General features: G+C 50.3%; 47 protein-coding genes and 1 tRNA gene. 31 read left to right on the top strand and 17 right to left on the bottom strand.

Annotation, left to right across the window (positions count from 1 at the left end):
• The first annotated feature begins 324 nt into the window (after positions 1 to 324).
• The gene (locus K2G41_RS09305; protein ID WP_300117581.1) at positions 325 to 1,170 is read left to right on the top strand and encodes a GLPGLI family protein; all 846 of its coding nucleotides are present in this window, start codon (positions 325 to 327) and stop codon (positions 1,168 to 1,170) included.
• A gap of 27 nt (positions 1,171 to 1,197) precedes the next feature.
• Entirely contained in the window at positions 1,198 to 3,819 is a 2,622-nt protein-coding gene (locus tag K2G41_RS09300) for a carboxypeptidase regulatory-like domain-containing protein (protein WP_300117580.1), read from the top strand.
• Positions 3,820 to 4,119: 300 nt separating this feature from the next.
• On the opposite strand, the gene K2G41_RS09295 is transcribed toward K2G41_RS09300, so the two are convergent.
• Positions 4,120 to 5,508: a right-handed parallel beta-helix repeat-containing protein gene (locus tag K2G41_RS09295; protein WP_300117579.1), complete on the bottom strand. Its 1,389-nt coding sequence runs from the start codon at positions 5,506 to 5,508 to the stop codon at positions 4,120 to 4,122.
• A 119-nt stretch (positions 5,509 to 5,627) separates the two neighbouring features.
• The gene (locus K2G41_RS09290; RefSeq protein ID WP_300117578.1) at positions 5,628 to 6,887 is read right to left on the bottom strand and encodes a hypothetical protein; all 1,260 of its coding nucleotides are present in this window, start codon (positions 6,885 to 6,887) and stop codon (positions 5,628 to 5,630) included.
• 75 nt (positions 6,888 to 6,962) lie between these two features.
• Between K2G41_RS09290 and K2G41_RS09285 the strand changes: the two genes are divergently transcribed.
• Positions 6,963 to 7,811 carry a phospholipase A gene (locus K2G41_RS09285; protein WP_300117577.1) on the top strand — a complete coding sequence of 283 codons (849 nt, stop codon included), beginning with the start codon at positions 6,963 to 6,965 and terminating at the stop codon, positions 7,809 to 7,811.
• Between the two features lie 103 nt (positions 7,812 to 7,914).
• Here K2G41_RS09285 and tpx read toward each other — a convergent pair whose 3' ends face one another.
• Together tpx and K2G41_RS09275 are read right to left on the bottom strand one after the other, a co-directional pair.
• A complete protein-coding gene (gene tpx / locus K2G41_RS09280) occupies positions 7,915 to 8,424 on the bottom strand; it encodes a thiol peroxidase (RefSeq protein ID WP_300117576.1) in 510 nt (169 codons plus the stop codon).
• A gap of 63 nt (positions 8,425 to 8,487) precedes the next feature.
• Complete coding sequence (locus tag K2G41_RS09275; protein WP_300117575.1) at positions 8,488 to 9,672, bottom strand: hypothetical protein; 1,185 nt, start codon at positions 9,670 to 9,672, stop codon at positions 8,488 to 8,490.
• A gap of 168 nt (positions 9,673 to 9,840) precedes the next feature.
• Here K2G41_RS09275 and dtd point away from each other — a divergent pair, with 168 nt between their 5' ends.
• The 15 genes from dtd to tyrS all read left to right on the top strand — a co-directional run bounded on the left by dtd (position 9,841) and on the right by tyrS (position 26,012).
• A complete protein-coding gene (dtd, locus tag K2G41_RS09270; RefSeq protein WP_300117574.1) occupies positions 9,841 to 10,293 on the top strand; it encodes a D-aminoacyl-tRNA deacylase in 453 nt (150 codons plus the stop codon).
• A 34-nt stretch (positions 10,294 to 10,327) separates the two neighbouring features.
• A complete protein-coding gene (locus K2G41_RS09265) occupies positions 10,328 to 10,663 on the top strand; it encodes a nucleotide pyrophosphohydrolase (protein ID WP_300117585.1) in 336 nt (111 codons plus the stop codon).
• Between the two features lie 77 nt (positions 10,664 to 10,740).
• Complete coding sequence (gene deoC, locus K2G41_RS09260) at positions 10,741 to 11,625, top strand: deoxyribose-phosphate aldolase (RefSeq protein ID WP_300117573.1); 885 nt, start codon at positions 10,741 to 10,743, stop codon at positions 11,623 to 11,625.
• 294 nt (positions 11,626 to 11,919) lie between these two features.
• Entirely contained in the window at positions 11,920 to 12,507 is a 588-nt protein-coding gene (locus K2G41_RS09255) for a CD225/dispanin family protein (protein ID WP_300117572.1), read from the top strand.
• 17 nt (positions 12,508 to 12,524) lie between these two features.
• Positions 12,525 to 12,920: a DUF2752 domain-containing protein gene (locus K2G41_RS09250; RefSeq protein ID WP_300117571.1), complete on the top strand. Its 396-nt coding sequence runs from the start codon at positions 12,525 to 12,527 to the stop codon at positions 12,918 to 12,920.
• Positions 12,917 to 14,974 carry an HDIG domain-containing metalloprotein gene (locus K2G41_RS09245; RefSeq protein ID WP_300117570.1) on the top strand — a complete coding sequence of 686 codons (2,058 nt, stop codon included), beginning with the start codon at positions 12,917 to 12,919 and terminating at the stop codon, positions 14,972 to 14,974. The genes K2G41_RS09250 and K2G41_RS09245 overlap by 4 nt, the downstream gene beginning before the upstream one ends.
• A 96-nt stretch (positions 14,975 to 15,070) precedes the next feature.
• Positions 15,071 to 17,365 carry a glycoside hydrolase family 3 N-terminal domain-containing protein gene (locus tag K2G41_RS09240; protein WP_300117584.1) on the top strand — a complete coding sequence of 765 codons (2,295 nt, stop codon included), beginning with the start codon at positions 15,071 to 15,073 and terminating at the stop codon, positions 17,363 to 17,365.
• Between the two features lie 160 nt (positions 17,366 to 17,525).
• Positions 17,526 to 18,578, top strand: a complete 1,053-nt coding sequence (locus K2G41_RS09235; protein ID WP_300117569.1) for a glycosyltransferase family 4 protein — start codon at positions 17,526 to 17,528, stop codon at positions 18,576 to 18,578.
• Positions 18,579 to 18,652: 74 nt separating this feature from the next.
• Entirely contained in the window at positions 18,653 to 19,669 is a 1,017-nt protein-coding gene (locus K2G41_RS09230) for an NAD-dependent epimerase/dehydratase family protein (protein ID WP_300117567.1), read from the top strand.
• The gene (locus K2G41_RS09225; RefSeq protein ID WP_300117565.1) at positions 19,656 to 20,414 is read left to right on the top strand and encodes a WecB/TagA/CpsF family glycosyltransferase; all 759 of its coding nucleotides are present in this window, start codon (positions 19,656 to 19,658) and stop codon (positions 20,412 to 20,414) included. The genes K2G41_RS09230 and K2G41_RS09225 overlap by 14 nt, the downstream gene beginning before the upstream one ends.
• A 163-nt stretch (positions 20,415 to 20,577) precedes the next feature.
• Positions 20,578 to 21,003, top strand: coding sequence for a SoxR reducing system RseC family protein (locus tag K2G41_RS09220; protein WP_300117563.1), 426 nt, complete (start codon positions 20,578 to 20,580; stop codon positions 21,001 to 21,003).
• 17 nt (positions 21,004 to 21,020) lie between these two features.
• The gene (locus tag K2G41_RS09215; protein ID WP_300117561.1) at positions 21,021 to 21,878 is read left to right on the top strand and encodes an RnfABCDGE type electron transport complex subunit B; all 858 of its coding nucleotides are present in this window, start codon (positions 21,021 to 21,023) and stop codon (positions 21,876 to 21,878) included.
• Positions 21,879 to 21,889: 11 nt separating this feature from the next.
• On the top strand, positions 21,890 to 23,233 hold the full coding sequence (gene rsxC, locus K2G41_RS09210; protein ID WP_300117559.1) for an electron transport complex subunit RsxC: 1,344 nt from the start codon (positions 21,890 to 21,892) through the stop codon (positions 23,231 to 23,233).
• A gap of 190 nt (positions 23,234 to 23,423) precedes the next feature.
• On the top strand, positions 23,424 to 24,620 hold the full coding sequence (locus K2G41_RS09205; RefSeq protein WP_300117557.1) for a pyridoxal phosphate-dependent aminotransferase: 1,197 nt from the start codon (positions 23,424 to 23,426) through the stop codon (positions 24,618 to 24,620).
• A gap of 96 nt (positions 24,621 to 24,716) precedes the next feature.
• Positions 24,717 to 26,012 (top strand): tyrosine--tRNA ligase, encoded by a 1,296-nt coding sequence (gene tyrS / locus K2G41_RS09200; protein WP_300117554.1) that lies wholly within the window; start codon positions 24,717 to 24,719, stop codon positions 26,010 to 26,012.
• Positions 26,013 to 26,064: 52 nt separating this feature from the next.
• On the opposite strand, the gene dcm is transcribed toward tyrS, so the two are convergent.
• Together dcm and K2G41_RS09190 are read right to left on the bottom strand one after the other, a co-directional pair.
• The gene (gene dcm / locus K2G41_RS09195; RefSeq protein WP_300117552.1) at positions 26,065 to 27,396 is read right to left on the bottom strand and encodes a DNA (cytosine-5-)-methyltransferase; all 1,332 of its coding nucleotides are present in this window, start codon (positions 27,394 to 27,396) and stop codon (positions 26,065 to 26,067) included.
• Complete coding sequence (locus K2G41_RS09190; RefSeq protein ID WP_300117551.1) at positions 27,393 to 28,148, bottom strand: Eco47II family restriction endonuclease; 756 nt, start codon at positions 28,146 to 28,148, stop codon at positions 27,393 to 27,395. The genes dcm and K2G41_RS09190 overlap by 4 nt, the downstream gene beginning before the upstream one ends.
• Before the next feature lie 125 nt (positions 28,149 to 28,273).
• Between K2G41_RS09190 and K2G41_RS09185 the strand changes: the two genes are divergently transcribed.
• The 6 genes from K2G41_RS09185 (at position 28,274) to gldN (ending at position 35,325) form a co-directional block, all read left to right on the top strand.
• A complete protein-coding gene (locus K2G41_RS09185) occupies positions 28,274 to 29,014 on the top strand; it encodes a porin family protein (RefSeq protein WP_300117549.1) in 741 nt (246 codons plus the stop codon).
• Positions 29,011 to 30,048 carry a type IX secretion system membrane protein PorP/SprF gene (locus K2G41_RS09180; RefSeq protein ID WP_300117547.1) on the top strand — a complete coding sequence of 346 codons (1,038 nt, stop codon included), beginning with the start codon at positions 29,011 to 29,013 and terminating at the stop codon, positions 30,046 to 30,048. The genes K2G41_RS09185 and K2G41_RS09180 overlap by 4 nt, the downstream gene beginning before the upstream one ends.
• 3 nt (positions 30,049 to 30,051) lie before the next feature.
• Positions 30,052 to 31,491 carry an SUMF1/EgtB/PvdO family nonheme iron enzyme gene (locus tag K2G41_RS09175; RefSeq protein WP_300117545.1) on the top strand — a complete coding sequence of 480 codons (1,440 nt, stop codon included), beginning with the start codon at positions 30,052 to 30,054 and terminating at the stop codon, positions 31,489 to 31,491.
• Between the two features lie 51 nt (positions 31,492 to 31,542).
• A complete protein-coding gene (gene gldL, locus K2G41_RS09170; RefSeq protein ID WP_300117543.1) occupies positions 31,543 to 32,493 on the top strand; it encodes a gliding motility protein GldL in 951 nt (316 codons plus the stop codon).
• A 67-nt stretch (positions 32,494 to 32,560) separates the two neighbouring features.
• The gene (gldM, locus tag K2G41_RS09165; protein ID WP_300117541.1) at positions 32,561 to 34,126 is read left to right on the top strand and encodes a gliding motility protein GldM; all 1,566 of its coding nucleotides are present in this window, start codon (positions 32,561 to 32,563) and stop codon (positions 34,124 to 34,126) included.
• Positions 34,127 to 34,179: 53 nt separating this feature from the next.
• Complete coding sequence (gene gldN / locus K2G41_RS09160) at positions 34,180 to 35,325, top strand: gliding motility protein GldN (protein ID WP_300117539.1); 1,146 nt, start codon at positions 34,180 to 34,182, stop codon at positions 35,323 to 35,325.
• Positions 35,326 to 35,590: 265 nt separating this feature from the next.
• Here gldN and hflX read toward each other — a convergent pair whose 3' ends face one another.
• The 5 genes from hflX to K2G41_RS09135 all read right to left on the bottom strand — a co-directional run bounded on the left by hflX (position 35,591) and on the right by K2G41_RS09135 (position 41,568).
• On the bottom strand, positions 35,591 to 36,820 hold the full coding sequence (gene hflX, locus K2G41_RS09155; RefSeq protein ID WP_300117537.1) for a GTPase HflX: 1,230 nt from the start codon (positions 36,818 to 36,820) through the stop codon (positions 35,591 to 35,593).
• Positions 36,821 to 37,089: 269 nt separating this feature from the next.
• Positions 37,090 to 38,574 (bottom strand): HAMP domain-containing sensor histidine kinase, encoded by a 1,485-nt coding sequence (locus tag K2G41_RS09150; RefSeq protein WP_300117535.1) that lies wholly within the window; start codon positions 38,572 to 38,574, stop codon positions 37,090 to 37,092.
• Complete coding sequence (locus tag K2G41_RS09145; protein ID WP_300117533.1) at positions 38,552 to 39,271, bottom strand: response regulator transcription factor; 720 nt, start codon at positions 39,269 to 39,271, stop codon at positions 38,552 to 38,554. Before K2G41_RS09145 ends, K2G41_RS09150 begins: the two co-directional genes overlap by 23 nt.
• Positions 39,272 to 40,489: 1,218 nt before the next feature.
• Positions 40,490 to 40,563: transfer RNA gene (locus K2G41_RS09140), tRNA-Arg, on the bottom strand.
• Between the two features lie 168 nt (positions 40,564 to 40,731).
• Positions 40,732 to 41,568 carry an HAD family hydrolase gene (locus K2G41_RS09135; protein ID WP_300117531.1) on the bottom strand — a complete coding sequence of 279 codons (837 nt, stop codon included), beginning with the start codon at positions 41,566 to 41,568 and terminating at the stop codon, positions 40,732 to 40,734.
• 564 nt (positions 41,569 to 42,132) lie between these two features.
• On the opposite strand from K2G41_RS09135, the gene pyrE reads away from it, so the two are divergent.
• From pyrE to K2G41_RS09115, 4 genes are all read left to right on the top strand, one after another.
• Entirely contained in the window at positions 42,133 to 42,786 is a 654-nt protein-coding gene (gene pyrE / locus K2G41_RS09130) for an orotate phosphoribosyltransferase (protein WP_300117529.1), read from the top strand.
• A gap of 134 nt (positions 42,787 to 42,920) precedes the next feature.
• On the top strand, positions 42,921 to 43,340 hold the full coding sequence (locus K2G41_RS09125) for an SRPBCC family protein (RefSeq protein WP_300117527.1): 420 nt from the start codon (positions 42,921 to 42,923) through the stop codon (positions 43,338 to 43,340).
• Between the two features lie 38 nt (positions 43,341 to 43,378).
• Positions 43,379 to 43,900 carry a hypothetical protein gene (locus K2G41_RS09120; protein WP_300117525.1) on the top strand — a complete coding sequence of 174 codons (522 nt, stop codon included), beginning with the start codon at positions 43,379 to 43,381 and terminating at the stop codon, positions 43,898 to 43,900.
• A gap of 153 nt (positions 43,901 to 44,053) precedes the next feature.
• Entirely contained in the window at positions 44,054 to 44,569 is a 516-nt protein-coding gene (locus K2G41_RS09115) for a transposase (protein WP_300117523.1), read from the top strand.
• A gap of 342 nt (positions 44,570 to 44,911) precedes the next feature.
• Here K2G41_RS09115 and K2G41_RS09110 read toward each other — a convergent pair whose 3' ends face one another.
• The 4 genes from K2G41_RS09110 to gltX all read right to left on the bottom strand — a co-directional run bounded on the left by K2G41_RS09110 (position 44,912) and on the right by gltX (position 49,350).
• On the bottom strand, positions 44,912 to 45,901 hold the full coding sequence (locus K2G41_RS09110) for a hypothetical protein (protein ID WP_300117521.1): 990 nt from the start codon (positions 45,899 to 45,901) through the stop codon (positions 44,912 to 44,914).
• A 247-nt stretch (positions 45,902 to 46,148) separates the two neighbouring features.
• Positions 46,149 to 46,688 carry a carbonic anhydrase gene (locus tag K2G41_RS09105; protein ID WP_300117519.1) on the bottom strand — a complete coding sequence of 180 codons (540 nt, stop codon included), beginning with the start codon at positions 46,686 to 46,688 and terminating at the stop codon, positions 46,149 to 46,151.
• An 82-nt stretch (positions 46,689 to 46,770) separates the two neighbouring features.
• A complete protein-coding gene (argC, locus tag K2G41_RS09100) occupies positions 46,771 to 47,742 on the bottom strand; it encodes an N-acetyl-gamma-glutamyl-phosphate reductase (RefSeq protein WP_300117517.1) in 972 nt (323 codons plus the stop codon).
• Between the two features lie 69 nt (positions 47,743 to 47,811).
• A complete protein-coding gene (gene gltX / locus K2G41_RS09095; RefSeq protein ID WP_300117515.1) occupies positions 47,812 to 49,350 on the bottom strand; it encodes a glutamate--tRNA ligase in 1,539 nt (512 codons plus the stop codon).
• Positions 49,351 to 49,511: 161 nt separating this feature from the next.
• Here gltX and K2G41_RS09090 point away from each other — a divergent pair, with 161 nt between their 5' ends.
• Positions 49,512 to 50,141: a redox-sensing transcriptional repressor Rex gene (locus K2G41_RS09090; protein ID WP_300117513.1), complete on the top strand. Its 630-nt coding sequence runs from the start codon at positions 49,512 to 49,514 to the stop codon at positions 50,139 to 50,141.
• A complete protein-coding gene (locus K2G41_RS09085; protein ID WP_300117512.1) occupies positions 50,138 to 50,698 on the top strand; it encodes a fumarylacetoacetate hydrolase family protein in 561 nt (186 codons plus the stop codon). The genes K2G41_RS09090 and K2G41_RS09085 overlap by 4 nt, the downstream gene beginning before the upstream one ends.
• Before the next feature lie 47 nt (positions 50,699 to 50,745).
• Here K2G41_RS09085 and K2G41_RS09080 read toward each other — a convergent pair whose 3' ends face one another.
• The gene (locus K2G41_RS09080; protein WP_300117510.1) at positions 50,746 to 51,132 is read right to left on the bottom strand and encodes a hypothetical protein; all 387 of its coding nucleotides are present in this window, start codon (positions 51,130 to 51,132) and stop codon (positions 50,746 to 50,748) included.
• Between the two features lie 51 nt (positions 51,133 to 51,183).
• A complete protein-coding gene (locus K2G41_RS09075) occupies positions 51,184 to 51,555 on the bottom strand; it encodes a hypothetical protein (protein ID WP_300117508.1) in 372 nt (123 codons plus the stop codon).
• A gap of 116 nt (positions 51,556 to 51,671) precedes the next feature.
• Between K2G41_RS09075 and K2G41_RS09070 the strand changes: the two genes are divergently transcribed.
• A complete protein-coding gene (locus tag K2G41_RS09070; RefSeq protein WP_300117506.1) occupies positions 51,672 to 52,559 on the top strand; it encodes a helix-turn-helix transcriptional regulator in 888 nt (295 codons plus the stop codon).

The raw sequence follows: 52,559 nt of genomic DNA, 5'->3' as shown, positions 1-52,559 counted from the left end.
CAAATATTGCTCCTAACACATTGAAAATTTACGTATTAGGAGCAATTGTTAAAATTTTCCCCGGACAGCTGTGCGGCACGCCGCGTCCCTACATTCGGAAATTTGTCAATTTTGACACTGCTGCTATATATTACGAAGGGTGTCTATAGTTTTCAAGGTTTTCTTAATTGAAATTACAATTCACATTTCTACCGTGATTGTTTAATAATATATTATTCGTTACTATTTTTCTGCATTAAATCCCACCACTAAATTTGCATTATATATTACTATTCTATATCTTTGCCAAATCATAAATCTAAAAATCACTGAGATATGAGAATTTTGCTTAAGACCTTAATCATTCTGTTTGTCTCGTCCTTCAACGTCCATGCACAGACTATCAGAGACAATGCCAATGATTCAGAGCTTGCACGTCTTGGCAAAAGGCAAACAGTTGATACGAGCTTCTTGGAGTGTGTCTATGAGCATTGCACCCACGATCCATTTTTTAATGAGACAAGAATAGATGACGAGATTCTTGAAATCGGCCGCAAAGCAAGCCGGTATGGATCCTATCCAAAATATGTCAAGGATTCAATAATCGCAACTGACTATCCGGCAGGTATCAGCAAGAACGATTATGATAAATTACGCAAACGGATCGGAAGCGTTTCATTCACAGAGACGCTCAAGGACTTCAATTCGGGAAAACTGAAACACTTTGAGACTATATTCACGGATCACTATGTCTATGAAGAGAATATCCCGACATTCAACTGGACATATTCCGATGAGACCGATGAAATATGCGGTTACAAGTGCAGCAAAGCTACCACTGAGTTCAGGGGGAGGAAATGGATCGCTTGGTACAGTGAAGAGATCCCGGTTGACAACGGACCTCTGAAATTCGGAGGACTACCGGGGCTAATATTAAAAATCGAGGATACCGATAAGGAGCATGTATTTGAAGCGATACAATTGAGGAAGAACACCCGGAACTTCGGTTATAATGCATGGTCTCTCATGATGCCAACGGACCGAAAGACATTCAATAAAACCATGTTTGATTATAAAACCGATGTAGTGGCATTTCTCGACAATGAATTTCCGGCAGCGGTAAATCCCGATGGAAGTCCCTTCACCCCTACCAAACGCCGTCTGTTCTACAATCCGGTAGAGAAAGACTGAAACACAGATCAAAAAACTTATAGCACCATGCTCTCCATCCCACGCATATCGATCATACTGCTGGCGATACTGCTATCTGCCGCAGTATGGGCTGCTGTCCCTTGGAAAGTGAGTGGCCGGGTTGATGATGCGGCCGGCGAACCGCTTGTGGGAGTTGTGGTGAAAATGTCGGACAGCAACGGAAAGACCGTGGCATTCTGTTCGACAGACAGCGAGGGTAATTTCAAGCTCAATTTCACAGGAGTTCCCGGTAAAGACTGGAAGGTCAGTTTTGCGTTCCTCGGATTCTCGACAAAAACCCTCACCATCGACGGCGTGAAGGACGGCATGAAAGTCGTCCTCGATGAAGCACCGCTCGAACTGAAAGAGGTGGTGGTGAAGATACCTCCCATAAAGAGTCGGGGCGACACTCTGACATACGATGTCGCATCGTTCCGGAGCAAAGCCGACCGTAATATCGAGGACGTGATCAAAAAACTCCCCGGTGTGGATGTCGATGACAAGGGCGGAATCTCGTATAACGGCGAGAGAATCAACCGCTTCTATATCGAAGGGCTCGACGTAGTGTCAGGACGCTACACGATCGCCACACGCAACATCTCGCCCGACGATATTCTTGCTGTCGATATCTATGAGAACCATCAGCCCAAACAGGTGTTGAAAGATGTCGATTTTTCCAACAAAGCCGCCCTCAATCTAAAAATGAAGAAGAAAAGTATGCTGAAGCCAATCGGCAACGTCAAAGGAGGCGCGGGAGGCGATGACAACGGCGACATGAAATGGCTCGGCGAAGGGTTCGGGATGTTCATAGCACCCTCGATGCAGGTACTTGTCACCGCAAAGGCCAACAACTGGGGAAATTCCTACAGCAACGAGACCCGATCGCTGATCACAGAGCCGGGAGACGAGGCCTCTATCGCAAGCAAGCTCTACGGTGATATGCCGTTCGGGAGCGCGAAGATCCCGTCGGAAAGATATTTTGACAACAGGGCGGTGACGGCCTCCGTCAATACCATAAGCAAGACGGGGCAGTATGGCAAACTCAACTTCACGGCAGACTACACTGACGAGGATAACCGGACGATCAACACTGAATCGATCACCTACACCAACAGCGAAGATCCTGCAATAAATTTCTACGAGAGAGTGGAGAGCCGACCGCGTTCGCAGGAAGCAAAGTTCAGCATGAAGATCGAGGAAAATGCCCCGACGCGCTTCATCGGGGACAGATTCTCGTTTCGCGGACGCTTCGCCGACAATAGTTATTCGATATTCAATTCCGGGGACGTCAGGCAGACATCGCGCACCGATGACTATAATTTCGCCAATACGCTCGACATGACCCTCCGCAGCGGGCGCAACATAGTCTCGTTCAATTCAAATATCGCCGTGGTCAACACACCTGTCAGCCGCATAAATGCAAGTGGTGACGCGACTTCCACACTGGTACAGCGGGGAAGCGCGCTTGCATTCACGACATCGGAGAAGATAGGCTATGCATGGACGCTGGCCGGTGTATCGACCCTCGGAGTCAATCTGAATTTCGATTCGGCCTACGATACGTTCAAATCCCGTTTCACCGCCGGATCATCGGGCTTCGCCAACGATATAAGAGGCTATGACCTGAAGACTGTTTTAGAACCTCACTACACCTACAGGCCCGACGTGCGTTTCAACGTCAAGGTTCAGTTGCCGCTGACACTGACGACCATGAAGTTTTCCGACCGGCTGACGGATAAGAAATATCCCGTCAACAAGACAGACTTCGGATTGAGGACGACCGTCAATTACAAACCGACCGCGCGCCTTCGCGGTTCACTGACCCTGTCGCGCAACACCCGGCTCGGCGACATCCGCGACTTCATCACCAATCCCGTCTATACCACATACCGGCAACGAACCACATTCGGCACCGGCCTGCTGAACGAAAGCGAGAGCTACAGCGCGGCCACGAACCTCTATTTCCGTGATCCGATAAAGGCTGTCTTCATAACTTTCACCGGGCTTTACCGTTCAGGTCACAATAACCGCATCACTGGAAGCAACGTAACTCCGGACGAGGTTTCCTCACTCGTGGCGAACAGCCGCAACCGCAGCGACATGCTGAACTTAGGGCTTACACTGTCGAAAAACGTGCGTCCGTGGCGCACCACATTCACACTGGACGGAAACGTCAATTCAATCCGGCGGAAAATCCTGAGACAGGAGAATCCATATCGGGTGGGAAACATCATCTATTCCCTCCACGGGGCTATAAGCAGCACGCCATTCAACGGTGCGGTAGATCTGGCCGTCAGCGCGTGGTACAAGTCATCAGTCCAGAAAATAACCGCTCTCGGTATGCGCAGTGATCTTAACGACATCATTGCGCAAGGTTCGCTGTCAGTCCATCCGGTAAGCGCGTTCGAGATCTATTCGCAGATCTACTGGAATCAGGCAACCGTGGGACAAGGCGGCACGAGGGATTGTTTCTTTCTCGGGGCGGGCGTGAGGTATCACGCCGGACATTTCGACTTAGAGTTGAGCGGAAAGAATCTTACAAACAGCCGTAGTTATTCCTACAGCTATTTCTCCGACTCCGATCTCTACAGCTACTCGTTCACCCTCCGCCCGATTGAATTTTTAGTCACCCTGAAATATTCTTTCTGACAGACCGGATATTTAGAGCCTGAGAGTATCAACCAACGATTCAGGTATCCCTATAAGAGTAATCAGCAACTACTCCAAGCAACAAATCATCTGAACCTCAATGCATTGTAGTGACGCGGCGTGCCGCGTATGCCGGATAGAATACAGCAGCCTGAAGTTTGGGCTGTAACTATTTCATTCGGCATACGCGGCACGCCGCGTCCCTACAAACCAATTTATATTATCATACCGCAATAGGTGTCCATCACACAATCATCAGCAATGATTGTCGTGCCTATGGATGATTGACGGGACGGTTACCTACTCCGTTTTCTCCGCCTGATAAGCTCCGAGATGGGGCATTGCTCCGCGCTCGACTCCATAGAAGTCACGTTCACCGTCGGCAGGCACGAAAGCGGCATAGCCGACATTACGTGCAGGTGATTCGGGCTGGAGGCGGTAATCGAAATAATAGTCCGAACGGACAGTGAAGTAGAGAGGATCCTCACCCCAGATGCAATCTATGAAATTCGCGTCATCGCTTCCGTTGCTCTTCAGTAGCGAACGGCGCACCGTCACCGCGCTGCCCGTCAGGTCAGAGGGGTAAAAATCCGTGCCATTGCCATAGAAAATACAGTTAGTGAAATCAGCATCCATGTAGGGCATCCCTGACTCGACGTCGTTATCGGCATTGAGATGATAGAGCTGCACCCCCGCACCGCGCAGTGCCGCGAATAGATAATAGTTGGCAAACGTACAGTTTGCAATACGTGCCTTGCCCCCCACGAGAGCCATGACACCGTCAGCCGCCTCCGCCACCTCACATCCGGTCAGGGTGATGTCGGCATAGCGGCCCACAAGCGAATAGCCCGCACTGTTGCGCAGACGGCAATTGAGCATAGTGACCTGCGAGAGCGAATCGGCCACGACTCCGCTGACGGTATTGCGGATCACCGTATGGCTGAGGGAATTGCCCCGGCTTTCGGGAGCAAACACTATCCCCTCCCACTGCGAGGCCATGAGATCAAATGAAATATTGGCCACGACGTTGCCCGTACGGTCACCGGCCATGTTGACGGGACGTTCCGGAGTTCCTTGTGTTATCAGAGTCCCCTCCACTCGCATGAAAGCCTTGTCGTGGAAGTGAAGCGTCACGCCTTCGGGGATTGTAAGCGTCGCACCGGGAGCTACAATGAGCGAGTCGAATACCTGATAAGGATATGCCGCGTCGAGACGCATGTCGCTTTCGACGATGACTCCACGCAGACGCTCCACGTCCTGTCCGGAAGCATTGATCACGACACTACGGGTGATTCCGTTGGTCGTGAAATCAATCATCTCATTCAGATCGGTTAGCGAGGGGACTCCATTAGCGGGCAATGTCGCCTCGACAAATACATAGATCGAGTCGTTAGGGCGTATCTCCACATTTGAGAATGTAGAGCCCGAAAAGCCATCGACATTGATGCGGAACGCTCCGTCGGGATTACGCAGAGAGATATTGCTGATACTGATTATCTTGTCGTGGCGGTTATAGACCATGAAACGGCTTGTAGGCGTAGGCTGGTCAGTAAACACGACACCAAGGCGGAGAGTATCCACCGAAAATTCGGGCTGGGCCGAGGGTGAATTGTCGATACCGTCCTCTATACAGCCTGAAAAAGCCGAAAGGACTACGAAAGCAAAAATTATGCGGAGGAGTGTTTTCATCGTAAAATCAAAAGAGATACTGATAAGTAGTTATCTACTATCTATCAACGATAAAATCCCCTCCTTATTGCCCGCGTGATGCATAAAGCACCCTGAAGCCGGGTCTGTAGCCGGCCGGTCTAATTTATAGCTTTCGCGTCGGCTTTCTTGACGGTCTTTATCTTGTTATCGGTCACGCGCTCAGGGCGGTCGCCGTCAGGGAGTTCCGCACGTCGGCGTAATCCGGACCGGTTCACGGATGTAGGTTTGGCAGCCGACGGAGCGGCAGAGGATGGCTTAGCGGGGACGGGCTTCGCTTCGGGTGTCGCAGGAGCGGCCACCGGCTTCTCATCGCCACCGACCGAATCCTTATACTCCTTCATGAACTGCGCGAGACGCTTAGTGATCGTATCCTGAGCCACTTTGACAGAGAAACCGCGATAAATCTGCTTACCGGTACTGTCAGCAACGATAAAGAACGGCACGGAAGGAATCTGAAGTGAATTAATGACAGGGGCGGCCACGCCTCCGGCCAGCCACGCCTGTATCCATTCGGCACTATCGCGTCCGACCGAAGCAGCCCATGAACTGCTGTCGCCCATAGCGGCGATCTCAAGAGCCTTGAATCTGCGGAGAGGAAGCTTGGCCGTCAGATCCTTGAGCACACTGCGCACACTGTCGCCCTTCCCTTGGCCGGTAACCACTATGAGGCTATAGCTTTGGTTCGACGGCCAGTAGTGGATCATGGTGTCGCGCCCCTCATAGCGTCCCGTCTGAATGGTCATCGACCTGACATTACCGCGGGCCGCTGACGAGACCTGCTCACCGACAAGTCCGGGATATGCGCCCATGACCCAATTGGCTCTCGCGGAAGGTTTCAGTATATTTATGAGCGAGTCCGCCTCAAGTTCATAACCTCGTGCGCAGAAACGTGTCACAAGCAAGGCTGCTGATGATATGCGGTCAGGATAATCGCGCACCACATCGGCCACGAGGCGGTTGATAGCCGCTACATCACCGCTACGCAACAATGAATCATTTGCCGCCACAAAGCTGCCGAGCTGTTCGGAGGCATCGTTACCCTTGATTTTAAGGGTCGATGGATTTTCGAGATCCATTTTCACGTTGATATGGTCACCGTTGCTGACCACACATGCAAACAGAGGCTCATTGTCCATCGTGAAGACCTCAACAAGCGTCGGGTCAGCCGCTACACCGCGCAGGGTGACCTTACCATCGACAGGATGAAAGGCCGAATGCTGCAGCGAGCGCGTGGTGTAATACATCTCCACACCCGTCGAGCCAAGGCCACGGATTTCGCAGTTGATCACAAATTCCTCGTCATTGCCGCACCCTGTCAGCAGTACAAGACACAATATTAAGATATGAAGGTAGCGCATGGGCGCAAAATTACTAAATTTTGTGTATATTTGCATCCACATTCATCAACTTTTAAAACAGGTCCCCATTAACCGATGAAAGCCTTTATGCGTCTCTGCCTTGCGGGCATCTTCATTCTGATTGCCTCCATGACCGGAAGCCATGCGCAGATCGTCACCGTCACTAATGACAAAATCGACAACGACAGTGTGCGACGGGCGTTTGACGATGGCCCGTATTTCGGCCTCTACAAGGACAATTACTTCATATTCGGCTGTCCGGTGGGCCAACGTATCACACGCGAGAACTCCAACCTCAAATTCCAGATCTCGATCTCCCAACGCCTCACCCGAAGCACCCTTCCCTTAGGGACATACCTCTACCTTTTCTACACTCAGAAATGCTTCTGGAACGTACTGGAGGATTCCTTCCCCATGACAGACCTAAATTTCAATCCCGGTATCGGTCTCACCAAACCTCTGTTCGTCAAGGGACGCTATGTCGGTAAGGTAAGCCTGATCGCCGAACATGAATCAAACGGACGCGACGGCGCGGCATCACGGTCATGGAACCGAATAAGCATCGCGGGAAGCATAATGATCGACCCGCAGCTTCTCGTCCACAGCAAGATCTGGCTACCGATCGTCGATGGATCGGAAAACCGCGACATTCTCGACTATTGCGGCATATATCAGATCGGCACAGCATTCAACTCGCCGAGCGGGCGCATGGGTCTGGCTGTCAATCTCGTCAAGCGCAAAGGCTGGAATCTGAACTACAACACTACCGTTGAATTCAACTACCGCATATTCCCGCGCGACAACCAGTATCTCTTCGTCCAGTATTACAACGGCTACGGAGAAGGTCTGCTCGCCTACCGTGAATTTCATTCCACCATCCGTGTCGGGTTCGTCATCAAACCCCAGCGGTTCAGCGAGTACTAAAGCTGTCAGTAATTTCCTCGTGCAATAAAAGCCGGATACCGCATCCACGCAGTATCCGGCTTTCCCTATAATTTATCCGGCTGTAATAATGTCTCGAAAGTTTTTATTCTTCCTTGCGGAGCACCTTGAGAGCTGCATCGTAGTCAGGCTCATTGGTGATTTCCTCTACGAGATCACGGAAGATCACGCGACGGTTCTCGTCAAGCACAAGGACACAACGGGTGAGCAGACCTGCAAGAGGACCATCCACGAGCTGCACGCCATACTTCTGACCGAAGAGGGGTGAACGGAAAGCAGAACCGAAAAGTACGTTCTTGATATTCTCGATGGTGCAGAAACGGCCCATAGCGAAAGGAAGGTCCATGGACACGCAGATAACCACTACGTCATCCAGCTTCGCAGCCTCCTCGTTGAAACGGCGGACACTGCGTGCGCAGACTTCTGTGTCAAGGCTGGGGAAGATATTGAGGACTACACGCTTACCTGCGAAATCAGTGCAGATGAGCTGTGAAAGATCAGCTCCGGCAAGATGGAAGCAGGGAGCGGTTTCACCAATCGAGGGGACGGTGCCGTAGGTGTGACACGGCTGACCTTTAAAAAATACGGTTTCCATAAAATATATCTGTTTTTTAGTTTTCTTTATCTGATTTTCAGGATCTATGGCCACAGGTGCAGGTTAATCCACAAGAGCCATCGTTTGTAAAACAACATTACCCAGCTCGTTGTTGAATCCGAGCACAACATTTTTTACTTTTCCTTTACTATCGGCCATAATCACGACCGGAAGTGAGGCCGCACCGCAGTCTCTGGCAAGCGATTTTCCGTTCATGAGCAGATGTTCGCCCGGACGGATAGCACTCACCACGCCCTCGATGGCATCGATGTTGGTTGAGTTGAACACCCATATAACATCGGTCTGTGACGGGAGACGATCCACTGCATCGCGGACCGCACTCACAAGCTCGACATTGAAACCGGCAGTCGGATCAAGCAGTGCGATCACCGTCGGAGAGGCGAAACTGTCGCCGCGATGATACGTGTAACGTTCACCTGTCGTTGTCGGGAGCGAGAATGTCGGGAGTTGCGTTCCGGCAAGGTTCTCTATACGGAAATTGTTTTCCCTGTACTTCTCGAACACCTCCGGATAGCTTTCTGTCAGAGCTGTTTCGCTGAGTTCGGGGCAGTGCATTTCAGCCGGGTAACGGTAAGTCACAAGCATTGACTGTTCGGTGATCTGACCGGGATTGCTCTCAGTGTCGATACGCAGGGGAAGCATGCTGGACGCATCGAAGAAGAAACGCTTCTCCATGGCGGTGACATCACTGACCTTCATGACCGACTTGATCTCAATGGCCTTACGTCCGTCGAACATTGCGTTAGGATTAACGCTTACGGTGTAGAGCGAATCCTTATCCATAGCCATAAGCTCCTGCGCGATAAAGGCCGGATAGAGATCCGTGAACTGCGCTGAAGCCTGCACACCGGCAGAGTTGCCTCGCGGCATGAAGGGTATCGAATCCCATTCGGTGTGATATTCCTGCAGACGCTCGTTGCGGTAACGGTAATGATGTCCGTCGAAATAGGCCGAAAAACCCTTGACAGGTCCTGAAGGAGTGTCGAGAGTCCACTCGGTGACATAGCCGCATGGCGAGAGTCTGTCGCCGACAGTCGGAGCTGACGACAGCTTTACATTATAGACCACATCGCTCTCGCTCTGGGGGAGCGAGACGCTGAAACTCGCATCAGCTTCGTAGCAGCCTGTCTTTTCCAGACCTGCCACAACGTCAGCAATCCCTTGAGCCGACAAGCCCAAGGGACCTAACGCTGCTAACACCATTAACAATCTTGATTTCCCTTTCATAAAACAATAGTTGACGTATATCCTATTAACGTCAACTTCACGAAATCAGTTCACGACAATCGTGAAATATTTCTATTTCAGTATCAAAACCTGAATCTGCAGCCGCCGGGCTTAAATTTTTCCATCCAAGGGATGTGCAATCCGATTTATTTTGTAAATTTGCGGATTATGAAGTTAGTAATCCAACGAGTCAGAGAGGCATCGGTCAGCATCGGGGGAGAATTGCACAGCTCCATCGGCCCCGGACTGATGATACTTGTCGGTGTTGCCGAAGGTGATACCGCTGACGATGTGCGCTGGCTTGCTGCCAAAGCCGTGGCCATGCGCATCTTTTCCGATGACGAAGGCGTCATGAACCGCTCGCTTGCCGACGTAGGCGGCGAGATGCTTGCCGTAAGTCAGTTCACCCTCTGCGCATCCACCAAGAAAGGCAACCGTCCCAGCTACATCCACGCTGCAGGTCATGATCTCGCAATCCCGCTCTATGAGATGTTCTGTACGGAATGTGGCATTCTGATGGGTAAAGAGGTGAAGAAAGGTGTTTTCGGAGCGGATATGCAGGTTGCTCTCGTGAACGACGGCCCTGTGACCATTGTTATAGATTCCAGATCAAGAACCTGAACTTATGAATCCAGCCCCCACTCCTGATGACTCTATTTCACTCCGTTCGCTACAGGCGACGGTGGATGAATGGATACGCACAATCGGCGTGCGTTACTTCTCCCCCCTCACAAATATGGCCATCCTCGCCGAAGAGACGGGCGAAGTGGCACGGATCATGGCACGACTCTACGGTGACCAGTCGTTCAAGAAGGGTGAGAACCCAGACGCCCTTGCCGACGAGCTCGCGGATCTGCTGTGGGTGCTGACAGCCATCGCCAACCAGACAGGTGTGGATCTGACCGAAGCGTTCCGACGCAATATGGAGAAGAAGACCAAGCGCGACGCCACCCGCCACGCCTCGAATCCGAAGCTGCACTACGAAGAGTGAGCCTCAGTTGAGCATTCAGGATAAATCCAGACTACTAACCAACCCTAAACTATAAAACCAAACAAAAAATAATCATCATGGATAAATACCAGCAAGTCATTTCCGAAAGCCACGTGACAACTTCGGATTCCGAAGTCGCTGCCAAAGTCAACGAAATTCTTGAAAAGCATCTCGACGAGAACAACAAACTCGAAGTGCTGAAAAAAATATTCAACTCTATTGATCTCACCACGCTCAAATCAACTGATTCACAGCGTTCGGTAGCGGATTTCACCGAAAAGGTAAACGCGTTTGCCCACGAGCATGCCGATCTGCCCAACGTGGCCGCGATCTGCGTCTATCCCAACTTCGTTCCTATGGTCCGCACGGTGCTTGAATGTTCCGATGTCGATATCGCATCCGTGGCAGGATGTTTCCCCTCTGCACAGAGCTTCATTGAGGTAAAAATCGCAGAGGTGGGTCTGGCAGTTGAAGCAGGAGCTGACGAGATCGACGTTGTGATCGACCTCGGTGACTTCTTTGACAAGGATTATGAGGAAGTGTGCGACCAGCTCTCAGAAATGAAGCATTCATGCCGCAGCTCACTCATGAAGGTCATCCTTGAAACCGGCGCGCTCAAGACAGCCGAGAATATCCGTAACGCATCGATACTCGCCATGTACTCCGGAGCGGACTTCATCAAGACATCTACCGGTAAGGAATATGAGGGCGCATCACTCGAAGCGGCCTACATCATGTGTGAATGCATCAAGGAATATTACGAAAAGACCGGACGCATGGTAGGCTTCAAGGCTGCCGGAGGCGTGTCAACTACCGAAGAGGCACTCAAATACTACACAATCGTCAAGACTGTCCTCGGCGACAAGTGGGTTGAGACCAACGAATATTTCCGAATCGGAGCGTCACGTCTGGCCAACGCCGTCCTCTCCGACATTCTCGGTGAGGAGACCAAATTCTTCTGATCCCCACCCTGATCGACAGGACGTTTTTTCGTTAATGACTGTTCCGACAGTGTCAATGCCACACATGTACTCATGTACCTGAAATAAGTATGTGTCGGTGTGTCAAAAAATAAATCGGTTGCAGGGCTTGCGTTCGCGCTGGCCGGATTCCAACTGCTGCGACAAGTATTTAAGCTTGTATTACAGCCAGTGCGAACGCAAGCCCTGCAACCGGAAATTTATTAATTTTGACACATCCTCATTTTCATGATAGAATTACAATAATCACTCAAAAAAACTCTCCGAATTTCACCGATGAAATACTGGATCATAATAAACAGTGTACAGAAAGGTCCACTGACACTCGACGAAGTCGCCGCGACTCCCGGTCTCACTCCGTCAACCCCTGTGTGGCATGAAGGTCTCAGCGACTGGTCAACCGCTGGCTCTATCCCTGAAATCGCTGCCATAATTTCAGGAATGAACGGTAATGCAGAAGTCGATTCCGACAATCAACCGTCGTTCACCGGAAACCGGTCAGACAGAACCTACGCAAATCCTTATGCAAACAATACCTACAATCCCAACCAGCAGTACGGACAGAATCCCTACGGACAGTTCTACGGGCAGAATCCGAACCAGTATGGATTCAATAATGGCAATGACCGTCCGCCTATGCCCGACAATTATCTCATCTGGGCCATACTCGCCACCATCTGCTGCTGTATCCCCACGGGTATCGTAGCCATAATCTATGCCGCCAAAGTATCTCCGGCATATTACAGAGGTGACTACATGGCATCGCTCGACGCATCGTCAAAAGCCCAGCTATGGGTCATCATCTCATTTGTAGCAGGACTGATCTGGGCCCCGTTCTCCATGCTGTTCAGCAGCCTCTTCTAATCCACACCTGACTGCCGATGATCCGTGAGCCTTTCTGCGCCTCCAACCGTCAACTCCTCCTCATCATAGCGGTCATCATTGCTGCAGGGCTACTTGCACTTTACTTCTTCGCAGAACCATCGTCGGGACTATACCCACGTTGTGCCTTCAAGATGCTTACCGGTTTATCCTGTCCCGGATGCGGTTCGCAGAGGGCTGTCCACGCCCTGCTCCACGGTGATCTTGGAAGTGCGTTTGCCTATAATGCACTCTTCATCATCGAAATTCCCTTGATAGGGCTCCTGCTCCTCTCAAGGATTCCAAGACTGCGTGGAAGCCGCCTCCAACGCATACTTTCGGCCCGCGTCTTCATCCTCTCCATTCTCTTCACCATCATTATCTGGACTATTGTCCGCAACATTTTCGACGTATGAATCAGATGCCATCGCGCCAACTCACACTCAGAGTAGTGCTTTTCATAATTGTAGTTGCTGTCACCGTCTATTTCCTGCCTCGTTCCGCCGAGAATCATTACACTTTTGAGGAAGGACGTCCGTGGAGCTACTCCCTTCTGACCGCACCGTTCGACATCCCCATCCACCTTGACTCCGTCAGTGCCATGAAGGTGAAGGACAGTATTGACAAGCATTTCGAACCCGTGTTTGTCCGCGATGCCATAGCTGAAAAAACCATAATCTCCGACTACACAACCCGCCTCAACTCCGCTGCCGGCCTGAACATCACCCCTGATCAACGTAACCAGATCATAAAGGAGATCCGAAAGGTGTATGAAAACGGTATCGTCGATCGTGAGACCTATACCAAGATCCATTCCGGCAAACTCCCGGCCGTGAGATTCCTGCACGACAATGTGGCCATCAGTATCCCGACATCAGGATTCCTGTCGGCATTCCGTGCCTACGAGCATCTTGACAGCGTGTTGGATAACCGTGATATCCGTCAGGCAATATCTGCCACGAAACTGTCCCAGACACTTCACCCCAACATCATGCTGGACACCATCACATCTCAGAGGTTGCTGAATGAGGCATATCAGAAGGCCATGGCTCCCATAGGCGTGATACAGCAGGGTGAACGTATCATCGACAAGGGCGACATCGTTACCTCCCGTCTCGCGACAGTGCTCCGTACATACGAGGAGATTTCCAACGAGCGCGGCAAAGGAACAATCTCGCAACACTACTACCCGATAGCCGGACAGATGCTCTACATGCTCATCCTCTACGGCTGTCTCTATGCCTACCTCTATATATTCCGTCCGGATTATTTCAAGGATGACCGCACGATGGTGTTCATCATCAGCCTGATCGGACTATTCACACTGTTTGCCTTCGCCATGCAGGCCACGTTCATCAACGGTTACTACATCACTCCCTTCACAGCTGTCCCGATCCTGATTCTTATCTTCCTCGACTCGCGCACGGCCTATTTCTGCCACCTCATCCTCGTGCTCATCTGCGCCATAACCTCATCATTCGCGCTTGAGTTCATCTTCCTGCAATTCATTGCAGGTGTTGTCGCCATCGACTCACTCAAAGACCTGACACGCCGCGGACAGCTCATACGGACGGCGGCACTCATATTCCTTGCCTACGCACTGTCCTACGTGGCTATGGAAGTCATGCTTTCCGGCTCGCTCGCAAAGACAGAAGGCAGGGTGTTCGGCTGCTTTGCCATCAACGCCATCCTCATCTCGTTCAGCTACGTCCTCATGTTCCTTTTGGAGAGAGTGTATGGCTTCACTTCGCGTGTAACACTCGTGGAGCTATCCGATATCAACAACCCGCTTCTGCGCGAACTTTCAGAGGAATGTCCGGGCACATTCAACCACTCCATGGCCGTGAGTAACCTTGCATCGGCCGCCGCAAGCCGTATCGGTGCCAACGTGCAGCTCGTAAGGACCGGAGCACTCTATCACGATATAGGCAAGATCAAAAATCCGGCATTCTACACCGAGAATCAGCACGGAGTCAATCCACACGATGCCCTTGATCCAATCCAGAGTGCAAGAATCATCACGGGGCATGTGACCGAAGGACTTGCGCTTGCCGAAAAAGCAAAGCTTCCGAAAATGATACGTCAGTTCATAGCAGAGCATCATGGCGCAGGCATGGCCCGCTATTTCTACAACACATATTGCAACGCCCATCCCGATGAGACGGTCGATCAGGCCTCATTCAGCTATCCCGGACCTAATCCGCAGTCCAAGGAAACCTCGCTGCTGATGATGGCGGACGCGATCGAGGCCGCCTCACGCTCCATGCCGGACCACTCTCCGGAGGCAATCAACAATCTTGTCAATAAGATCATTGATTCACAGATAGCCGACGGTCTGCACAACGAGTCACCGATATCCTTCAGGGATGTAAGCACGATCAAAGAGGTGTTCACACAGCGTCTGCGCACCATGTACCATTCACGCATATCCTATCCGGAATTGAAGAAACCAACATCCAAGGAATCCTGAGAGTCCGGAGAGAAATATCTTACACAAACAGTAATACCGTCATTATTTTTTCATTTTTCAACTATGCTCCGTAGCTTCCTTATTTCGCTTACGGCCATGGCACTTCCCGCTATGGCCTACACCCCAATCACCCTACCCGTGATTCCCCCAGATCCTGAAATTGAAAAGAAAGTCAGAAACACTCTCTCGGAAATGACTCTCGAAGAGAAAATCGGACAAATGACCCAACTGCAACTCGACGTCATCGGCAAGACCGGCCCTGACGGACAGTTCAGGCTCATCAAGGAGAAAGTCGATACGATATTCGGTGTGTATAAAGTTGGTTCGATCCTCAACACCCCCTCCTCCCACTGTCTGGATGCGCAGGAATGGAACGAACTAATCCCGCAGATTCAGGAAGCATCGATGAAACACATCGGCATCCCCTGCATCTATGGCCTTGACCAGAACCACGGCACGACCTACACCAACGGCGGTACGCTCTTCCCACAGAACATCAACGTGGCCGCTTCATTCGACACCGGTCTATGCCGGACTGCCGCGGAAATCACAGCCTACGAGACCCGTGCGAGTGACTGTCCGTGGACTTTCTCCCCCACCCTTGACCTCGCACGTGATCCGCGCTGGCCACGCTTCTGGGAAAACTATGGCGAAGATCCCCTCGTGAACGCCCTCATGGGCGGTGCAGCTGTCAGAGGTTTCCAAGGTGACAATCCCAATCATATCGACCGCAATCACATAGCTGTATCCGTCAAGCATTTCTTGGGCTACGGCGTCCCTTATTCCGGAAAAGACCGCACGCCGGCCTACATTTCCATCTCGGACCTGCGCGAAAAGCATTTTGCCCCTCACCTCGAAGCTATTAAGAACGGAGCTCTGACCATTATGGTCAATTCGGCATCAGTCAATGGCACGCCCGTACATGCCGATCCTATACTGCTGACCCAATGGCTCAAGAATGATCTACAGTGGGACGGTATGATCGTGACAGACTGGGCTGACATCAACAATCTTTACACACGCGAAAAGGTGGCAAAGGACAAGAAGGATGCCATCCGCATAGCCATAAATGCAGGTATCGACATGGCAATGGAGCCTTACAGCGTTGATTACTGCACTATTCTGCGGGAGCTTGTGAATGAAGGAAGTATCCCCATGAGCCGTATCGATGATGCAGTTTCACGTGTGTTGCGCCTGAAATACCGTCTCGGCCTGTTCGAACATCCCAACACCACTCTCAAGGATCATCCGGAATTTGCATCCGACAAATTCCGTCAGGCTGCTCTCGATGGGGCTGCGGAGACAATGGTCCTGCTGAAAAATGATGATAACATCCTCCCAATAGCTCCCGGCACACGCTTACTCGTCACCGGCCCGACCGCCAATTCCATGCGCTCACTGAACGGAGGCTGGTCATACACTTGGCAGGGGCATCTGTCCGATGTCTATGCCAAGGATTACAATACCATCCTTGAAGCTCTCAATGAGAAGTTCGGTGCCGGAAACGTGAATTATGTCCCGACCGTGACATTCAGCGAAAAGGGATCATATCAGGATGAGATTGTGGAGGATTTCGACAATGCCGTGAAAGCCGCTGTCGATGCTGATGTCATCGTGGCGTGTATCGGAGAAAATTCCTATTGCGAGAGTCCGGGCAACCTGACCGACCTCCATCTGTCGGCTAACCAACGCGACATGGTCAAGGCTCTCGCAAAGACAGGCAAACCCATCGTGCTTATCGTCAACGAAGGCCGTCCGCGCATCATCGCCGACATAGAGCCTCTTGCCAAAGGTATCATCGATATCCTCCTGCCCGGCAACTTCGGTGGCGACGCGCTTGCAGGACTCTTGGCCGGAGAGCGCAACTTCTCGGCGAAACTACCGTTCACCTATCCACGCGAGATCAACTCACTCGTCACGTATGACTACAAGGTGAGTGAGGAAGTCGGTAAAATGGAAGGTGTCTATGACTATGACGCGCGTGTCAATGTCCAGTGGCCTTTCGGTTACGGAAAAAGCTATACTACTTTTGAATACTCCGATCTCAAGGTCAACAAGAAGGAGTTCTCGCCATCCGACATCCTGACGGTGAGCGTCAACGTAACCAACACCGGTGAGCGCGACGGCAAGGAAGCTGTACTGCTGTTCTCATCGGACCTCGTGGCATCAGTCGTCCCTGACAACAAGCGTCTGCGCGGATTCAGCAAAATCGCTCTCATGCCCGGTGAGACCCGTACTGTAAGCTTTACGCTCCCGGCTTCCGACCTCGCGTTTGTCAATTCATGGGGCAAATGGACTCTCGAAGAAGGCGATTTCACCCTCAAAATCGCTAACCTGTCACAGACAATCCACTGTACATCGACCTATACTTGGGAGCAACCGAATATCTGAGATACGTTGGAGGGATAATCATTGATACTTTTCCCTCTTAATATTGTGATCGACCCCTCTTATAGCTTAAAAACGTCTATTATTCATACAATTTTCATTATTATTAAACGTTTTTTAATTAGGTCATCTCTATATACCATCACGGACAATGTCATTAAAAATGTATGAAGTACTTGTGCTTGCTACTTCCCGCCACACACATGGCGGGATTTCTTCCGTGGTCATGGCTCATGAGAGTTCAAAGGAATGGGAAAAGACCGGATGTAAATGGATTGCGACCCATCGTAGCGGATCGAAATTTACAAAATTTCTATATCTCCTTAGCGGATTGTCCAAATATATCTTCTATCTTCCCAGCTGCGATATAGTACATATACACATTGGAGAAGCACCTTCGGCAAGAAGGAAAAGCATATTCATGCGTCTGGCCAAGCTGTCGGGAAAGAAAACGATTGTCCATTTCCATGCCTTTGACACAGCTTCGACTATCGAAGGGTCATATAAGGACGTATATAGAAAACTCTTTGAGGATGCAGACCATGTGATCGTCCTCTCGGATATGTGGAAAGAAAACGTCTGCAAAGTGTTCGACATAAGGGATAAAATTCATGTCCTGTACAATCCATGTCCGGCTCTCCCAAAAGACAGCCACTATACCGCAAAACAGAAATTCATCCTGTCGGCAGGCGTGATCAGTCCGCGTAAGGGCTATCATGACCTGATAAGAGCCTTTGCAAAAATCGCTCACAAATACCCAGACTGGAAAATCGTGTTTGCCGGCAGCGGTGAGATCGGAAAAGGGAAAGAAATAGCGAAACAACTCGGTATAGAGGCGCAAGTGGAATTTCCCGGATGGGTTTCAGGAGAGAAGAAACATTCATTGTTCAGCTCAGCATCGATATTCTGTCTGCCAAGCTATGCCGAAGGTTTCCCGATGGCAGTGCTTGATGCATGGGCTTACGGTCTTCCAGTGGTCGCAACTCCTGTCGGCGGCCTTCCGGATATTGTCCATGATGAGGATGATGTGCTGCTTTTCACACCCGGTGATACGACGAGACTTTCCGAACAGCTTGAAAGACTGATCACTGATGACAAACTAAGAGTAAGGATCGAGAAATCCTCTCAAAAATTCGCGGAGAATCAGTTCAACATCGAATCAATCGGTAAAAGACTTGGCAAAATATATTCGGATCTGCTACATCAGAGGACATAGAAAATTCACTTCTGACATTTAAGTCAGACATAGCATAAAACCAATCAACTTTTTTTGAATATACCATATTTATTATGAGTAAAATACTTGTTACCGGCGGTTGTGGTATGATAGGCAGCAACCTTGTCAAACGTCTTGTAAAAGAAGGTCATGAAGTCACAGTCATCGATAATCTGTGGCGCGGGAAACTTGAATACCTGAACGATGAATCAGGCAAACCGGTAATAAATCAGGATACACATTTTTTCAATATCGATCTTTCGACCAGTAGCGATGAACTTGACAATATCATAAGTGAAAATGAATATGTTATCCATCTTGCTGATATTGTCGCCGGCATCAATTATGTGTTCAGCAACCAAGGGGAACTGTTCCGCCAGAACAACCTCATCAACACTAATGTCTTTAATTCAGTGCGTAAAGCAGGTAAAGATCGGATCAAGGGGTTGATCTATGTCGGCACCGCTTGCAGCTATCCGCTGACACGTCAAAATTCGCTTGATGTGATTCCATTGCGTGAAGATGAATTGTTTCCGGCTCTTCCGGAATCCGCTTACGGCTGGAGCAAACTCATGGGACAACTTGAGATCGGTTATCTCGAAAAAGAGACTGGCATCCCGTGCTGTACACTCCAGTTCCACAACGTATATGGTTCGCCCTGCGATTTCGGAGAGCGGAGTCAGGTTATCCCCGCACTAATCCGAAAGGCAATAAATTATCCGGCGGAGGATTTCGTTGTCTGGGGCAGCGGTAAACAGGGACGAGCGTTCCTGCATGTGAATGATGTTGTCGAAGCCCTAATGCTGGCTCTTGAGAAAGGTTGGGGACACGGATGGATACAGATAGGGCCTTCGGTCTGCACCTCTATCGCTGAAATCGCTGAAACAGTGGTCAAGATCAGCAATAAGGACATCACTCCCTTCTTCGACATCACCAAACCGGAAGGGGACAAGGCCCGCAGCGCGGACTACAGCAAAGCGCGTGAAATCCTCGGCTGGGAGCCACGTGTTAGCCTCGAAGATGGTCTGCGACAGCAATACAAATGGATTGAAAACGCAATTGCAAAAGAAAAAGCTAATGGTCGAGGATAAAAAATATTTCAACGTGCGAATCGAGTTTGACCGCGACAAGCTCGACCGTACAATCTTCAAAGCGATCGAAGACGGCACACCGGGCTACAGTTGCTCGGTGGAGTCGAATAATCTCACTGTTGCCAATAAGAATCCGGAATTCCTCAAGGTGCTGAACGGGGCTCTCGTCAACAACTGCGACGGCAGCGTACTTGCAAAGATACTCGGACGCATCCACCATGAACCGATCGACAGCTACATAGGAGCAGACATATTTCTGAAATATATCAGTATGAGACGCTTCAGGCAATTCTTCCTCGGCAATACCGAGGAGGTACTGGCCGGGCTGAAAAAGAATCTTACGAAAATCGATCCTAAGATCAAGGACATGAGATTTGAGACCTTACCATTCCGTGCGGTAGAGGACTTCGATTACCAAGGCATAGCCGACATGATCAATGCGGACAATCCCGATATAATATGGGTGAGTCTCGGCGCACCAAAACAAGAGATGTTCATGGCAAGGCTGAAACCATTTCTGAAAAGGGGGATAATGTTCGGCTATGGAGCAATATTCAATTTCAACGCAGGAGTCGGGGATGTCAAGCGTGCTCCGAAATGGATGCTCAAACTACGTCTTGAATGGCTCCACCGCGCATTAGAGCAGCCCAAGAAAAACATACCCCGCTACTGGAATTTTATCAAAATTCTGCCAAGGCTTGTTAAAGAGGAACGCCGCAAAGTTGCGCTCATTGATCAGAGATAGCAAGAACGGCAATCCGTATGCATCATGAGCATCACAGCGGCTCTAGTTAAGGAATCCGCATTTTAATGACTTGAAAATCTCCGGCATTTCAAAACATTTTGGACTTTTTGTAGAAAATCATTAACTTTGCTCCCGCATATCTCAGTGTTTTTTATCTATTATCATGAGTAAGGAAGACGTAACCCACCGGGGAGTCATCGAGAAAGTGGAAAACGGCTATCTCGCCATCCGCACGGAAGACGACTGCAAGTGTGACGGCTGCGCGGTCATGGCCCTGTGTAACACCAAGGAAGGCAGCAAGCCAGAACTCATCACTATCGACACTCCTGAGGCCAATAACTTTTCTATCGGCGAAAAAGTGGAGGTCACCGCGACATCCGCCTCAACCCTCCGCGCCACATGGTGGGCTCTGATCCTGCCCACCCTCATATTCGGAGGAGTGATCGTCGGGCTTCGTCTCGGTGTCCCGTCGCTCGGCGGATGGTCCATCGCCTGCGGAGCTGCCGCCCTCGGTCTCTATGACCTCTTCCTCTACCGTAACCGGAAACGGTTCGCACAGAAAATTAGTTGGAAAATAAGAAAAATATGAAGTTTTAAATTATTACCATGAATATTATAGTAACTTCCATCATTGTCCTTGGAATTATCGGAATTGTAGGTGCATCCGTGCTCTACATCGTAGCCAAGCGTTTTCATGTACATGAAGATCCCCGTATCGATCAAGTAGAAGCCCTCCTGCCCGGTGCTAACTGCGGTGGTTGCGGACGAAGCGGTTGCCGTGACTTCGCGGCGGCATGTGTGTGTGCCGATACTCTTGACGGTCTTGCATGTCCGGCCTCAGGTAGCGCGATCATGAAGAAGATCGGTGAGATCGTCGGTCTCACGGCTGCTGAAACCAAGCCTAAAATCGCAGTCATCAAGTGTAACGGCACCTGTGACCTGCGTCCCCGTCTCGCCCGTTTCGAGGGTGCCCCGACATGCGCGGTGCTCGCTTCACTCGGTTCAGGCGAATCAGCATGTCCCAACGGATGTCTCGGCTGTGGCGACTGCGTGGAGGCTTGTCCCTACGGCGCAATGAAGATGAACCTTGAGACCGGTCTCCCCGAAGTCATCGAGGACAAGTGTGTGGGCTGCGGCGCATGTGTCAAAGCTTGTCCCCGCTCCATCATCGAACTCCGCAACAAAGGTCCGCGCGGCATGAGGGTGTATGTAGCCTGCTCCAACAAGGAGAAGGGCGCAGTGGCCATGAAGGCATGTAAGGTAGCATGTATCGGCTGCTCGAAATGTCTCAAGGAATGCACACACGATGCAATCACCATCGCAAACAATCTCTCGTATATCGACTATGAGAAGTGCAAACTTTGCCGCAAGTGTGTCGATGTTTGTCCCACCCACGCAATCCATGCCGTGAACTTCCCCGTCAAGAAAGCTCCGGCCAAAGAAACAGTCGAAGAAACAGCCTGAAATCAAAAGTCATGAAACTACATACCTTTAAAATCGGCGGAGTCCACCCCGCTGAAAACAAAATTGCCGCAGGCAAGCCCATCGAAAATCTTCCTCTCCCTGAGGAAGTAGTTCTTCCGGTGTCACAGCACATCGGTGCCCCTGCAACACCTATCGTCAAGAAAGGCGACAAGGTGAAGCGTGGTGACCGTGTGGCCGATGCAGGAGGTTTCGTCTCCGCTCCCGTCCACACTCCCATTTCAGGAACAGTTGTCAAAATTGATGTGGCCCGTACTCCGCAAGGAATGCCCGTGCAGGCTATCTACATAAAGAGCGACGAAGAAGATCGCGCTGCCGACGCAGAAGCTATCGCTAAAGGTGGCAAACCCGTCCGCAGTGAGGCCGAGCTCGCCGCGCTTGAAGGCAAAGCCATCATAGATATCATCAAGAATGCCGGTATCGTCGGTCTCGGCGGTGCCACCTTCCCCACACATGTCAAACTCTCGCCCCCTCCCGGTTCGAAAGCAGAAATCGTGATCATAAATGCGGCTGAATGCGAGCCGTGCCTCTCATGCGACGATATGCTTATGCGCGAGAATCCGGTGCAGATCGTCAAGGGCGTAGAGCTGCTCATGCGTGCGGCCGGTGTAAACCGTGGCGTCATAGCTATCGAAAACAACAAGCCTGAAGCTATCGAGGCTCTCACAAAGGCTGCATCCAAGGTTGCAGGTCTCGAAGTGATGCCGATGATGGTAAAATACCCGCAGGGCGGTGAGAAGCAGCTCATTGAAGCTGTCATCGGCAAGGAAGTTCCCTCCGGCGGACTCCCTATCGCTACCGGTGCCATTGTCCAGAACGTCGCCACCGCCTATGCCGTATATCGCGCTGTAGTCCTCGGCGAGCCTCTGATGGATCGCGTACTCACCATCCATGACGGTGAGACAGGCCGAAATCTCCGTGTGGCTCTCGGCACTATCCTCGCCACTCTCGTTGATGGTAAGGAATACGAGAAAATCATCCTTGGTGGCCCGATGATGGGACGTACGGCCTCTACCCTCCAGACTCCGATGATCAAGGGTACGTCAGGCATACTTCTCGATAGCCGCTACGCTCACCGCCGTCCTGCAGAGAACTGCATCCGTTGCGGCAAGTGCGTCGAAGCCTGTCCGATGGGTCTCGAACCGTTCCTCATCAGCACATTGTCCCGTCTCCATGAATGGGACGATGCCGAGCAGAACAAGATTGCCAACTGTATCGAATGCGGCTCATGCAGCTACATCTGTCCTGCATCACGTCCGCTCGTCGATTACATCCGTCTCGGAAAAGGCAAGGTCATGGCCGCCATGCGAGCCCGCGCCGCAGCTGCGAAAGCTTAACACAAGCATACTGATTCCATCAGCGACACGAATAAAAATATGCCGGATGCCTCCATCCGGCATATTTTTTATTACTGGCAAATGATTCTTTAACGAAAACTTTGACCGGCGAGCCGATAAATTTCAAGGATTTTACTTAAATTTGCACTCGCGTAATACTTAACACGTTAAACCAAACACTCACAGATATATGACCCATATTTCCGATCGCGTGCAGTCGCTGGCTCCTTCAGCCACCCTCGCAATGTCACAGAAAAGCAATGAGCTGAAGGCTCAGGGCGTAGATGTCATCAACCTTTCAGTCGGCGAACCCGACTTCGAGACCCCCCATCACATCAAGGAGGCTGCGAAAAAGGCAATTGACGACAACTTCACATTCTATACCCCTGTCCCCGGCTACATGTCGCTCCGCAAAGCCGTGTCAGAAAAGCTTTCAAAAGAAAACGGCGTGACATTCGCTCCCGAACAGATTGTGGTGTCAAACGGTGCCAAGCAGGCTCTCTGCAACGTGATCCTCGCCGCCATCAACCCCGGTGACGAAGTGATCATCCCTATGCCCGCATGGGTGAGCTATGTCGAGATGGTGAAACTGGCCGGAGGCAAGACCGTCGAGGTTCTCGCCGACATAAACCAAGATTTCAAGATCACTCCCTCACAGCTCGAAGCGGCCATCACTCCCGCAACCCGCATGATCCTGCTCTGCTCGCCCTCCAACCCGACTGGCAGCATCTACTCACGCGAAGAGCTCCAAGGTCTCGTCAATGTGCTTGCTAAGCACCCCGACATCATGGTCCTCGCCGATGAGATCTATGAGCACATCAACTTTACAGGCTCATTCACCTCGCTCGCATCATTCCCGGAAATCGCTGACCGCACCATCATCATCAACGGTGTCTCAAAGGCATACGCCATGACCGGATGGCGCATCGGTTACTGTGCCGCTCCCCAGTGGCTCGCAAAGGCTGTCACCAAGCTTCAGGGTCAATATACCTCAAACGCTTCTTCTATCGCACAGAAAGCAGCCGAAGCCGCCTATACCGGCCCGCAGGATTGCATCGCCGAGATGAACAAGGCTTTTGAACGCCGCCGCGATCTCGTGGTCGATCTCGCCTCAAAGATCCCCGGCCTCAAAGTCAATCGTCCGCAGGGTGCCTTCTATCTCTTCCCGGAAGTCAGCGCATATATCGGCAAGACTACTCCCGAAGGCAAAACTATCGGCTGCTCGGCTGACCTCGCCATGTATCTCCTTGAAAAAGGCCATGTGGCAACCGTTGACGGTGGAGCATTCGGCATGGAAGGCTACATCCGCCTGAGCTACGCCACATCTGACGACAATCTCCGCGAAGCTCTCCGCCGCATTGCCGATACCCTCGCCACACTCAAATAACCACAGTCACCAATCACGTAAAATACCGGAAACGATCTCACCGGACGACATGTCAAAATCAAATGGAATTACGCTTCCGGACAAACATAAAGACAAATGGATTTCATTGAAGAACTCACTTGGCGCGGCATGATCCACACCGTCATGCCCGGCACAGACGAACAGCTCAAAAAAGGCATGACCACTGCCTATCTCGGCATCGACCCGACGGCCGACAGCCTCCACATCGGTCACCTCTGCGGAGTCATGATGCTCCGTCACTTCCAGCGTTGCGGCCACAAGCCGTTGGCACTCGTGGGAGGTGCTACAGGCATGATCGGTGACCCTTCAGGCAAAAGTGCAGAGCGTAACCTCCTCGATGAGGAAACCCTCCGCCACAACCAAGAGGCAATCAAAAAGCAGCTGTCGAAATTCCTTGACTTCGAAAGCGATGCCCCCAACAAAGCCGAAATGGTCAACAACTATGACTGGACCAAGGATGTGACCTTCCTTGATTTCGCCCGTGAAATCGGCAAGCACATCACCGTCAACTATATGATGGCAAAGGATTCTGTCCAGAAACGTCTCAACGGCGAGGCCCGTGATGGTCTGAGCTTCACTGAATTCACCTATCAGCTTCTCCAAGGCTTCGACTTCTATACGCTCTACAAGGACAAGAACTGCAAGCTTCAGCTTGGAGGTTCTGACCAGTGGGGCAACATCACCACCGGTACCGAACTCATCCGCCGTAAACTCGGTGGCGAGGCTTACGCCCTCACATGCCCCCTCATCACAAAGGCTGACGGAGGCAAGTTCGGCAAGACCGAAAGTGGTAACGTATGGCTTGATCCGCGCTACACTTCACCTTACAAATTCTATCAGTTCTGGCTCAATGTCAGCGATGCCGACGCCGAGAAGTATCTGAAGATCTTCACTGCCCTAACCAAGGAGGATATCGACGCTCTCATCGAGGAGCACGCCAAAGATCCGGGGCAGCGTCCCATGCAGAAGCGTCTCGCCAAGGAGGTCACCACGATGGTTCACTCAGCTGAGGACTACGAAGCAGCAGTCGAAGCATCTCAGATCCTCTTCAGTAACAAAGCCGGCGATATCCTTCACAAGATAGACGAAGCAACACTCCTCGCGGTGATGGAAGGCGTACCTCAATTCGAGATTTCACGCTCGGCCATCAATGAAGGCGTCAAACTTGTAGATCTTCTTACAGACATCGCTCCCGTATTCCCCTCAAAGGGCGAGATGCGCAAGCTGGTTCAGGGTGGCGGTGTGAGCATCAACAAGGAGAAGATCTCCGATCCTTACGCACCCGCGACTACCGATATGCTGCTCAACGATAAATACATTCTCGTGCAGCGCGGCAAGAAAAACTACTATCTGCTCCGCGTGACGGACTGATCAAGGAATCTTAAAAATAGATGTTCAGCTTCTGAAATCAGAAGCCGAACATCTATTTTTTTGTTTTATAAGGAGGGACATCCTCACAGGCAATCCCCTCAAATAGTCCATCAAGCTTATAGGAAATATCTCCCTCACCAGTCGATGCTCCACAAGTATCTGCAAGTTTATTAAAAGCTCTTATCAGAGACCGACCTATCGCCCAAGCCATATTGACCGGAACAGCATTACCAATCTGCTTATATTGCGCTGTAAGATTCCCTGCAAAGAACCAATCATCCGGGAAAGTCTGGATTCTTGCATATTCCCTGACAGTCAATGGACGAGACTCTAATGGATGACACCGTTCTGTCTGTTTTTGGGCAGGCGCGCAAGTCAAAGTCAAACTTGGTTCATCCATTGATAGACGACGTGCCATACCCGTCTTACCTCCCCCGAGATTATAACTTCCCTTCATATAGTCCTTAGCCACATCCTCAGGCAAATCCCTCCAATCCCCACCTTCGGGAACTAAATCCATAACCTTACGTTTTGATTCAGGATAAGTTTGTCCTTGTGACACAGGTACATCACATTCAAACAGTTCACCCTTACAAAACGCATCTCGCAGGGTTCTTATCTCAGGTGCTACATCTGGCCATTCAAAGACAAAATCTTTTTCCAAGTCTTTTCGCACCGCTATAAGGATCAAGCGTTCCCGTTTTTGTGGCACATCATACTGGATAGCTCTTAAAACATGGGGAGCATAGAGTGAATAACCTAAGTCATCTATGACGTTTCTAATGACACGCATAGTATTTCCATTATCATGTTCAAGAAGCCCTTTCACATTCTCACACATGAAAACCTTAGGTTGTATTTCCCTAACAGCACGAGCAAGTTCAAAGAACAGTGTGCCGCGTGCCTCATCAAAACCTAATCTTTTGCCGGCATACGAAAAAGCCTGACATGGGAATCCTCCGGACAGAAAATCGACCTTACCGTTCAACGGTGAGAAATCTATATCATGGATATCACCCTCAACCACATTCCAATCGGGACGGTTCTTACGCAAGGTCTCACATGCATTATGGTCAAATTCATTTAAAAGCACATGCTTAAAACCGGCTTTCTCCATACCTAAAGCCAGACCTCCCCCACCTGCGAAAAGTTCAACAGACGAGAAGCAGCCATTTGGTGAAGAAAGTTTTTCTTCATTCCATCTGGTTGATTGCATTGCCGCAATTTCAGGTATATCAGTCAGCTCGTCCAGATAAAAAAAACGTTTATCATCCACACCATAATGAACTGGATATTTACCTTTTCTAATCCAGCTCTCAACCGTTGAGCGAGAACAGCCTACTAAATCTGCAAGATTATTTATGGATATTGTACGTCTGTTCACGATGCACCTCCTTCCATCAGATCATTGAAACCCTCATAGGACGAAAAAGCGAGTAGATATAAAGCTGTCAGCAGATCCGAATGCTCACGGGTCAGTTCTGCATAAACCGTATTATTCAATGACAATTGCTCATTATCACGTACGACATCCTCTATGATACGAGGCAATGCTGAACATAACTTATAGAAAGCCTTTGGATCACCGAAAACAATTTCATAGAATTTATCCATCGAAATCCGTCTTATGCACTTATGCGAACGTGAAACCTTATCCAGTGACACTTTCCAAGGTATATCCTTCGATCTTTTGGCAATAACTTCCACCAAATAGCAAGTAGCCTGATCATCATCCAATAACTTTCCCTGCATCTTCATATAGGTCTTTGCACCTGAAGCAGAGTTCATGGTATTATGCTTATTCTTTAATTCAGCATAGATATGAAGTTGGTCATTTTCAACATCGAACCCTTCTTTAGGTACAACCCAACCATTACCGGCATATTTGAAGATATTCTGATGGAAATATCCAATCCTATTCGTATTTGATTTATCAATCTGACGGAAACACTCATCTTCGATGGCCTGTTCAATTGTTTTACCATAGACCTTTGCATCGAACGTCAATTTAATCGGATCAACAATATTTTCATTAAACTGAGATAATGTTATCTCATGCCGATAGGATTCTACCGTTGCCTTTACATGGTCATATATAGCTTCATTCGATATGAAACCTAAATTATAATCATTCATTCGCTGGGATTCTTTTATGCAAATATAGCTATTATTTTGCACTTAGCGAAATCTACAACGTATTGTTCAAGAGTATTCGGAAGAGATCTTAAACAATAATTCTTTAATTGAACACGTTATACTGAATGATGAGTCACACTTTCCCCACATTTCTGCGCACATTTCTTTTGCTCGCGGTTCTCTTTGCATGGAGCTGCGGAGATGTCGTGTGTCAGAACCTCAACGACAAGCTGATGAACCGACCTTACGCTGACCTCCGTCGGTGGCATCTCGGTTTTTCCGTCGGAATCCACACTCAGGATTTCACTTTCACTCACAACGGTCTTGTCACCGAGACAGGTGAACAATGGTTCGTCGATCAGCCGTCGTTTCAACCCGGATTCTGTGTAAACGGCCTCATAGATTACCGTCTCGGAACTTACTTCAACCTCCGGTTCACACCCGGTATGTACTTCGGCAACCGCGACATAACGCTGCGCGAATACAATTCCGGACTCGAACATCGTCAGAACCTTAAATCGGCATTGATAGTACTCCCCTTCGACCTGAAATTTTCAAGTTTGCGCTACCGAAACTCCCGTCCCTACGTCACGGCAGGAGTAATGCCTACGTTCAACGTGTCAAAACAGTCCAACGACTATCTCCGCACCAAAACTTCGGACTTCTTCCTCACCTGTGGTTTCGGATGTGACTTCTATCTCCCCTATTTCAAATTCAATCCGGAGATTAAATTCTGCTTCGGGCTCGGCGACAGCCTCGTCCACGACCGTCCCGACATATCTGAGGAGCCTGACAAACTCGTCATCACCAACTCGCTCAAAAAAGCCGTCTCACGCATGGTGGTCCTAACCTTCTATTTCGAATGACACACGGAAAGCGCATATTTGATCTGACGGTTATACTCGCCGCCTTACTGCTGCTGACCGTCGTCCCGAAAACCAAAGCTCAGGGCGACGCCATGCTCACGCAGTATTGGGCCCTTCCCACCTATTACAACCCCGGAGCTGTCGGCGACACGGACTATCTCCGCATCCGTGGAGGCGCACGTCTGCAATGGGTAGGCATCGACAACGCTCCCCAAAGTTTCATAGCCGCCGCCGATATGCCATTCAAATTATTGAACCGGAAACTCGGCACAGGACTCGTCGTGCAGCAGGAATCCTACGGTCTTTTCCATAACTTCACACTTGACGCGCAGATCGCCTACAAGCTCAAGCTGCTTAAAGGTGTCCTCACCGTCGGTCTTGAAATCGGTCTCTACAATCAGCAGTTCAAAGGATCTGAAATCTATATCCCCGACGAGGACGGCTACCACGATTCGGCCGACGATGCGATCCCGATGCGCGACGTAGCCGGCAATTCCCTCGATCTCGGCTTAGGAGCGTTCTACGTCCACAAGAAATTCTGGGCCGGGGTCTCACTTCTCCACGCCAACAATCCGACGGTTAATTTCACCAGCGACAGCGAACTGTCATCGCGCGCCGGAGAGACCTCTGCGGGGAGCGGCACTTCCGAAATGTCACGAACATATCAGTTCACCGCCTCACGTACAGTTTATTTCATGGCCGGAAGCAATATTCCGGTAAAAAACACGTTATTTGAAGTGATACCGTCAGTCATGGTCCGCAGTGATTTCACTACCACTGACCTTCAGCTCACCGGACGTGTCCGCTACAACAAGCTGTTCACTGCAGGACTCGGTTACCGTCTCAACGACGCCCTGTCCATCATGCTTGGCGCAGAAATCAAAGGTATATTCATCGGCTACAGCTATGACTATCACCTTTCCGACATATCAAAAGCCTCGTCCGGCAGTCATGAACTCGTCGCGGGCTACAACCTTAAACTCGACTTCTCTGAGAAAAACCGCCACAAACACAAGAGCATACGCATAATGTAACTTATGAAAAAACTACTCCACATACTTTTCGCACTGATTCTCCTCTCCGCAGCCGTTTCCTGCGCTACCGGCAGCCGTAGTGCCATGGGTGGCGAAGTGACAGGAGTAGGAGGCACTTCATGGACCGAACCCACACCTTACGGCATGGTGCTCGTATCAAGGGGCTCTGTCAAGATGGGACCCTCCAAAGCCGACTCCCTCTGGAACATCGAAGCTGACCCGCGCGGCGTGTCGGTCGATGCTTTTTGGATGGACGAAACAGAAATCACAAACTCGAAGTACAAGCAGTTCGTGTTCTGGGTACGTGACTCAATCATCCGCGAACGTCTCGCCGATCCGGCCTACGGTGGCAACGAGGAGTTCAAGATCGAGGAGGACCGCGAGGGCAATCCTATCACACCCCGTCTCAACTGGGCCAAACCCATTCCTTGGCGTAACGCCAACGAGGATGAGCAGCGCGCCATCGAGAGCCTTTACCGCACAAACCCTATCACAGGTGTGCGTGAACTTGATCCCGAACAGCTCAACTACCGCTACGAGATCTATGACCACACTGAGGCAGCCAAGCGCAAAAACCGCATGAATCCTGCCCGCAGGGAGTACAATACCGACAAGCCGACTCCCACCGCCGTGCCCATCATCTCGAAGGATACCGCCTATATCAACGATGAGGGCGAGATCATCCGCCAGACCATCACACGCGGTCTCACCGGTGATTTCGACTTTGTCAACACCTATATTGTCAACGTCTATCCCGACACCACCGCGTGGATCAATGACTTCGACAATGCTTACAACGAACCATACGTCCGTCTCTACTTCTCACACGGCGGCTACAATGACTATCCCGTCGTAGGTGTGAGCTGGGAGCAGGCCAATGCCTTCGCAAACTGGCGCACAGACTTCCTCCGCCGCTCGCTCGGCCGCGAGGGTGTCTATGTCGAGCCTTACCGTCTCCCGACCGAAGCCGAGTGGGAATACGCAGCCCGCGCAGGCAAAAGCGAGAACATGTATCCTTGGGACGGCGATCTGCCGCTGACGGAGGATCAAGGCTGCTTCTATGCCAATTTCAAACCGCAGGAAGGTAATTTCGTTCAGGACGGACAGCTCATCACCTCCCGTGTCGGTACCTATTCGCCAAATGATTTCGGTCTATATGACATGGCCGGTAACGTCAGCGAATGGACCTCGACCGCATTTACCGAGAGCGTAGGCAAATTAACCAGCGACCTCAACCCGGAATACCGCTACAATGCCGCTCAGGAAGATCCATACCGCATGAAGCGCAAGATCGTGCGCGGCGGCTCATGGAAAGATGTGGCCCACAATATTCGTTCCGACCTCCGTATGTGGGAGTATCAGAACGAACAGCGTTCCTACATCGGTTTCCGCTGCGTCCGTTCGCAGATCGGTTTTGCCAAAGGCACAAAGGCAAAGAAATAGTGCCTGAAACTTATTGACTCCACCTCAAATCACTTTATACCAAGCAGTCTTATGACACGTGACAAGATAAAAAACCGTATAAGCACCATCATGACATGGGAAGGGGGACAACGCCTCTTCAATTTCGCCTACAGTATAGGTGCGGCCATCGTCATCTGGGGTGCTCTTTTCAAGATCCTCCACCTCCCCGGAGGTAATACGCTCCTCTGTATCGGTATGGGTACGGAAGTCCTGATGTTCATCCTGACGGCTTTTGACCGTCCTCCCAAGGAATATCACTGGGAGGATGTGTTTCCCGAACTTGACGGACGTGAGGCCAACGGTCGTACCATCGGTGGCGGAGGGACAGTCATCGTCGGCAACAGCACGGCCAACGGACAGATGGCCGGAAGCAATCAGGCCATGCAGGCTGCCGGAATCCCCGCAGGGATAGATATCAGTGAAGCTGACCGCCTTTCGCTTTCCGAAAGCATAAAGCGCATGTCGGACGCGGCCGAACAGCTCTCAAAAATGGCGGAACTGACCACCGCCACTCAGGAATACCTCTCGCAGATGTCAGCTATCTCCTCGCAGATGGATCAGCTCCGTCAGACAACAGAGGCTCTCAATTCAGTGTCCTCCGTACTTCTTGACAGCTACCGTGCCATTACTGAGAACTCAGCTTCAATTACTGAAAATTCACGTAGCTACATCGAACGGATGGGTGACCTCAACCGTAATCTCGGCGGTCTCAACACCATCTATGAGATCCAGCTCAAGAGCGTATCGACCCAGCTTGAATCAATTGACCGCGTCAACCGCGGCATCAAAGATATCCGTGACATGTACGAGAAGAGTGCGTCACAGAGCGCACGCTACTGCGAGGAGACCGAGAAAATGGCCCGCTACATGCAGCAGCTCAATCATGTCTATGAAAAGATGCTCCACGCCATGACTGTCAACATGTATCGCCCGATGATGTCCGACATTCCCGGCGCGCAGTCGTCAGGCGCAGTCAACTGATCTCCGGTGCGTCTCCTGCACCACAAATCCCTTTTTTAACCAATCAGAATCCACATACACAGTATAAATGGCAGAATCCGTAGTCCGACTCTCACCGAGGCAGAAGATGATAAACCTTATGTATATCGTCCTCACGGCCATGCTTGCGCTCAACGTGTCAAGCGACGTGCTCGACGGTTTCGTACAGGTCGAGGACGGTCTTGCCCGGACCAACGCCTCAGTCGGACGCCGTAACGACGCTATATATTCCCAGCTTGAAGCTTTCACCCAACAGAACCCCGAAAAGGGTACTCCGTGGCTCACCAAGGCTTCCGATGTGCGCCGGCAGGCAGCCGACCTCTACTCACTCGTAGATTCCCTGAAACTTGCCATAGTCGTCAAGGCCGACGGACCGGATGGTAATCCCTCGGACATCAACCGCCGCGACGACCTCGAAGCAGCCGCAGTGGTCATGCTTTCGCCCGGATCGAATGGAGGCGCAGTCCTCCATGAAGCGATGGATTCCTACCGTGATTTCATCACGACCCTTATCCCCGACTCAGTCAAGCGCAACAGCATCAGCGAAGCCCTATCGACAGCACCATTCATGCGTCCCGGCACGGTCACGCCTCAGCTTTGGGAAGAAGCCAAATTTGAGAATCAACCTGTGGTTGCGGCCGTCACTCTACTCACCAAACTCCAGAACGATATCCGCTATGCCGAGGGTGAGGCCCTGACCAACCTCCTCGCAGCAGTCGATGCCGGTGATGTCCGCGTCAACGAGATAAATGCTTTCGTTATACCGCAATCGCGCATGGTCATGCGTGGCGGAAAATATAGTGCGAACATTGTACTCGCCGCCGTCGATACTACCGCGCGTCCGGAGATCTTTGTGGCCGGCAAGAAACTCTCCAACGATCAAGGTCTCTACGAGTTTGTCACCTCCTCCACAGGTACGTTTGACTACAACGGCTATCTCGAAGTGCCCCACGGCGACGGAACCTCTACCCGCCATCCGTTCTCATCGTCCTATACGGTCATGGAACCCACCGCAACCGTATCAGCTACAATGATGAACGTACTCTATGCCGGCATTGACAATCCCATGAGCATATCCGTTCCCGGTGTGCCGATGAATGCTGTGAACGCGACAATGACCAATGGAACTCTTACCCGCAAGGGTGACACTTGGATTGCACGTCCTGCCAAGGTCGGTGAGAATGTCACTATGACTGTAACGGCCACCATCGATGGCCGTCCGCAGACCGTGGCGACCTCTACTTTCCGCGTCCGCAAGCTTCCTGATCCCGTAGCTTTCATTTCCTACACAGGCTCGAACGGTGTAAAGGAACGCTACAAGGGTGGCAAACCTATCTCAAAGACACTCCTCACCTCTGCACCCGGAATTGATGCTGCGATCGACGACGATATGCTCAACATCGATTTTCAGGTCCTTGGATTTGAGACCGTATTTTTTGACCAGATGGGCAATGCCATACCTGAAGTGTCACAAGGCCCGAACTTTTCTCAGCGTCAGAAAGACCAGTTCAAACGTCTCTCACGTGGCAAACGGTTCTATATTTCCCGCATCCGCGCTAAAGGTCCCGACGGGATCGAGCGCGTCCTGAGTCCGGTTGAAGTAATCGTCAACTGACCTTCTCTCAATATAAGATTTCTAAGGATTTAATCCACACTATATCATCCGTAATGAAGAAGTTTCTCCTTACCGCCATAGCCGTCATGATCTCGGCAGCAGCTTTTGCTCAGGAATCGAGTTCAAGCAGCGTCGTGCGTCGCCGCTCGGCCGACGACCGCAACGCGTCAAAATCCACCTCCGGTGTGACCCAGCGTATGCAGTCTCACTTCGAGGACACTCCAGTCAGCGACTCCGAACTTCAGTGGATGCGCGTGATCTACCGTGAACTTGACCTTATGAAGGATTCTAATTCCGCGCTTTACTATCCCGACGAACCCATCGACGGACAGGAGAACCTCTTCCGTATCATCCTCGGACGCATGGCAGCCAACGAACTTGGTGCATACGAGTATCTTGACGGACGCGAGATGTTCACGGACGCTTACAAGGTCAATATGCGCGATGTCCTCGACCGCTTCCACATACTCTACACTGATGCCAAGGGTTCGACCGAACGTAACCCCCGTTTCGTGATTGAGGAGGCTGATGTTCCCGCTTCTGAAATCCTGAGTTACTACGTAATCGAACGTTGGGAATTCGACAAACGTCAGAACCGTATGCGCACACGCATCGAGGCCATCTGCCCTGTTCTTCACCGTTCGGGCGATTTCGGTGGTGAAGCCGTGAAATATCCGATGTTCTGGGTGAAATATGATGACCTACGTCCCTATCTCACCACGCAGAACATCTTTATCAACGATGACAACAACCTTGCATCATGTACCTACGACGATTTCTTCCAGATGGGCCTCTACAATGGCGACATCTACAAGACCCGCAACATGAGAAACCGTTCACTCATGCAGATGCATCAGGATCCCGATGAGCTTGCCCATGCAAGAGACAGCATACAGAAGCGTCTCGACAGTTTTGAGGAGAAACTATGGGTACCGTCGCTTGAAGAGCTTGCAGCACGCCGTGAGGCCGCTGAGAAGGCCGATATGGCATCTGCAGATACAGCTGCTGCAGAAAGTCCGACAGGCGAGAGCATCGACAATGCTTCCGCCACTCCGACCGTACGCTCAGCACGTTCCAAACGCGGGCAGACAAAGTCGTCATCTGCATCAAAAAACAAACCGGCAAAAGTCAAGAAAGCCAAAGCCCCCAAGGCTTCTTCATCATCGGCCGTGCGCTCAGTCCGCAACCGTCGCCGTTGATACCAGCCTTCTCTCTCCATTCATCATATTACATCCCTCCCGATATTCATCACATACGGCTCAGATCTTAACGAAATAGCATAATGAGCCGTAACCCATCGCTCTCCCGTCACAGGTAGGAACGTCATCTCCAAACAAAAGACCTTTCTCACAGCTTGCTAATCTTAGGGTTTGATGACATTCCTCCGCTGACGGGAGAGTTTGCGTTACATAAAGTTCTTAAATCCTATCGAAATAGCTGAATCAAGCCATCTGATAGGCCTCATCACTCTGATGACTCTGATTCCTCGTCGTACTTCTGAAAAAGAAAATCATTGTAAGGAAAACGCGAAAGATGGATCTCCTTCGCACGCTCATAGAGCATGTGCTTGAGCTCATCGATATTCGTACCCTTCTTCGCTGATATAAACACGCAGTCGTGAGGCATCTTGGCCATCCACATGCGCTCCAGATCCTCAAGCGATATATTTTCCCGCGTCTCAGGTGTCAGATCATTCTCATCCTTCGGGGTATAAGTAAAGGCATCGATCTTGTTGAACACCATGATCATCGGCTTGTCCGCACCGTTGCACACCTCGCGCAGAGTCTTATCGACAACCTCTATCTGCTCCTCGAAATTCGGATGTGAGATATCGACCACGTGCACGAGCAGATCCGCCTCACGCACCTCGTCGAGCGTCGATTTGAACGAATCCACGAGATGGGTAGGGAGCTTGCGGATGAACCCGACGGTATCCGTGAGCAGGAAGGGAAGATTGTCGATAATCACTTTACGGACAGTAGTGTCAAGCGTCGCAAAAAGCTTATTTTCGGCAAATACATCGCTCTTGCTGAGCACATTCATAAGGGTTGATTTACCTGCATTCGTATAGCCCACGAGGGCCACACGCGTCAGCTTACCTCGGTTCTTACGCTGCACGGCCTTCTGCTTGTCGATATCGCGCAACTGCTCTTTAAGCCATGATATGCGGTTGAGGATAATACGGCGGTCAGTCTCTATCTGCGTCTCACCCGGACCACGCATACCGATACCGCCTCGCTGACGTTCGAGGTGGGTCCACATCCTTGTCAGTCGCGGAAGCAGATATTGATACTGCGCGAGCTCAACCTGCGTCTTTGCATTGGCCGTACGCGCACGCTTTGCGAAAATGTCAAGGATAAGACTTGTTCTGTCGAGGATCTTGACTTTCAGTTCGCGCTCGATGTTCAGCACCTGCTTTGAGCTAAGGTCATCATCGAAGATAGCCATACCTATGTCATTGTCCTCGATATATGCACGTATTTCGTCCAGCTTACCTTTACCGACAAACGTGCGCGGGTTAGCATACGGGAGTTTCTGCATGAAAATCTTGACTGTCTCCGCCCCGGCCGTATCGGCGAGAAATGCAAGTTCGTCAAGATATTCCTTGGCCTTAGCCTCATTCTGCTGTTCGGTGATGAGCCCGACGAGCACTGCCCGCTCAGTCACCTCCTCATTGAGTATCTGATCTATCATATCTTTTTCTGAATCTCTTTTATTGATGATTATATTATTGACAATTGCAGCTTTTCAGCCCTGATTATCAATCGTTTTCCAATTTCATATATGGCCTCTGCGCACTGAAAGGACGCGATCGGTACAAGCCCGTCAGACGAGCCCCACACAAAGATAACAAATTTCCCTGAAAAAGAGTGCTCTCTTTCAGGGAATAAAGTTTCAATTTTTTAGCAGCATAGACCGGCGGTTTCATACAGTCCGCGCCGATATTGATGTCAGCCAAGCTGCTATTGCTGTTCGCTGCTTCCGGTCCATTTCGGGAGAGTGAAGATATATTCGAGACCGCCCTCCGAGCGATTGTGGACAGAAATAGTACCGCCGAGTGAAACTATTGTACTCTTGACGATCGGCAGACCGAGTCCCGTACCACCCATCTTGCGCGAACGGCCGGTATCGACACGATAGAACCGCTCGAAGAGATGAGCCAGATGCTCTTCGCCGACACCGTTTCCGTTGTCGTAGAAATTGAACACATAGAACCGCTCGTTTTCCGAGATCATGTTCATTCCGATCTCCGTGCCTCCCGAATAAAGCGCGGCATTCTTTATCAGGCCGCACACCATTCCTTGAAGCAGTCCATAGTTACCGAGCACCTCACATTCAAGCGGGATATCGAAGTGAAACTCCAAGTTGCCTGCAAGGTTATTGGCAGGAAGATCATACTCGATCTGATACACGAGGTCATGCATATTCACGCAATCCACCGCTATCATATCCGCACCGTTCTCCAGTCGGGTCATGGTCGAGACATCGTTGAGAAGCGTGGTCAGACGTTCCACATTCGAAAGCATACGTTCGAGGAATCTCGTGCGTGTCTCGGCATCCATATCCGGATCCGCAAGGATCGACTCAAGATAACCGCGGATGATACCTACCGGTGTCTTGATCTCATGGTTGATATTGTTGGTCATCTGCCGCGACATCTTGGCCTTCTCCTCTATCGCGTGGATGGAGACCTTTCGCTCGCGTTGTATGGCCTCCATAGCCTTGTTACGCTCGTGATAGAACTTCAGGATTTCGCGGGAGATCTCGCCAAGCTCATTGTTCGGAAACTCATAGTCCGTCTTCACATTACCGCCGGCAGCGGCATTGTTGGCAAAGTCTCTGAGCAAGCGGATGTTGCGCGACAGCTGCTTTGTGGCTAAATAGGCCACTATAAGCGTGACGATCAGAGCCGCGACAATTATAAGCCACACCGTGTCGTCAATATCGATGGCATCATGGACATGCTCACTGTAAGGCATCGCCGTACACACCTCCACCCTCTGGTCGTCACTCCTGACCTTGGAGAAGAAGAACACCTGATCCTCGTCACGTCCGACCAGACGTTCGCCATCGTTTTCATAAGTGTTTCCATGAGAGAGATTATGCGTCCGCAACACATCCACCTCTTCCAGCTCCCTCGGAATTGGTGCGCCGAGCGAATAGTACAGACGTCCGTCACGATAGACGCTCACACGGACACCATCAAAGAGCGAACCCTTGAAGAACTGCTGGATGAAAGACAGAAACGAACGAAGATTGACATCATCACGATAAGCCTCAAGAATGCGGTTATCGATTATGTCAAGTTCGGCATTGAACACTTTGGCCCTATAGTCGGCCTCCCTCTTATACTGATAGAAGATTATGAGACCGAATACGATACATAGAGCTGTCGCTATCGGCAGGAACAGTCGCCACTGATAGCTAATCCTTCTCTTTGAAACCATAGCCGAAACCTAAGCGAGTCTCGATGTTATTTCCGTAATTCCCGATCTTCTTGCGCAAACGCGTGATGTTGGTATCGATCGTGCGGTTGGTGACCACCACATCGTCGGCCCAGACATGGCGGATGATCTCCTCGCGTGAGTAGATGCGGTTACGATGGGTGAGGAAGAAAGCCAGAATCTCAAATTCAGTCTTTGTGAGAGCGACCTTCTCGCCGTCAAGATAACACACCTTGTCGTTGGGATCAATGCGCAGACCCTGATAGATTATCTGGGGTTCGAGTCCGTCGTCAGCAACGGCGGGAGCAGCCTCACGCGCACGGCGTGCGAGCTGTGTGCGACGCAACACGGCGTTGACCCTCGCTATCATCTCGCTGATCTTGAATGGCTTTGTGATATAGTCGTCAGCACCGATATTCAGACCCATGACCGTATCATCCTCGCCGTTCAGAGCCGAACAGAATATGATAGGCACATCTTCCATCTCTGTTGAATTGCGCAGACGCTTGGCAAAATCAAAACCGCTCAGGCGTTCCATCATAATATCGACTATAAAAAGATCGTAAGGAGTAAGATCCATTTCAAGTGCTTCCTCCGCACTGTAGGCCGTATCGACCTGATAGCCCTCTTTCTGAAGATTGTATTTCAGAATCTCGCAGATTGATTCTTCATCATCAATTACTAAAAGGCGGGTACTCATGTTACTCTATATATGTTTGATTCCGGTTAGCGGGCTCAGAACTTATTTTCAGACATTTTGGGCTGCAATTGTTCTGAAATCCCTAAATAGTTTCTTTTGAGTCGCTAAATTACTGCATTTTTCCGAGGTCTCATGTTAACTTATGTTAAATCAATATTCTCCTTGAACTTTTCTTTTTACCGGCGGTTATAAAAGCAAAGTTACTATTATTTGCACTGTGTTTTCATGGTATTAGATTTAAGGTTAAAGAACTTACAGGCTGTCGCGATGACAGCCTTTTGTTCTTTTTATACATACCATATACTGAATACTCATTTTCCAGCACCACAAGAAATCACAGCAGACACTCACCGTCAACTCCCCCCGATCAAGCATAGATCCACTCCTCCCCTAACAATGACGAAACTTTTTTTCAAAAAAATTTCTCTCCCCCTCGAACCTTTTCAAACCCGCCCGTGTTATATAGTCAAAGTTACTATTATTTGCACTGTGTTTTCATGGTATTAGATTTAAGGTTAAAGAACTTATAGGCTGTCGCGATGACAGCCTTTTGTTCTTTTTATACACTCCTTATACTGAATACTCATTTTTCCCGCACCACACAAGAAATCACAGCAGACACCCGCCGTCAATTCTCCCCGATCAAGCATAAATCTACTCCTCCCCTAACAATGATGAAACTTTTTTTCAAAAAAATTTCTCTCCCCCTCGAACCTTTTCAAACCCGCCCGTGTTATATAGTCAAAGTTACTATTATTTGCACTGTGTTTTCATGGTATTAGATTTAAGGTTAAAGAACTTATAGGCTGTCGCGATGACAGCCTTTTGTTCTTTTTATACACTCCTTATACTGAATACTCATTTTTCCCGCACCACACAAGAAATCACAGCAGACACCCGCCGTCAATTCCCCACGATCAAGCATAGATCCACTCCTCCCCTAACAATGACGAAACTTTTTTTTCAAAAAAATTTCTCTCCTCCTCGAACCTTTTTTGATCCCCCCGTGTTATATAGACAAAGTTACTATTATTTGCACTGTGTTTTCATGGTATTAGATTTAAGGTTAAAAGAACTTACAGGCTGTCGCGATGACAGCCTTTGTTCTTTTTATGCTATTGTGCATTCTCATCAGCCAGAACCTTATCCTCAGCAAAAAAATATTCACTAAAACAAGAAAGCCATTCCGATATTGCTATCGAAATGGCTTTTGGCTTGTGACTCATACAGGATTCAAACCTGTAACCTTCTGATCCGTAGTCAGATGCTCTATTCAGTTGAGCTAATGAGCCGTTTTGTGAGTGCAAAATTACAGCTTATATCCGAATACACCAAATTTTTTGCCCACTTTTTTTGATTCCCACCCAATTTTTATTCAATTTTCATTCAATCCGCTTAATTTAGGACTTTCTTGCATGGCCTTTCAATGCTGTTGAAGCTCTCAATACATCATATCCTTTTCAATTGTGCGCAAGAATATCTCTCGCAACCGCCGACTCTCCGTTACGCCCGATAACCCGGTCTGCCTTTGCTAAAACCTCAGGCATCGCATTGGCAACGGCCACAGCCTCATCCGCCACTTCAAACATCGGCAGGTCGTTGAGATTGTCACCATAGACGGTAACCTTTTCAGCTCCAATGCGATCGGCGAGCCAACGTATGGCCTTGGCTTTGCTGACATCCGCACCGAACACCTCTATATTTGCAACATCATGATTGAAAATGTCGCGGTAACACGACACTGACAACCCGTCAATTACTTTCAGTCGTTCTGCAACGGCTTCAATCCGCCGGGCCTCGCCTACAGCAAACATCAGTATCGAGCCGCCCGGAGGCACAGCAAGCTCCCGGCTATCGCCAAGCACGAACCTCTTGCCTTCAAGATGACGGCGTTCCTGATAGAATCGCTCCTCTTGACGGTTCATTTCCCGTCGATGATACACGTTAAGTCTATCCGTTCCGTCAAGCACATATATGAAAGGATCTACCTCCGTCTCATCAAACACCGACTTTACAGCCGCTGCCACTCCCTCTTCCAAGAAAACCGGATTGATGTAGCGTCGGCGTTCACGATCCCACAGCGCGGCACCGGTCATGACTATGGCAGGAACAATCGTCACAATCCCCCGGAGCAACACATCAACAGTGGCAGGCGTCCGGGCCGTAGCCACCGTCACCGGGACCCCGCGACGCGATAGCGACGTTATGATCTCAGCACTCTCCTCGCTCACCCGGCTGTCAGGGCCGAGCAGCGTACCGTCCATATCACTCACATAGAGGTGTTTAGTCAGATCCATCGTATTTACATATATTTTATATAACAATACCTTATAACAGAAAATACCGTGATAGGTTTAAATCAGTCCGTATGCAAAGTTACAACAATCCGCTGACAAAAGTCAGATTTCTTAATTACACCGCCATCGAAATGTGAATAGTCATCTCAAATAGATTTGTTCACCAGTCATGAACGCATTTTAGAATACTTTTTAATCTATTTCACGCATTTTTGGCTAAAAATAGTTAAATAGGTTATGAATATGATTACCGTTCCAATTATAATTCGTACATTTGCATGTGTGTTTTTCATAGTATTAGATTAAGATAAAGGTTTAAAAAGGAAAGAGGATGTCGGGAGACATCTTCTTTTTTATTATACTATCCGCATGATAACCAGACTATTAGCCGAGCACACGACAATAGACCTACGCAACTGCCACGACGGTCATCCTGCCACAGGCAAGTCCTCACTAAAAAACGATAATTTTTTAAGAAAGATAAACTAAAAAAAGTTGCATTTCGCTTACATATATTTTAATTTTGCGCCCGAATATTCACAATTTTTCGAGCATAGAACTAAAATGAAAAATCTTGACCTTATCCTCGCTGAAAAGCTTCTAAAAATCAGTGCCATAAAGCTTCAGCCTGAAAACCCCTTCACTTGGGCTTCCGGCTGGAACTCACCAATCTACACTGACAACCGCAAGACTCTCTCCTACCCCGATGTCCGCAACTTCATCAAGGTCGAGCTTACCCGCATAATCCTCGAAAATTTCGGTGATGTCGATGCCATCGCAGGTGTAGCCACGGGAGCTATAGCTCAGGGAGCACTCGTTTCCGACACAATCGGCCTCCCCTACGTTTATGTCCGTTCCACTCCCAAGGACCACGGCCTTGAAAACCTCATCGAAGGTGACCTTCGCCCCGGTCAGAAAGTAGTGGTCATCGAGGATCTCGTATCGACTGGCGGTAGCAGCCTCAAGGCAGTTGAAGCCATCCGCAATGCCGGATGCGAAGTTATCGGCATGGTAGCGATATTCAGCTACGAGTTCCCGGTAGCCGTGAAACGCTTCAAGGACGCCAACGTCAAGCTCATCACCCTCTCCAACTACTCGGCCCTCATCAACGCTGCTCTTGAGACCGGCTTCATCCGCGAAAGCGACGTCGCCACGCTCAAGGAATGGCGCAAGGATCCTTCACTCTGGACCCCGAGCAAGCCTGAAGTCGGTGAATAATCCCGCATAAGCTCACATTTTTATCCCCACACATAAAGAGCCACCTGTCCGCCCGCCGCATCCGGAACGGACCGGTGGCTTTTCACTCGAAACTACGCAATCAGAAACAGTTCAACAACTATAAAAACATCATTATGGCAACTTACAGCGGTAAACCCGTGACCCTCCCCCGCCCCATCGGCGTGGTATATGAAAAGGTGGCTGACCTCAGCCAGTATCAGGATCTCGTCAATCAGCTCCCCGAAGAGCAGCGCGAACGCCTCAACGGTGTCGAATTTGACGGCGACGGCATCCGCATGGAAGCCCCCGCGATCGGACAACTCGTATTCCGTATCTCCGAACGTGTCCCGACAAGCCGTGTAAGCTTCTCGGCTGAAGGCTGTCCCGTACCCCTCACCCTGTCAGTAAATCTCAAGGAGGCATCAGCTGACTCCACTACCATCACCCCCTCTATCAAGATCGAAATCCCCCCGATGCTCCGTCCCTTCATCGGCAATAAGATTCAGGAAGCAGCCGACAAGTTCGGTGATGTCTTCACCTCGATCTTCAAATAGTCAGACGCCCGGATTCCAAACAGACTTACATCTACTATATGCCTACACTATCTCTCCTGTCACGCATGGCTGCACCGCTACTTGCCGGTATGATCATGCTCGCAACCGCCTCATGCGAGTCGGTCGATGACGACCGCATCCCCTACGCCGAAGTCCATCTTACGTTCCATACCGTCGGTGACTGGAACATCTACGGCGTACAGGGGGCGGCCGCGTCAGCGCGCTCCTATATCTTCAATTCCAAAGAACGCGTACCCTCTGACTTTCCTTACACCACACTTGACCGTACCGGTTATGGTGGCCTCCTGCTCGTCACCGACATCCTCGGCGACCTCCACGCCTATGATCTCGCCTGTCCATACGAATGTCGGCCCAACATCCGTGTCACTATCCCCGCCGACGAACTGTTTGCCCGCTGTCCGTCATGCGGAAGCACCTTTGACATATTCCAGAACCGTGGCAACCCCATGACCGGCCCGGCTCAGGAACGCGGCTACGCGCTCAAACGCTACTCCGTCACCTCCGGCGGCGCAACCGAATATCGCGTCGTCACACGCTGACACCTCCCGCACCCGCACGACGGTAACCAAATGCCACGTCCTCACACGCTGACTCCTCCCGCACCGCCATGCCCACACGACGCAATCATCTGGTTTGTAGGGACGCGGCGTGCCGCGTATGCCGAATAGAATACATCCTAACCCATACAAACAATGCCATATCAATACCGTAAATCCCCACGGGCAGATTGGTTTGAATACAACGAGGGCATTTATTTCATAACCATCTGCACAACAGACAAACGTCATTATTTTGGCCATATTACGGATGGAAAAATGTATTTATCCCCAATCGGCAAATACCTTCTTGATGAATTACAGAACCCATCGACACACCATCCGCATATCCGGATCGAAAGTTTTGTCGTAATGCCCAATCATTTGCACGCAATAGTCATAGTAGCATCAAACACAGGTGATACCGCAGAACTCACGCCCTCCAACCGGATGCTAAAATCATTGGCTCAAAAACAGCGGCCGGTTTTATCCCGATATATCGGAAGTTTGAAAAGTGCCGTCACAAAATACGCACATAGCATCGGTTGTGAATTCACATGGCAAGAACGCTTCCACGACCATATTATCCGGGGATTAGATGACTGGCAAAGAATAACAGAATACATCGAGCACAACATCGAAAACTGGGGAAAAGATTGTTTTAACGAGTAATCAGCTGGTTCATAACAATTTGAATTTGATCACATGATTGAATACAATTGCAAGGTATATTTCAATTACAATTGCAAGACGTATTACAATTACATGATGTATTTCAATCACAATTGCATGATGTATTTCAATCACAATTGCACGATGTATTTCAATCACAATTGCACGATGTATTTCAATCGGCATACGCGGCACGCCGCGTCCCTACAAACATTTTCATCCCGACAAAAATTCGTCACCATACAACAATAAAAAACATCAGGCATTTGTATTCAATCAAATGCCTGATGTTTTTTTATTTGGCATACGCGGCACGCCGCGGCACCAGTCTATATCTGCTGATTACTTGTTGATGAACTTCTTGCCATTCTGGATAAGGATACCCTTGTATTCCTTAGTCACGCGCTGACCAAGTACATTGTAGATGGGAGCGTCAGCGTCGAGTTCGTCGTTAGCGATGATGTTATCGATAGCAGAGTCACCGGCGGGAGTGAATTCGAAGCCACCGAAACCAACCTGAGTATTCTTGTTGAATATATAGTAAGTCTCGTTAGCAGCAGCATCGAAAGTAAGATATACCCAAGCAGCCTGATTACCTGCACCTACAACGTAAGCATCACTACCCTCGCTATCCTTGGGAGCGATGTTGTCTTGGAAACGGGGATATCCAAATAACGGGCTATCTTCAGGGGTCTCGTTATTAGCGTCATTATTCTGACCGTTGATGTAACCGGAAGCAATAACTTCTGAACCGAGAGCAAGAGCCTTAGCGTCGCTTGCCTTAACGACATAGATGTCACGGCTACCCTTGTTGATCCACACGTTAACCTTCATAGAACCGGCAACATCAGCCTTTAAGGTAATGTATGTACCATTTCCGGGCAGACCTGCAGAGCCATCAGGATTGTAGTATGCATCCACCCAATAAGCACGATATTCACCTGTACCTTCGCCGTCAGTCATGATTTCTTCCCATGTAACTTTTGAAAGATTGACAGGATTACCCTTACCCTGAACATAGTAGAAAGGAGCGACAGCATCGCTTTCAGGCTTGCAGAGAGCCTTAATCTGAAGTGCTCCCCATGAATTATCAACCTTAGGCTCTAACGGGGTAGTCTTTCCATTAATGTAATCAGCGATCGGTCCAGAAACGTGAGTACCGGTAACGTTTGCGGTAGAAAATTCCACAACAGAAGCCTTGTTAGGATCCTCGTTAGCTACATAAATGTCCTTGAGAGTACCATCGGCATTAGCAACTGACCAAGTCTGGGTCTGTGCATTTGCACACCATGCCATTGAAGCAACAGCAACAAGAGTAAAGATTTTCTTCATAAACAATGAAATTGTTAAGATTGGGATTTATGATAAAATATGGTTATTGTCCTTTTGATTATTTGCCGACATTATAAAATCCGACAACACAAATCATCTATCGCGGGCAAAATTACAAAAATATTTTAATATCAAACAACTTTAACATAGTTATTTTCGTAATCTCCGCGAATTATTACGACATAATGGAAATATTCTTCTACCGAGAGGGGCTTATTGTACTGACTACACTTTCACCGCCCGACCGTCAGAGATTCTCCAATCGGCCGGTGGTCGAGTCCATAATATAGCCGGCCACACGCACATCCTTGGCCATCAGCGGATGGTTGCGTATCAGATCCACGGTCTCCCTTACAGCGTCAGCCGTGTCGGTGAAACCGTGAAGCCAGCTGTTGAGATCTATGCCGCAGTGACGCATGAGCGAGATATGCTCCTCATCGATTCCGCGCTCACGCATCAGATGGAGCATCTCCTCCGCATCCATTCCCTGCACGCCGCAACCTGTATGACCGATCACCATAACCTCGTTGACACCGAGTTCATAGACAGCCACGAGGAGTGAGCGCATGGTCGAGTCAAACGGATTGGTTATCGTGCCTCCCGCATTCTTGATCATCTTAACATCACCGTTCTTGATGCCGAGGGCGGCCGGCAGAAGCTCGACGAGACGAGTGTCCATACAGGTAACTATCGCTATCTTCTTGTCGGGATACTTCGATGTCTCGAAACGGCGATAGCCCTCCGAGGCAACAAACTCACGGTTATGCTTGAGGATTTCGTCAATCATAGCTTACGACGTATTGATTACACTATAATAATTATGGTAAGAATAATTATGGTAAGAATAATTATGGTAAGAATGTCTATCGTCAGAATGCCGCCGACTTCATGGTGAGACCGGTGGTCTCCTGAAGTCCGAAAAGCAGGTTCATGGTATGGACAGCGTTTCCGGCACCACCCTTGAGCAGATTGTCGATCACGGCGGTGATCATCAGCTTGCCGTCGATCTTGTCAAGATGGATGATACACTTGTTGGTGTTGATCACATCCTTCAGATCGGGGATCTTCGAGGTGATGAACGTGAAATTATGGTCAGCGAAGTAGTCGCTGTAAATCTTGATGATTTCCGGGAGCTCAAGCGCGCAGTCGAGATAGCTGACAGCCATGATGCCGCGCGAGAAGCAACCGCGCATCGGGAGCATGTGGATCTTCGAATTGAAGCTCTGCTGCACGGCCTTGATGGTCTGCAGGATCTCCGGCATCTGCGTATGGGTGAAGGGACGATACACCACCATATTGTCGTTGCGCCACGCATAATGGGTGGTCGGACGATGCTCCGCACCCTCACTGGTCGCGCCGGTGATCACAGTGGTGTGGATGTCGGAATTGAGCAGCAGATTCTTTGCCAAGGGCATGAGCGAAAGCTCGACAGCCATGGCGACACAACCCGGATTGGCCACGTGGAGAGCACCGCGCACCATAGGCTTGCGGTTAAGCTCCGAAAGGCCATAGACAAAATCATGCGTCCCGTCCTCGATGCGGTGATCGCGCGCGAGGTCGATGATCTTCAGGTTCTCCGGGATGGTGTGGGTCTCGATGAACTCACGCGTCTTTCCGGCCGGACGGCAGCAGAAGAGCACATCTATGTTCTTGAGATCGAAATTACTTGAAAAGTTCATGTCGATCTCGCCGTGGAGTCCCTGATGGACATCGACGATGCGCTGACCGCCGACCGTGCGTGAATGAACCCACTTGAGTTCGACGTCAGGATGATTTATGAGTATGCGGATGAGCTCGCCTGCGGCGTAGCCCGAACCTCCGATAATGCCAACTTTGATCATGGTATGGTTTGAGTCAGGTAGGTGGGGAGATAATGTTGCTTATTCTTTGGTTTTGAGCTTCCGGAATGTTTATTTGGCTTCCGGAAGCTTGATGGTTTCGATTCCCTTACGGATGCGGCGGACAGTCTCGTCGCGTCCGATAAGTTCGGTGATGTCGAAGATATGCGGGCCCTTGCACTCGCCGACGAGGGTGAGGCGGAAGGCGTTCATGACGTTGCCGAGATGGTAGCCCTTGGCAGCTACCCAGTCGAGCACGACGGGCTCTGCGGCCTTCGAGCCGAAATCGGGGAGCGATTCGAGCACACCGATGAGTTCGGTGAGTATGGCGGGGGTATCCTCCTTCCAGCGTTTCTTGATATCCTTCTCTGCGTAGGTCTCCGGAGCTACGAAGAAGAATTTCGCCTGATCCCAGAGCTCGGCCACGAAGTTGACACGTCCCTTGACGAGTCCGACCACGCGGGCAATGTAATCGTCGCTATAGGCGGTGTCATCCACGCCGTGAGCCTTGAGGATGGGACGGAACATGGCCGCAAGCTCCGCGTCGGGTGTGGTCTGGATATATTCGTGGTTGAACCAACGGCCCTTGTCGAAAGCGAACTTCGCTCCAGAGCGTGAGCAGTGGTCAAACGAGAATTTCTCGATAAGTTCATCCATCGACATGATCTCCGTATCGTCGCCGGGATTCCAGCCGAGGAGGGCGAGGAAGTTGATCACGGCCTCAGGCAGATAGCCCGACTCGCGGTAACCGGCCGAGACAGCTCCCGTCTTGGGATCGGTCCATTCGAGGGGGAACACGGGGAAGCCGAGGCGGTCGCCGTCGCGCTTCGAGAGCTTGCCCTTGCCGTCGGGTTTGAGCAGGAGGGGGAGGTGGACAAACTCCGGACGGGTGTCAGCCCAGCCGAATGCCTCGTAAAGGAGGAAATGGAGAGGTGCTGACGGAAGCCACTCCTCACCGCGGATCACATGGGTCACCTCCATGAGGTGGTCATCGACGATATTTGCCAGATGGTAGGTGGGCAGGTCGTCCGCGCTCTTGTAGAGCACCTTGTCGTCGAGGATTGACGAATTGATGGTCACCTTGCCGCGGAGCAGGTCGTTGACCTCCACGTCGCGTCCCGGTTCGATAAGGAAACGGACCACGTAGGGAGTACCTGCGTCGATCAGAGCCTTCACCTCTTCGGCGGGGAGCGAGAGGGAGTTGCGCATGTTCATGCGTGTCGATGCGTCATACTGGAAGTTGGGGGTTGCCGCGCGGGCAGCCTCAAGCTCCTCAGGAGTGTCAAACGCGATGTAGGCGCGTCCGGCATCGAGAAGTTTCTTCACATATTCGCGGTAGATGTCGCGGCGTTCGCTCTGCTTGTAAGGGCCGTAGGCACCACCTTGGCGCACACCCTCGTCAATCTTGATTCCGAGCCATTCGAGCGACTCGTTGATATAGTCCTCCGCTCCGGGGACGAAACGGTTTGAATCTGTGTCCTCGATACGGAGTATCATATCGCCGCCGTTACGGCGGGCAAAAAGATAGTTGAACAAGGCGGTGCGCACTCCGCCGATATGAAGAGGCCCTGTGGGGGATGGGGCAAAACGTACTCTGACTTTGCGGTCCATGTCTGATTAATATATATTTGATATGTTTTGACAGCAAAATTAAGAATTTTTTTGCGAGATGCAAAAAGCCGGAGCGGGAGTTCTTTGATAATTATTGGAAAAGTCGTAAATTTGTCAACGGAAACAATAAAAAGAACCAACTAAAAGACCGACCCTTGGATATGGAGACTTCACAGCCCTACGTGCCCGAACCGGCCATCCGCCGTCTGCCGTGGTATCTTGCCTGTGTGTCGCGTCTGAGAGCTGAAGGAGTGGAATATGTGTCATCGACCGCCATATCTCATCAGCTCAACGTCGATGCCTCGCAGATCGCCAAGGATCTGTCATATCTCAACATCAAGGGCAAGACCCGCATCGGCTACGAGGTCCGCGAGCTTGAGCGCGGCCTTCTCGACTTCCTCGGCTTCCACCGCGAGCACAACGCCGTGATGATGGGTGTCGGCAGCCTCGGCGCGGCACTCATGGCTGACTCCGGTCTGTCGCGCTACGGTCTCAACATCGTGGCCGGTTTCGACGTTAGCCCCGACGTCGTGGGGACTGCTCCCGGAGGCAAACCCATCTACCATATCTCCGAACTCGCCTCGCGCATCCGCGAGCTCGACGCCGAGATCGCGGTCATAGCCGTCCCGGTCGAAAGCGCGGCAAGCGTGGCGCAGATGTGTGTCGATGCAGGCATAAAGGCCCTCTGGAACTTCACTCCCTTCCATATCAAGACGACTCCCGCCGTGGCCATCCAGAACACTTCGATCTATGCCCATCTGGCGGTGATGTACAACCGCATGCCACGATGAAGACAATCCGTATCCTATCCCTTCACCCTACCCTCGACATCGATATCCATCCCGACTCGGCCCTGCTGCTCCCCGGCCGTCCCTTCTTCATGCCCGAATGGGGCGAAGGATGGACCGCACAAATCCACCCTGCCCTGAAGATCGGGCGTCTCGGTAAGAACATAGCTCCTAAATTCGCCTCGCGCTATTACGACGGCCTTACCCTCGCCCTGCGCGTCACCCTCCCCGACGGAAATCATTCGCAGGGACTGCTCTCAGGCATGGACTCCACGCTCATCATCGGCGAATGGATGGACGCAGCCTGCGCGGACAGTGGCCTGAAGGTCAGCGTCGCCTCATCAGCCCCCGACGGCTGTTCAGTAGCCGAAACCGTTGACGTAACGCCCCTGCGCTCCGTGGCCGACGAAATTATAGCCGGGGTGAGCGAATACATGACCCTCAAGATGGGCGACGTGATCTTGCTTCCTCCGGTCGGCCCGTCGCTCCCTCTTAACGAAGGCGCGCGCATCGACATCCTTGCCGACACGCGCTCCATTGTAACTCTTCGTGTAGTCTGATTCTTTATGTCAGACTGAATGGTTCTTTAAACTCAACCGATTTTCATTTATCCGGGAAGGACACGCTTATTCGGGAACAGCGCGATGATCGCAAGTCCGATCACGAGGATACATGCCGCCATATTGGCAACAATCCCCCGGACTTCTTCATTGCCGGGATACTTCCCCAAGACAATCATTGCAGCGAGCCAAAGCAGGACAGTAACCGATTCAAACAGCGAAAAACGCCTATCACTGAAAAAACCGGCTACACCTACGGATTTCATGCACATAAAGCCGCTTATCAGCATCATGACCACGAAAACCGTCATGCATATATTGAATGCCGTGTAAGCGAAACCGGCTGCACTGGCCAACACCCCGGTCCATATTCCAGCGAACAGACACAAATTGAAGGTCCGCTTTTCAGAAAAAAGTCTAACTAATTCGTCCATAAATTCGATAGTTTATAATACAAATTCAACAATACGTGATGCTGCTATGGCCTATGCCCTGCACTTCTGCGACGCACCACCATACCTGTACATCAGTTGGAGCACGAAATCTATGCCTACCAACACAATGCCGGTGACAAAAAGCGGAAACCACTGTCCGGCCATCTCACCGTAGAGAGCCACGGAACCTCCGAGGATAAGCACATCAAAAATCAGGTCGCCAACCGGCTTGCCACCGCCTACCCTCTGTTCCGGAGAATACTTCTTAGAGCATTTACCGATGGTGACTATAAGCAGCAACGCCGCGATAACAAAAAACGCCACTCCGGCAATGGCCTTGACGGGATAGGCAATAACTGCCGCTACCACAAAGAACGCCACAAGCCCGAACCAATTAAGGTAGCTTAATATTTTTCTTACCATATCCATAACTTTTACATTTTTATAGGTTCTCTTTTGCAAAGATAATGATTATGCGGTAATTAAAGGTGTCTTTAGCCACTCTATTTTCACGTTTCCGCACAAAATCACTCTTTCGGGTGATTCCAACACGCCAAATCGTTATTATTCGCGTCCGATTACTACCGATTTTTCGTTTTTCCGACCCTGAAAACAAAAATCGCATCACAATACTTGCCACAAACATACATATTCGTTATTTTTGTGGACCTATATATCAAAAGCCTAAATCTAACTTCATGATGCATCCCTCCAACGATAGTCACCCCAACACTCCCAACCTTGAAATGATCTCAGACATCATCTCACGCGTCAGCAATCTATTCTATGAAACGATGTTTGTCGTTGATGTCAATGACGGGAGCCTCGCATATTTCTCTCCGAAGTCAGGCCTTGCAAAAATCATACTTGCAGAAGAAAGTGGCATTCCGGATCTATCACAATTGACATATATATTAGGAAAGGTTAAGACCGACAACTTTCAGCTGATACTCAAAGCGATCAGACAATATTGCAACAAGGTAGATCCCGGACAGCATAAAAATCTACTTTTCATATCAGACACGCCATTACATATCAGTAATTTGCGCCACAGCACGTTCACTGTGAAATTCACACCTTTCTCCGAAGATGGCAATGGTTCGCTGAAATATCTACTATGTTCCCTCAGTCTTTCATCGGGAACACATCCTGAGACATTACAGACATTAAACACGATTACTTCCGAACGAGACTATTATGACTTTTCCACAAAAAACTGGAAAAGATTCTGCTCTACCCTACTATCAGAAATCGAAAGGCATGTACTTTCCCTCTCCGCCGAGGGGCTGTCAGTGCCGGAGATTTCCGAGATAGTCTGGCGGGCACAAGATTCAGTTAAATCCATTAGAAAACGTATATTCGAAAAATTAGGAGTCGCCAACATCACGGAAGCTATAATTTACGCCACTAATTACAAGATAATTTAG

This window comes from Duncaniella sp. (assembly GCF_029056165.1).
In the GTDB taxonomy this organism is placed as follows: Bacteria; Bacteroidota; Bacteroidia; order Bacteroidales; family Muribaculaceae; genus Duncaniella.
Note: the sequence above shows the minus strand (reverse complement) of the source record. Positions and strands in the feature narration are given on the sequence as shown.

Excerpts from the sequence above, each read along its gene's own strand:
- K2G41_RS09300 (WP_300117580.1), top strand. The coding sequence starts at position 1,198 with ATGCTCTCCATCCCACGCATATCGATCATACTGCTGGCGATACTGCTA.
- K2G41_RS09295 (WP_300117579.1), bottom strand. The coding sequence starts at position 5,508 with ATGAAAACACTCCTCCGCATAATTTTTGCTTTCGTAGTCCTTTCGGCT.
- K2G41_RS09290 (WP_300117578.1), bottom strand. The coding sequence starts at position 6,887 with ATGCGCTACCTTCATATCTTAATATTGTGTCTTGTACTGCTGACAGGG.
- K2G41_RS09285 (WP_300117577.1), top strand. The coding sequence starts at position 6,963 with ATGAAAGCCTTTATGCGTCTCTGCCTTGCGGGCATCTTCATTCTGATT.
- tpx (WP_300117576.1), bottom strand. The coding sequence starts at position 8,424 with ATGGAAACCGTATTTTTTAAAGGTCAGCCGTGTCACACCTACGGCACC.
- K2G41_RS09275 (WP_300117575.1), bottom strand. The coding sequence starts at position 9,672 with ATGAAAGGGAAATCAAGATTGTTAATGGTGTTAGCAGCGTTAGGTCCC.
- dtd (WP_300117574.1), top strand. The coding sequence starts at position 9,841 with ATGAAGTTAGTAATCCAACGAGTCAGAGAGGCATCGGTCAGCATCGGG.
- deoC (WP_300117573.1), top strand. The coding sequence starts at position 10,741 with ATGGATAAATACCAGCAAGTCATTTCCGAAAGCCACGTGACAACTTCG.
- K2G41_RS09255 (WP_300117572.1), top strand. The coding sequence starts at position 11,920 with ATGAAATACTGGATCATAATAAACAGTGTACAGAAAGGTCCACTGACA.
- K2G41_RS09250 (WP_300117571.1), top strand. The coding sequence starts at position 12,525 with ATGATCCGTGAGCCTTTCTGCGCCTCCAACCGTCAACTCCTCCTCATC.
- K2G41_RS09245 (WP_300117570.1), top strand. The coding sequence starts at position 12,917 with ATGAATCAGATGCCATCGCGCCAACTCACACTCAGAGTAGTGCTTTTC.
- K2G41_RS09240 (WP_300117584.1), top strand. The coding sequence starts at position 15,071 with ATGGCACTTCCCGCTATGGCCTACACCCCAATCACCCTACCCGTGATT.
- K2G41_RS09235 (WP_300117569.1), top strand. The coding sequence starts at position 17,526 with ATGTATGAAGTACTTGTGCTTGCTACTTCCCGCCACACACATGGCGGG.
- K2G41_RS09230 (WP_300117567.1), top strand. The coding sequence starts at position 18,653 with ATGAGTAAAATACTTGTTACCGGCGGTTGTGGTATGATAGGCAGCAAC.
- K2G41_RS09225 (WP_300117565.1), top strand. The coding sequence starts at position 19,656 with ATGGTCGAGGATAAAAAATATTTCAACGTGCGAATCGAGTTTGACCGC.
- K2G41_RS09220 (WP_300117563.1), top strand. The coding sequence starts at position 20,578 with ATGAGTAAGGAAGACGTAACCCACCGGGGAGTCATCGAGAAAGTGGAA.
- K2G41_RS09215 (WP_300117561.1), top strand. The coding sequence starts at position 21,021 with ATGAATATTATAGTAACTTCCATCATTGTCCTTGGAATTATCGGAATT.
- rsxC (WP_300117559.1), top strand. The coding sequence starts at position 21,890 with ATGAAACTACATACCTTTAAAATCGGCGGAGTCCACCCCGCTGAAAAC.
- K2G41_RS09205 (WP_300117557.1), top strand. The coding sequence starts at position 23,424 with ATGACCCATATTTCCGATCGCGTGCAGTCGCTGGCTCCTTCAGCCACC.
- tyrS (WP_300117554.1), top strand. The coding sequence starts at position 24,717 with ATGGATTTCATTGAAGAACTCACTTGGCGCGGCATGATCCACACCGTC.
- K2G41_RS09190 (WP_300117551.1), bottom strand. The coding sequence starts at position 28,148 with ATGAATGATTATAATTTAGGTTTCATATCGAATGAAGCTATATATGAC.
- K2G41_RS09185 (WP_300117549.1), top strand. The coding sequence starts at position 28,274 with ATGATGAGTCACACTTTCCCCACATTTCTGCGCACATTTCTTTTGCTC.
- K2G41_RS09180 (WP_300117547.1), top strand. The coding sequence starts at position 29,011 with ATGACACACGGAAAGCGCATATTTGATCTGACGGTTATACTCGCCGCC.
- K2G41_RS09175 (WP_300117545.1), top strand. The coding sequence starts at position 30,052 with ATGAAAAAACTACTCCACATACTTTTCGCACTGATTCTCCTCTCCGCA.
- gldL (WP_300117543.1), top strand. The coding sequence starts at position 31,543 with ATGACACGTGACAAGATAAAAAACCGTATAAGCACCATCATGACATGG.
- gldM (WP_300117541.1), top strand. The coding sequence starts at position 32,561 with ATGGCAGAATCCGTAGTCCGACTCTCACCGAGGCAGAAGATGATAAAC.
- gldN (WP_300117539.1), top strand. The coding sequence starts at position 34,180 with ATGAAGAAGTTTCTCCTTACCGCCATAGCCGTCATGATCTCGGCAGCA.
- hflX (WP_300117537.1), bottom strand. The coding sequence starts at position 36,820 with ATGATAGATCAGATACTCAATGAGGAGGTGACTGAGCGGGCAGTGCTC.
- K2G41_RS09150 (WP_300117535.1), bottom strand. The coding sequence starts at position 38,574 with ATGGTTTCAAAGAGAAGGATTAGCTATCAGTGGCGACTGTTCCTGCCG.
- K2G41_RS09145 (WP_300117533.1), bottom strand. The coding sequence starts at position 39,271 with ATGAGTACCCGCCTTTTAGTAATTGATGATGAAGAATCAATCTGCGAG.
- K2G41_RS09135 (WP_300117531.1), bottom strand. The coding sequence starts at position 41,568 with ATGGATCTGACTAAACACCTCTATGTGAGTGATATGGACGGTACGCTG.
- pyrE (WP_300117529.1), top strand. The coding sequence starts at position 42,133 with ATGAAAAATCTTGACCTTATCCTCGCTGAAAAGCTTCTAAAAATCAGT.
- K2G41_RS09125 (WP_300117527.1), top strand. The coding sequence starts at position 42,921 with ATGGCAACTTACAGCGGTAAACCCGTGACCCTCCCCCGCCCCATCGGC.
- K2G41_RS09120 (WP_300117525.1), top strand. The coding sequence starts at position 43,379 with ATGCCTACACTATCTCTCCTGTCACGCATGGCTGCACCGCTACTTGCC.
- K2G41_RS09115 (WP_300117523.1), top strand. The coding sequence starts at position 44,054 with ATGCCATATCAATACCGTAAATCCCCACGGGCAGATTGGTTTGAATAC.
- K2G41_RS09110 (WP_300117521.1), bottom strand. The coding sequence starts at position 45,901 with ATGAAGAAAATCTTTACTCTTGTTGCTGTTGCTTCAATGGCATGGTGT.
- K2G41_RS09105 (WP_300117519.1), bottom strand. The coding sequence starts at position 46,688 with ATGATTGACGAAATCCTCAAGCATAACCGTGAGTTTGTTGCCTCGGAG.
- argC (WP_300117517.1), bottom strand. The coding sequence starts at position 47,742 with ATGATCAAAGTTGGCATTATCGGAGGTTCGGGCTACGCCGCAGGCGAG.
- gltX (WP_300117515.1), bottom strand. The coding sequence starts at position 49,350 with ATGGACCGCAAAGTCAGAGTACGTTTTGCCCCATCCCCCACAGGGCCT.
- K2G41_RS09090 (WP_300117513.1), top strand. The coding sequence starts at position 49,512 with ATGGAGACTTCACAGCCCTACGTGCCCGAACCGGCCATCCGCCGTCTG.
- K2G41_RS09085 (WP_300117512.1), top strand. The coding sequence starts at position 50,138 with ATGAAGACAATCCGTATCCTATCCCTTCACCCTACCCTCGACATCGAT.
- K2G41_RS09080 (WP_300117510.1), bottom strand. The coding sequence starts at position 51,132 with ATGGACGAATTAGTTAGACTTTTTTCTGAAAAGCGGACCTTCAATTTG.
- K2G41_RS09075 (WP_300117508.1), bottom strand. The coding sequence starts at position 51,555 with ATGGTAAGAAAAATATTAAGCTACCTTAATTGGTTCGGGCTTGTGGCG.